The organism is Leptospira sp. B5-022 (assembly GCF_000347035.1).
Classification (GTDB): domain Bacteria; phylum Spirochaetota; class Leptospiria; order Leptospirales; family Leptospiraceae; genus Leptospira_B; species Leptospira_B cinconiae.
In genome coordinates, this window is the sequence record NZ_ANIJ01000029.1 from 1 (window position 1) to 47,646 (window position 47,646).

Sequence of the window (47,646 nt, forward strand, 5' to 3'; positions counted from 1 at the left end):
GCACTTAAACTAAATTAAGATCCAAGGGACTCGAAGCTTTCGAGCGAGAGCGTTTGCAGTGACCCATAGGGAACGTCGCAAACGCGATCTGAGTCCATGGATGGACGAAGACGCGAGAAAGACGCCGTGGAGCCCAATCGAACAGGATGTGAGATTGCGAAACGGCGAGTCCCTTCTTCGGCAAAAAATTGCACTTAAACTAAATTAAGATCCAAGGGACTCGAAGCTTTCGAGCGAGAGCGTTTGCAGTGACCCATAGGGAACGTCGCAAACGCGATCTGAGTCCATGGATGGACGAAGACGCGAGAAAGACGCCGTGGAGCCCAATCGAACAGGATGTGAGATTGCGAAACGGCGAGTCCCTTCTTCGGCAAAAAAACTTCCAAATTAGTTCCAAGGAACTTTCCGACCTTAATGATGCGATTTAAGTATCATAAGCGTCATACGAAAGTTAATCCAAATAAATCTCCAGATTTGCCATGGAATACACGTCCGCAATCTGAGTACCGATTTTCCCGGTACAGAGGTAAAATCCCCTTGGGTGTATGCTTCTCTAAGTTTTGCATTTTCAAGGGGAACCCATTCTTTTTCCGTCGGTTCCTTCATTATTTTATCTCCTGCTTTATTCTGGAATAGCCCACCATCCCGGTTTGGTCTTGGCTTTATAAAGGAATAAGTAATGTAGTAGCAACTTGATCCAATGTCCAGCTAAGCCGATCTCTCCGGTTGTATACCTCAAAGATCTCCCGAATTTTGGGTACTTTTTGTAGTCAGGGACTACCGGATAAACTGTCATGGACACTGCTGTTCCGTCGAATAATCCTTTACCGGCCGATGCGACACAAGCCGCTCCCATCTCTGCCATCGAAGCGGTATGGCTCGGAGAGGGTTTTCCTTTTAAGATCATGTCCGCTATACTTCTTGCTACGGCGCGACCCATGGTTGCAGAAGGCATCCCCGTGCGAGGAGGAGTAGATGAAATTTGGACTCCTTCTTCCGTTTTCATCACCTTGGATATAGGATGAGGTGGAGCAAAGGCAATCCCGATAGCGAATAAGTTCTGATACGAAGGTGATTGATAGGTTCGCGGCCAATCTTCCGGCATCCATTGTTCGAATGGCTTCGCTTGGTAATTCGCATCGACTTTCATCATTCCATTTGGAGCAAATAGAGTTTCGGTGATATCTTGACCGGATCTGGAATATGCTTTTAATCCTACTCCGGAAAAAAGAGGGATCAACATCGTAAAATCGCTGCGGACGAATCCGGATTCACCTTCTAACGTTACATAATGGATCGATCCCTTTTCTACCTTTGTAACGTGAGCGCGGGTCTTCCACTGAATCTCCCTTTCTGCAAACAAGGACTCTGCGAAAATTTTGCTACTGGTGATATAGCCGCCTTGTTCTAGGTGCATTCCACCCATACCAAAATCACCTAATTCATACTCATTCGAGATCCACAGCAATCGAGCCCGGTCCCGTACTCCTGCCTTACGCAGTTCATAATCCACATTAAATAGATATTCGAACGCGGCTCCTTGGCAAGTGCACATCCCGTGCCCAGTTCCGATCACAAAGTTGAGAGTTTCTCCGGATTTCATTCGCTGTATCGCTTCTTTTAATTTTTTACCCGCTTCTTCTGCGTGAGAATAAGTGCAAACGGATAAACTATTTCCGAACTGAGGACTCAAACCCGGAGTTGCATCGAAATTCAGTTTGGGACCGGTTGCGTTCACACAGAAGTCGTATTCGATCTCCTCACTCTTTCCTTGTTTCTCTCCCGCGACATATTCGATCGTCACGTAAGGTTTGTTTCTGTGAGTGCCACCTTCGGGATGTATACTAATCGCTTTCGCTTGTATGTACCGTATTCCTAATTTGTCGTAAACCGGTTTCAATGCGAATGTGACTTGAGAGGGTTTCATTGCACCTACTCCGACCCAAATATTGGAAGGGATCCAATTCCAGTGTGAGTTCGGTGTAATTACCACTACTTCGTGCTTATTCTTTACGTACTTTTTCAGAAGTGTTCCGGCGGTATGTCCGGATATCCCACCCCCCAAAATTAAAGTTCTCATACACATTCTCCTCTAGGTATTTATTAAAAAATTAGAATATATCTTTCGTTTAGTTTTTACTCCTTCTTTCCGGAAAACCAATAGTAAAACGCGGGTACCACAAATCTACTGAGCACTGTTGCAGCGATCTCACCGAAAATCAAAGACACCGCGAGACCCTGGAAAATAGGATCGAACAACATTACGGATGCTCCGACAATCACTGCTGCCGCAGTTAAAAACATTGGACGAAACCTTACTACGCCGGCATCCAATACCGCTTTTTTCAACGGTTTGCCCGCTTCCAATTCGGCTTGTATAAAATCCACCAGAATGATGGAGTTCCGAACTATTATCCCTGCCCCGGCAATGAATCCGATCATGGAAGTGGCTGTGAAATACGCTCCTGAAATCAAATGTCCCGGTATGATCCCTATTAAAGAGATAGGGATCGGAGCCATAATAATGATGGGGAGTTTATAATCTTGGAACCATCCTAAAACGAGAATATAGATCAGTACCATAACGACGGCGAACGCACCACCAAGATCCCGAAAGACCTCATACGTTATGTACCATTCCCCATCCCATTTTATTACGGGATGTTTCGTGTTCCACGGAACTTCCGAAGTGAATATCGGATATTGTATTTTCGGGGTAAGGGAAAGGATCCCGTATACTGGAGCTTCTTCTTTTCCTGAAAACTCCGCAGTAACGTACTCCAGCGGTTTTAAGTTTTTACGATGTAGTATCTTAGAAGGTGAGATTTCTTCCTTACCGATCAGGAACTTAGGAGAAACCGAACCCCCGTATTGGGAAGATAGATCCCAATTGGAAAACGACCTAGGAGAAGATCGGAAATCGTTTGGAACGGAAAGGTCGACGGAAATATCCTCGGGATGTTCCGATTCCGAAAGATAGAATATCGAATTTTCTCCAAAAAAGAATCCGGCATTACGTGCTAGTATGTAAGAAGGAATTCCAACTATTCCTCCTTTTCCGAATTCGAAAGGAACCTTTATCTTGGGTCTTGTTTCGGAAAGACTGGAATCCAAGTCCACAATCCCTTCTTGATTTTCAGCAATGGATCGGATTTCTTTGGCAACGCGGATCCTTTCTTTTTCACTAGGACCGTAGATTTCTACAACGAGTGTCGATAGTACAGGCGGTCCAGGTGGTATTTCTAGAACTTTACTCAGAACGGTGTTCTCGCTGCTGAATTGTTTCAGAATGGGGCGGATCGATTCTATGATCTCATGACTTTTTTTCTTTCTAGAATCCTTTTCCTTAAGGACGATATGCAAATCAGCTTTCCATTCATCTCTTCGTAAAAAGGTATGCTTAACCATTCCGGAAAAAGAGAAGGGTGCAGGCTCTCCCGCAAAAATTTGGATCTTCTCAACGTTCTCCTCCGCTAAAAGCCGCTTCGCAAGATCGGAACTTAACTCTACTGTTTTTGAAAGGGGAGTTCGAGGATCATAGTCCAAGAGAATTTGGAACTCGTCCTTGTCGTCGAATGGTAGCATTTTTACTTTCACGATCTTAAAAGCGACAAGAGAGACAGCGATCGAAAATAGAACCAGAATTAACAGAACCATTTTCGCCAAGTTTTTCTTGGATTGCAAAAGCCAACCGGCAATCCTTAGATATAAAGCGTCTAACTTAGATATTTTTCTTTCGGATTCCGATCCGGTATGCTCTTTCAGCAGCCTTAAACTAACCCAAGGGATGACTGAAAATGCAACTATGAGCGATAGGATCATGGCAAGACTTGCTCCTACCGGTATCGGTTTCATATATGGGCCCATCAGTCCTCGGACAAATGCCATAGGAAGAATAGCAGCGATCACCGTAAACGTAGCAAGGATCGTTGGATTTCCTACTTCCGAAACTGCATCCAAAATGGCCTTGACCTTCCCTCTTTTCCCGGCAAAAGAAAGGTGCCTTTCAATATTTTCCACGACTACGATCGCATCATCTACTAAAATACCGATAGAAAAAATGAGAGCGAACAAAGTTACCCGATTGAGAGTATAGTTTAGAAAATAATAAATAAATAATGTGAGAGCCAAAGTGACCGGGATTGCGACAAATACAACAAGGGAAGCGCGAAAGCCCATCCAGAGTGCGATCAATACCGAAACGGATATCGTTGCAATCAATAAATGTTCGATCAATTCTTTCGATTTCAAACCGGCCGTAAGACCGTAATCGCGGACAACTGTCAATTTTACTTCTTTAGGAAGGTCCTTTGCAAATTCGTTTGCCCGTTCCCGAATAATGCCGGCAAGAGCCTCCACGTTAGTTCCCTTTCTTTTCGAAAAAACTATCGTAACAGCATTCTCCGCCGTATTCGGATTTTCTTTCAGAAAGAATAAAGACTGTCTCGTTCTTTCTTCAGGTCCTTCATAAATTCGAGCGATATCTCCTAACTTTATCACTCTCCCCCAGCTTTGTTTCACGGGTATTTGTTTGAGATCATTCTCGTTTCGAATGGAGGATCCTATTTCGATATCGTAAACTTTTTTGGGATCCCAGTTTTTTCCGGCAGGGAAATCCGAAGAGTTCATCTTCAAACTTTCGGATAATTGAAGAAAATCGACGCCGTATTGTCTCATCCGATCTGGATCGGCAATTACCCGTACCGATTTCTTTCGGCCACCCAACAATTCCACTTTTGAAAGGTCCGGCGTTGAAGATAGTTCACGCGCGAGAGGAGCGATCAAGCTGCGAAGAGAATAGTCATCTTTTTCCGTAGAGCTAAAAGTAAATGCTAAGAAAGGAACATCGTCGATTGTAAACGAATTAACGGATGGCTCGGAAGTGTTCGGAGGAAGTTGATTTTTTATCCCTAAAATTTTATGATGCACCTTCACTAAGGAAGGTTCTAAAGGTTCCCCGACTTTAAATCGTACGGTAATCATTGATTTATGGTCTTGCGTCGCGGAATAGACGAACTCCACTCCCTCCAATCCCCAAACAGCTCTTTCCACGACTTCGGTTACTTTTCTCTCCATTTCTTTTGCCGAATATTGGGGGGAAAAGAAAGCTATGTCGACCATCGGAACGGAAATTTGCGGTTCTTCTTCTTTTGGTGTAAGATACACGGCCAATATTCCCGCAAAAATGCTAACAGCTGCGAAGATCGGAGTCAGTTTTGAACGGATGAATTTTCCCGCGAGAACTCCTGCTAATCCTTCCGCATTATCTTTTTTAGTTTCCTGATGCATTGTTATCTCCCGAATAAAGAGTTAGTTGGGCGCGAGTTCTCAAATATTCTAGATCTATGTATTCTTTCCTAGTAAGAGCGTCCGCGGTCCTAGAAAAACTTTCCGCAAGAGACGTCGCTGGAATATTACCTCTTTTGAATAAAGTCTGAGAAAGGATCAGTTGTTCGTACTGAATGCGATAGGATTCTTCGGAATCTTTCCCCGCCTGAAAAAGTACCCTTTCCTTTTCGGAAAGAATTTTGAACTCTGAATTTTCTTTCAGCCGCGCTTCTTTCCATTTGGTTTCCGCGGCCTTTGCTTGGATTTCCGCCTCCTTTTTGGAACCGATATCCGTTGGATTCAATAAGTTCATCTGAAGATAAACTCCCGCATTGTATGAATTCGCAAAATTTCGATCGCCGGCATAACCGTACGCCTCGGCATAAACCCCGACCTTCGGCAAAAATTTGGAATTCTCCATAGAAACTTTATCTTTAGAGATACCTGAATATGATTCTAACATTTTCGAAACGGGAGTCCTGACTTCGGAAGCGGAAACCGAGAGGGGTAAATTTTCGTCATAAAATTTGGCTAAAGAGGATTCCGAAGGCTGGAGATTATCGAGAACTCCGCCCGACATGATTTTTATCGATTCCAAAGACTCTTTTTTATAAAGATCTTTCTCCTTTATCTCAGAAATAAGCCTAAGCTGAACGGATTTTAACGCCAAGGAGCCTGAATGTCCTACAGGATTCGAAAACGAATCGAGTCTATATGTACTCGAAAATGAACTTAATTGCCGAAGTATTTTCTCTCGCTCCTTCACTCCCTCGGAAAAGATCAACGATGATCTGAACGCAATGGCTGTCTGAATATATAATGTTTTATTAAAATATTCCGATTCATGTATTTGCGCTTGTAATTCCTTTTCTTTTATTTCCCTAAAAGCCTCCTTTGAACCGCCTTCATAGAGTGGAAATTCCAGACCTAAGGTTCCTCTGGAATAACCGTTACTTCCTGGGCGATTCAAAGTGTCTTTGGCGAAGATATTTGCCGAATTCGGATTAAGATTCTGATATAACTGATTATTCGAATCTAAAAAGTTGGAAAGGTTAGAACGATTACTCGCAGTCGAAAAATCGGATTGGGTTGCCGATCTTTGTCCCAACTTTCCCGTAAAATTCAAAATAGGATCGTCAGTTTGGTAAGTCCGAACATCCGTATATAATTTCGGAAACCAATGTAATCCGGCCCGATCGCTCGCAGACCTTGCAGCCTCTATTTCCAAATTCTTCGTTCTGAGAGAAGGCGAATTTGCAGCGACCTTTTCCCATACGGAAGAAAATTCCAAAACCTCTCCAAAAATACCCCCCCACAACGGAGTGACAATTAACGTTCCAGTTACTAAAAGCGAACCAAGGGACCGAATTTTCATAAATTTTTACCTAATAGCCTCGCATTTACGAGGTACTCCAAGTCGAGTCAGGATAAAAGCCATGGGGCAAAAACCGACTAACGAGAATAGGATCATGTTGATACTCGCTAAAATATTCAGTACCAGTCCCCAAGGACTGATAAAATACGCGATTAAGAGACCCAACAAAGAAACCGATCCTCCGATTAAGAATAGGATCCGCTCCAAATACCAAATTTTTGCGTTTGATTCACTCATTCCATATACCCCCATAGGTATGATCATTTTCATATACCCATAGGGGTATGCTGAATGTCAACAAAAAATCGAGAGTAAAGGTTTGATATTGCTCAAACCCGAAAAGGACAGAACCTAATCGGGGCTGAAAAAGGATGAAAGGAAGAGATTAGAGAGAAAAAGCGGCTTTAATCGCTTTTTTTAGGTTTTTTTGGATGGAAGAAGGAGCTTTTTTTTCGGAGAAACATTTATCCATATAATCCTGTACATAAGCTTCTCCGAATTTCTTTAAAGCCTGGCTGGAAGCCTTTAGAAGAATTATGGTCTTTTCACAATCGTCATCTTTATTGTACAGATTCTTCTCGATCGCGTCTAATTGGCCCTTGATCCTATGTAGTCTATGAGTAAGCTGTTTTCTTATTTCATCTAATTCCATAATCTATACCCTGTATGGTATGATACTTTGTCAAGAATATTATAGAATGAGCGCTTTACCCGCTTCCTCGTAGAAAAAAGAATGGATTTAATGTTAGTAGCCGGAGTATTTTCCTTTGCATGAAAGGCGTTCTTTATCTTTGTTCCTTATTCTTGATCAGCTGCATCGGTTCAGCGCAAAGAATGCAACAAACCTATATAAACCATCCGGATATTAATAAGGCCTGCTTACGGTTTCTTTTTCCCGACAAATCCGTCTCAAGTGGGAATGAGAGGATCATGTTAGAGACTTTATATAAAATATCGGAACAGAATATTCGAGAGGATTACATGACAGGCCAGATCGTCTATGTTCCGGAAGCAGGAGAAGGAAAACATTATCATTTGAATAAAGACGGAAATATCGAATATTATAGGATCAAATATGAAACTTTAAGCGCAGAAGAAGGAACGAAATTCTTTTGTGCGGAAAGACTTCGCTTAGATTTAGAAAAGAAATTTCAAACGACTTCGGCAAAGTTGAAAGTGAATCCATTGGATACGAAAGCAAGGCTGGAGCTGGAATCAAATTTAGAATCGTTCCTAAAATTCTCGAATGCGCTCGAAGGTAAGTCTCAGATCGTTAGAAACTTTTTATTCTTCACTCTTGGAAAATATATGAAGGGGGACCAAGGCCTACCTGTGTCTCCTTGCGACTTCACCCAAAAAATAATAAAACCGATCACGATCGCGACTTCAGATCTAACCGACACGGATTCTAAACTTGCGTGGGCAGCCAATATCCAAATTTTTACCGCTTATGAATTGGGATTTTCTATGGCCGGGTATTGCAAGTGAACCTTCGACTAACTTTGTTTAGTTCGTCTTTTTTTGAAAACGGGATATAGGAACTCCAACATGCATTTATCTGGAGATCGTTCGTTTTGAGATAAAACAATCTCAATTTCTTCCGATTCTTCTTGACCTCAACCGATTCGGTGCAATAATCTTGGGCCGAGATTTTATGCGGAGAAGTTTATGCGTTCCACAATGATGGATTATCCATTGGTTTTGCCTTCCATTCTAAAAAGAGCAAAAGAGGTTCATCCTCATAAGGAAATCGTTACCAAATGGCATGATAATTCCGTCCAAAGACTAACTTACGGTGAATTTTACAAAAGAACGATACGATTAATGAGCGCATTACGAAAGGCGGGCGTAAAACCTGGAGAAGCGATCGCCACTTTTTGCTTAAATCATTCGGTTCATTTGGAACTGTATTTTGCGATCCCAAGCATACGTGCAGTTCTCCACACTATCAATATTCGATTATTTCCGGAACAACTCACTTATATCATCAACGAAGCGAAGGATAAATTTATCTTTGTGGATAAGTCGTTAGCTCCGTCGATCGAAAAGAATTTAAGCCAAATACACGGCGTGCAAAAGTTTATTATTATAGACGATAAGGAGAATGTTCCCTTCCCGAATCTGCCCAACGCTATCTCTTACGAAGATTTTTTAAAAACGGGAGACGATGTCGAAAATTTCGAACCTATCGACGAGTTCGAGGCGGCCGGGATCTGTTACACTTCCGGAACGACCGGAAATCCGAAAGGGGTCGTATATTCTCATAGATCTACGTATTTACATTCTATGTCCATCTGCATGGGGGATGCATTGTGTATAAGAGAATCTGAAACTGTTCTTCCAGTGGTTCCCATGTTCCATGTTAATTCTTGGGGAATACCTTTCGCTTCGGTAATGACCGGATGTAAATTGGTATTTCCTGGAAAACATCTTTTAGGAGCGGCGCTTGCGGAATTATTGGAATCGGAAGAAGTTACTCTGACCGCAGGAGTTCCTACAGTTTGGAATGTTCTCTACCAACATTTAAAGAAAACGAAATATAATCTAAAACTTCATACTATGGTTGTCGGCGGTTCTGCCGCGCCTAGAGGTCTGATCGAAGGTTTTGAAAAAGATTTCGGGATTTCTATTCTCCACGCATGGGGAATGACGGAAACTTCTCCCGTTGGGACAGTTTCTCATCTTCGCGGTTTTATGGAAGAATGGAACGGTGATAAAAGATATTCTTATAGAGCCAAACAAGGTGTTCCTGTTCCAGGGGTAGAGATCCGTGCAATCGACGATAATGGTAAAGACGTTCCTAAAGACGGAAAAACTCCCGGTGAACTTTTAGTAAGAGGACCTTGGATCGCCGCTTCTTACAAAAGTGGAGAATCTCCTGAATCTTTTACTTCGGATGGTTGGTTCCGCACAGGTGATGTTGTGGTCCTAGATGAATTCGGCTATATGCAAATCACAGACCGTAAAAAGGATCTGATCAAAACTAGGGGGGAATGGATCTCTTCAGTGGATATGGAAAATCTCGTCATGGCAGATCCGGATGTTTTAGAAGCCGCAGTTGTCGGAAGAAAAGATCCTGTAAGAGACGAAGCCCCGGTTATCTTTGTAGTTCCCGTAGAAGGTAAAAAAGTAGATCCGAAAGAGATTCATGATCGACTCAAAGAACATTTTGCTCATTGGCAATTACCGAAGTTAGATGATATTCGGTCGGTTTCTTCGATCCCAAAAACTAGTGTGGGGAAGTTCGATAAGAAAATTCTAAGGAAGGAATTAGAAGAATAGACCTCTACTAGTCGCATCAAATTCTAGGAGAGTGAGCAAATCTAATGGCACTTTAATCCTAATACTTGGTGCATTGACTGCAATTGCACCCTTTTCGATCGACATGTATCTTCCGGGTATGAATGAGATCGCAAAGGATCTCGGAACTCCGATCTCTGATGTGCAACTAACGTTAACAAGTTTCTTTTTCGGAATTTCTTTTGGACAATTATTTTATGGCCCAATTATAGATCGTTTCGGTCGTAAAATTCCTCTATTGGTAGGCTTACTATTATACATCACAAGTTCCTTGGCATGTGGGTTTTCAAATTCCGTGAATGCATTAATATTTTTCCGATTTCTTCAATCTTTAGGCGCTTGCGCTGGAATGGTAATCCCAAGAGCCGTGGTAAGAGATGTGTTCTCTCCTCACGAAGGGGCCAAAGTTTTTTCTCAGATCATTTTAGTGATGGGAATTGCGCCGATACTAGCACCCACCGTCGGAGGACTTCTTCTTCAATTTGCGAGTTGGAAATGGATATTTTTCACACTCACCGGAATTTCTACTTTAATGCTCTTCGGATCTCTGCTGATTTTCCATGACAGCAAAGGAGGAGACTCTTCCATTTCTCTTAAGATCGCTCCGGTAATTCGAGAATATATCGAAGTCTTTTCCAATCCGATCTTCAAAACCTACGTGCTTAGTTCCGGATTTTCCGCCGCAGTGATGTTTGCGTATATTGCCGGTTCACCGTTTGTGTTTATGGTTTTAAACGGACTATCACAAACCGATTATAGTTATCTGTTCGGATTTAACGCCTTCGGCCTGATCCTTGCTAGTCAGATCAATCGCATCCTTCTCAAAAAATTGGAAGCCGCGACCATTGTGAAATATGTCGGATTCTCTTATTTAATACTCTGTTCCTTGCTCGTGATTTTCGAAGTATTCGGTTTCGGATTTATTCCTATGCTTGTTTTGATTTTCTTCCTGGTGAGTGCTTTCGGACTCATCGTTCCGAATGCTTCCGCTCTCGCAATGGGCCCCTTTTCCAAAAACGCAGGAAGTGCGTCCGCTTTAATGGGGGCAATACAGATGGTATTTGGTGCGGTTTCTACAGCGGCAGTTAGCCTTCTTCACGACGGAAGCGCTTATCCGATGATCACGGTAATGTCAATGTCCGGCGTTATGTCTTTAGCTTGCCTGTTTTTTTTAGGAAAGGACCATAAGAAAATTAAATAATCTAAATATTATTCGGCAGAAGAAGGAATGAAGGACCCGAGAATTCGGGTCTTATCAAAATATTTACTTTTTGTTTAATTGCGGTTATATCTGAGCTCGCTGATCAGCACGACTTTTGGTGAATGTGGCTCCAGCAAATTGTCCGCATACGAATCCAACAACTTTCCTAATCTATTTATTTGAGGAAAGTCCCGCCCGGAAATCTGGGAGTTTGGAATCTGGTCCAAGACCTCAGTATTGGGTCGGGTATTCAAGGCTAGCCTCCGGATTGGGATAAGGCGAAGAATTGAACCTTCTCCGAACGATGTCAAGCCTATTGGACATAGTTCGGGAAGTTTTTCGAACCGGCCAAATCCTTGTTTTAGGGCATTCTAAATGAAGAATGTTGGCAGACCCATTTTAACCGCAGCCTATTCCTCGGAGCTAATTCCCAATTTGGATTCTAGAGCCTTTATTCTTCTAGCCCATTTCTGGAAATTAACCACGTTTTTGATATTCACTCGTAACTTTTGGAATTCAGGGAAAGTCAGTCCGTAATCCCAACCTACGTAAATATCCGGTTTAGAAAGTGTGTTACGGACGGAGGTCCCTCCGCCTACGATCGTCCCGCTCGGAATTCCGATATGGTCTGCCACCCCACACCCTCCGCCGATAGTAACGTTATCTCCTATCGTCGTAGAACCGGCTATACCTGTGTAACCCGCAATCACTACATTTTTTCCTAATACACAGTTATGACCGATATGAACTAGGTTATCGAATTTACAGCCGTCTCCTATGATCGTGTTTTCCAAACCACCTCTGTCGATTGCGCTATTGGAACCCATCTCTACATCGTCTCCCACGATAACCGTTCCGACTTGAGGGATCTTATTGTGCTTATCGTTTGCGAAGACGAATCTGAAACCGTCCCCACCTACAGTACAATTTCCGAAAGATCTGAACCTTTTTCCGATGATAACTCCATGGTGGATTACGTTATTCGGTCCTATATGCGAACCTTCTCCGATCTTTGCTCCTCTTCCGATACGAACCCCGTCTTCTAAGATTACGTTGTCTCCGATCTCGGCATCTTCCGCAACGGATGCAAAATTTCCAATATAACAATTTTTACCGATCTTTGCTCTAGGGTGAACGAATGCATTTGTCTCTACTTTATTTTCAAACTTGTGAGGTGGATAGATGAGATCCAAAACCTGAGCAAGGATAAGTTCGGGTTTATCTACAACCAAGCAAGGCACTTCTAATTCTTTTGCGAACTCTGAAGTGGTTAGAACGATACTAGAGGCTGTCTTTTTTGCCTCGTTTAACATCTTCTTATTTGCGAGAAAACTAATGCTGTTCGCAACTCCGGGATTGACGGGAGATACGGTTTCCACCTGAACTTTTTTGGGGTCCGCGCAATTTTCTATTTTTGCTCCGGAAATTTTGGAAGCCAGTTCTTCCAATGTATATCTAGCCATTAAGACCCTCTTTTCTAGACTTTTAATATCTGCCAACGTATCCGCGGATCGAATTCGAATCTATCCCAAATTTCGGAATGAAATACTCACATGAGGCGACAAATATCTAAGTCTATAAGTTATCAAAGGATTACAGATAAAGAAGACATAATATGGAGAAATCGACCTTCTTCCTATAGAAATATCCCGTTTGACGAATTAGCTTCCGAAAAAATTCTGTAATACATCAGAAATCGACATCAGGACCCAGCCCGCCCATGAAGCCCGTTAGAGAGCCGCAAATCAATATATTCAAAAAATCAAACCCGTTAAAAGCTAAGGTCATCAGCAATGTTCGCCTTACACCGGAACCTGGAACAGGTAAAAGACCTAAAAAGGAAGGCGAGTCCTTAATTCATAGAATCACTCTAGCCATCGATCATAGCCAATATCCGTATTTGATAGGACAATCAGGCGGAATCATCCCTCCGGGTGAAGATCCTGAAAAAAAAGCGAAGGGACTTGCGGACGCAGCTTATACGGTTCGTTTATACTCCATCGCTTCTCCTAGCTATTCTTTCGGAATGAAAGAAGATACGATCGAATTCATTATCAAAAGAGATAATGTTTACGATGCGGATGGAAACGTTCAGTTCAAAGGCGTTTGCTCCAATTACGTTTGTGATCTGAAAGAAGGCGACGAAGTAGTAATGACCGGACCCTCCGGAAAAAAATTCCTTCTTCCAAACACCGACTTTTCCGGAGACATCATGTTCCTTGCAACCGGAACAGGGATTGCTCCTTTTATTGGAATGAGCGAAGAACTTCTTGAGCATAAACTCATCAACTTCACAGGGAATATAACTCTCGTATACGGTGCACCTTATTCGGATGAGTTGGTAATGATGGATTATCTAAGAGGATTAGAGCAGAAATTCCCTAATTTCAAATTAGTTACCGCTATCTCCAGAGAAGAAAACAATCCTTTCGACGGTGGAAGAATGTATATATCTCACAGAGTTAAAATGTTGGAAGCGGAAGTAAAAAAAGTCCTCTCTTCCGGTGGACGTTTCTATATCTGCGGCGGACCGAAAGGGATGGAAAAAGGAGTGATCGAAGAGATCCAAAAGATCGACGGAAACTCAGGAACTTACGAAGAATACAAACATCATCTGGAAGGTGCCCACCAACTTTTCGTGGAAACTTACTGATTGATTTTGTAAATTTTTTCTAGCTAAAAGGCTCCCAATCGGGGGCCTTTTTTTATGGAAAACGACTGGAAATCCAAAACCGGGAATTTAGTCTTTTGCCGACAGGAAGGGAAAACTATGAGTGTAATCCGAGATATCGATAAAGGCAAAGGTGAGATCATCCGAGTTGAAATTTCAGAGTTTAAAGGAAATAAATATCTGAACTTACGAGTTTGGTACACAGACAGCGAAGGTGAATACAAACCCACCCAAAAAGGTATCGCGATCCCGGTCGGATTATACTCGGAAGTAAAGGATGCAATACTCGCAGCGGAAAGCTTACTAAGCTAAACCGCCTTACTTTCTATCCAGGCTTTCAATAAACTTTGGGCCTCTTCCTCCGTTTCGGAAGCACGGATATGAGATTCTAATCGAGTGATCGAGAATACTTTTTTAACAGAAGATCTTAGATTACTTACGATCAATTCTCCGCCTCTTTTTCTGAGCCAGCCTGCGATCTGTATCAACATACCGATCGCGGAAGAATCGATATACGAAGATTTAGCCAGATTGAATACGATGTATCTGTAACCTTCTTTCATCTTTTCTTGGATAGCAGTTTTGATCTCAGGGCATCGATAAAGATCTATATCTTCATTCGTACGATACGCAAAGATCTGATCGTGGTATTCCACTCCATCGTCCGGGAAATTTTCCAATGCTCCGTACTGTAGCTCGGAAGCGGAAGCCACTAAATGTTTTGCGGCAGTAGGAGAATTTTCCAGGATCCGATTTTTTAAAGAACTTACCCTAAAGCCAAGCGTTTGCAAAACTTCAGGCGCCAGTTCTTCCTTCTCGTTTATATCTTTGATCAGATCGTTTAGGAGAGCAATGGATTCTTCCGTATAACCTTCTTTCAAAAGTGTTCCCGCTTTTCTTAAACCTTTTCCGGTTTTAGCGATGGTTGCCTCGACAACAACATCCGCATCTTCCTTGGCAGAGTCGTCCCTCCAATCCAAAGGAATATCTATGGTTTTTTGTTCAAGTTTTGCGCCGTCGGTTAGCTCGTAATAACTTGCGGAAATATTAATATTTGCGGGAGTATCTTTTTTGGTCGGGCGAAGCTGGACTACGATGCTCTTAACATCGTCCGCTCTCATGTCTCCGACTTCTAATACTAATGTTTTAGCGCGTCCTGTCTCTTCCGGATCGGGTTCTTGGTAAGAAGAAACTTCAGAGACTAAGTCCAAATAATCCATTCCTTTTGGAAAATCCACTTTGAGTTCTATGGATTGCGCGTATAAGGTCCCGATATCACCGAATTCTTTGAAGAAAATATCACCGGTCTCTTCAGGAGTTTCCACATAGTAGAAATTACCTCCTCCCGATTCCGCGATCTCTTTCAAAAGTATTTCGTTGAAGTCGTTACCAAAACCGATCACAGTCGTACTGATTCCTTTTTTATAGGCATCTGCCGCGATCTGGATCAACTGAACAGGATCCTTGATCCCTAATGTTGGATTTCCATCAGTAAGAAGAATCACCCTTTTATAACCGTCCGCAATCGGATGTAATTCTAAAGTTCTTAGAACATGAAGCCATCCACCGCTTAGGTTGGTGGAAGTACCTACTTGGATAGAATTCAATCTATGAATGACGGAATTTTTTTCGGCCAACGGAACAAGAGGTTGGATGACCTGAACATCCTCTGCGTAAGCAACGGCGGTTAAAAAATCGCGACGGGTCAACCAATTGACCAGGGAGGAAGAAGCCTGGATGACAGAATCCATCTTGTTTCCTTTCATGGACCAACTTCTGTCCAAGGCCAGGCCTAAGATTAAAGGTTGCCTTTGAGAGGAAACAGGTCCCGTAGGAGAATTTAAACGTACAAGTAGAGTGTTGGACTTTGCGGAAGAACCGGCCGGTCTCATCAATTTGGCCGAAAGAATCATGCGCTTGAAAAAACCATTTACATACGCTAAGAGCAAGAAGAATTTAAAAGAGAAACAGAAATAGAAACCGAAAATGAGCCAAGAAATTATAGAACCATTCCTTAAGGTTTTTTTAGACCGATTTGAAGAAATTCGAAGCCAAAATTCGGAAGAGATCCCAAGTTTCACGCAAATTTACAAAAACGGAAGTCTTATTTGTGAAGCTTTCAACTCGGTGGAAATTTCGGAAGATTCTTCCTTACATAGCGAACTTCTTGCGATTTCCGAAGCAAAACGGATCTGCAAGGAACGATACCTCACTGATTGTATCCTCATTACCACTCTAGAGCCTTGTTTAATGTGCGGGGGTTCTATTCTTCTTTCTAGAATCCCTAAAGTAGCATATCTGGTACCTGCAAAATTGGGAGAAGGGATTTCTTCTCTTCCTTTAGAAACCATTTATAGCAGAAATTTTTTTCCAGAACTTGTCCTAATTAAATCTGAAACGACCACAGAGTTATTCAAAACTTTCTTCAAAGATAAGAGAAATTAGACGGACTTTTAGGCTTTTCCTCCTTTCTTGTCTCGGGCTATCTGGTAAAATTACAAACCTATGGCCGGAAATCACGAAGTTCTCTCCCGCAAATACCGCCCTCAAAGATTCCAGGACGTAATCCATCAGAATCTAGCGATCGGTGCATTACAAAATGCGGTTAAATCCGGAAAGATAGGTCATGCGTATATTTTTTTCGGTCCTCGTGGTGTAGGAAAAACTACAATCGCTAGGATTTTTGCAAAAAGGCTGAACTGTCAAAATCCGATCGATAACGAACCTTGCAATCAATGCGATTCTTGCCAAGAGATCACGAAAGGAATTTCGGGAGATGTTCTGGAGATAGATGCTGCGAGTAATCGCGGGATAGAAAATATCAGAGAACTTAGAGATAACGTAAAGTTCACTCCGATGGGCGGTAAGTACAAAGTGTACATCATAGACGAGGTGCACATGCTTACGGACCAATCTTTCAATGCACTTTTAAAAACCTTGGAAGAGCCTCCTGCTCATGTGGTTTTCGTTTTGGCTACTACCGAGTATCATAAAATTCCGGAAACCATTCTATCCCGATGCCAAGACTTTATTTTTAAAAAAGTCCCTTTATCCGTTCTCCAAGATTATGCGGAGAATTTATGTAAGGAAGAAAAAACCAAGTACGATTCCGAAGGATTGTTTTGGGTAGCAAAGAAAGGTGACGGTTCCGTGAGAGATATGCTTTCCTTCATGGAGCAAGCTCTTGTATTCACTGACAATCGACTCTTAGGATCAGAGATCAGAAAAATGATCGGTTACCATGGGATCGATTTTTTATCCGACTTTATCAAAAGTCTGGTAGATGCCGAAAATTCTTCCAAGTCCTTACAGATTATTGAGAACTTATACCAAGAAGGTCAGGATATCTTCAAATTCCTTTGGGATTCGATCGAGTTCACTCATACATTATGTTTATTGAAAGATTCCGTAGCGGATTCCGAATCAGTAAACTATCCGAGAGAGGATCTGATCAAGATGAGAAAGGATTTCGAATCCATAGATCCGATCGCTTTGAACAAACTTTCTTTTCGTTTATTCGAATTATTCGAAAAAGTAAAAACTCTTCGTTTGAGAAACTCTTTCGAGATCAAAATTTTCATAGAGATACAGATTAAAAAACTTACGGAAGACCTGGCAAAACCGAGCCTTGCGGGACTTGTAGATAGGATCAATCATCTCATACTGATGATCCAAGACCAGGATTCGAACTCACCTACCACTACATTCGAGGTTCCTAAGAAACAAGCTGCAACTACGCCACCCAAAGAATTACAAACTCCAGCTCCGACAGCAGCCCCAATTGTGTCTAAAGAGAAGAAAGAAATCCCTCAGGAACAAAAATCAGGACCACTTTCCTCTTTGGAAGATATGGCAAAAAATGTTTCTTCCGAAGACGCAGAATGGGAAAAATCTTTCAAAAACGAGTTTTTAGGAACGGATGTAGATCCTTCCAAAGTGCCTAAGCTGGGACTCTAGGATAAAAGCCATGTTTGAAAATTTAAAGAACGCATCCGAAATTTTCTCCAAGATGGGAGAAATGCGAGGTAAAATGGAAGAGATCAAAAAAAGGATCTCCAACCTGAGAGTGATGGGTGATGCAGGCGCAGGAATGGTCCAGGTTACTTCTACCGGGGACGGTTCTATCGTGGATGTAAAGATCAATCGTGCGTTATTCGATTCAGAAGATAATAAAATGTTAGAAGATCTAGTAATGGCGGCAACCAACGACGCTATTCAAAAAGCAAAGCAGGCCGCCGAATACGAATTAAAATCGATCACGGGCGGAATAGATCTCTCTGAAATTTCCAAATTATTCGGCGGTAACCTTGGCTGAACATTTGATTGAAGGAATGGTAAATGCGCTTTCTTCCCTTCCAGGTATCGGAAGAAAAAGCGCTTACCGTATCAGTTTTCATTTATTGAGACAAGATCCTGCCGTTTTTAACGGCTTCATCCAAAGTTTATCGGAAGTAAAGGGAAGGATCCGTTTTTGTTCCCGCTGCGGATCTTATTCTGAAGAAGAGATCTGCGATCTTTGCCTCTCCGAAAAAAGAGACAGCCATACAGTTTGTGTAGTAGAACAACCGGAAGACGTATTTTTCATAGAGAACACGGGAGAATTCAAAGGAAGATACCATGTGCTCAACGGAGTCATCTCTCCTTTAGAAGGAGTAGGACCTCAAGATCTCCGCATTCGAGAACTTTTAAATAGAATCGAACCCGAAGATCTAAAAGAAGTCTTAGTTGCGACCAACCCTACTTTAGAAGGGGATGCAACAGCGGATTATCTGAATCATCAATTAAAGAATTTTAATGTAACTGTTACTAGGATCGCTTACGGGATCACAGTCGGTGGTTCCATAGAACTCGCGGACCAATACACGTTAGGTAGAGCGATCCGCTCACGACTCAAACTTTAGAACCTATGCTCCGCTGTGACGAACAATTCTCTTAGGATTGTTCCCTGTGTCGTATCTAAATAAGCTTTCAATCCGTTACCTGCTACGAAATAGCCGGAACGTAAAAGTATCTGCATATCTCGAAATGCACTCCATCTTAGATTTACGTTATATTCCTGACCGAAATAAGCTGAGGTGTGATAGAAGTTTTCCTCATTGTAAAATCTATTATTATCGATGAGAGGAGACTTGGTCCCGTACAATCTATAATATCCTAAAGTCAAAACCAAGGGTCCGGATAGAACGATATCCGTAAATATTCCGTACTCGTACAAACCGCTCATGTCTCTACCGGAAAATAATGCGTAACCTCCCGTAAAGTCGTTCGCAATATTAGAAAGAGAATATCCGGGGAACAAAGTTCGATAACCGTTCCCATGCAAGTTGGATCTGGTGCCATCCTTTTCGTAACCGGGTCGGCCGGTAGAACCGGAAATCATGGAAGTAATACTTATGGATTCATTATAGCGATAAGATAATTGTGTATCAAAAAATCCTCCTTTGATCTTATACAAGTCGTACTTCTGTTGGATCTCATTACCATCGGCATCCCTGTATGGATTCAAAGATTTAACAGTTCCGTGATTGTAAATACCGTGAATAGTCCATGTAAAATCTGAAAAATTAAATTCGTTAAATAAACCATGCCAGAACAATTGATTCGCGTCGCTGGTCCTGGAAACCAATCCGTACACACCGTTCACGTCTTGAACATCCCTTAGGTTATCATCCAAATAAAAACTGTATAGTTCATGTTTTGCGTTATTAAAAAAACTCGTTTTGATCTTATAAAAATAAACGTTGGAGCCTTGGTAATTTTTATCTGCAAACGTATTTCTGTCCAAGTCGGTGAGATTATTCTGTTTTGCTACAAACCAACCGCCTTCTATCGTAGTGTTCCAATCCCGGATATCCTTGGTTAAATTCACGCCTGTTCCCGGAACGAACACAACTCTTCCTTGTGCAGAGGTAAAAAGTTGTAAACCAACTCTAGCAGTAAAACTTTTCTCCGGTAATTTAAAGTTTAGATATAAAAAGTTCGTCTGCATATTCACAGCAGAACTGAATGAGGCTTCTCCACCTTGACCGGGCCCCACGTTAGAAGTCTGATTAACTCCTCTTCCCCCGAAAATAACGTCACCAATTTGAACACCCACCAACGCTTCGAAATATTTCGAAGTCGAAAAGTTCATATTCAATGTCATCCTAGTATCGTAATAGGTTGTATCTTCCTTTTGAGGACTGAGAGTACTTGGATAACCTTTCTGTCTAGCTGCTAGCTCATTTTGGTACTTAGTCAGAGTGTCCTGATTGTATTGTTGTAGAAAATCCGATCGGTTGTAAGGTGTAACAGGCGTTTGTCTCGAAGTATAAATATCTCTTCCCAGACTAAATCCACGCACCCGGTAGTTCCCCTGAAAATCAATCTTTGTTTTTTCCTCTACTTCCTGAGCAGAAACAGAGAGGCCAAAAAGAACAAGGATAACTAGGGCGAGAATTCGGATCTTTTGAGACGGAGAATCCAACACGAATTATTTTACCCAACCGCTTCCTAGAAAATATTTAGAACGGAGACTTTCGATCACGCCTGTTCTTTTTAATTCTTTGATAAAGAAATTAAAATTGTCCGTAAAGACTAGATCGTTCAAAGGTAATGCGGCGCTAATATACTCATCCATAACCGGATTCACTAGAGCTACATAGTTCGCTTTTAGACTAGGTTGTTTTTGTAATAATGATAGAATATATAAACTATCTGCTACGTAACAAATCACATTTCCTTTAGTCAAAGCGTCTATCGCGATTGAATCCGATAGATAGCTATAGATTTGGTTCTTACCAAATCTCCTCAAAAGATAATTATGATTTGTAGTATTGGATCTAACTGAAAATGAAAGAGCATTCAGTACCGATAAATCTTCCAAAGATTTAAAAGTCCTAGTAGTTACTATACTACCTTCCGGCTCCGGGGGAAGGGAACGTTTATTTACCAGACCGGCTGGAGTTGTAAGAAGATAAGGGTCCGAAAAGGTAACCGTTTTTCCGCGGCTCAAGTCCGTTGACATCCCAGCCATAGCAATGTCTATCGTTCCTGCAGAGATCTCATCCGAAAATTGTCGAAAGGTTTTGAGAGGTTTCACTTTGAGCGCAACTCCCAAGTAATCAGCATATAGTTTTGCCAGTTCCATATCAAAACCCGGAAAACCTTCTTTCGGATCTTGGATATAGAAAGGTTCGTAGACACGATTGACCCCGACTACCAATTCCTTCTTGGAAAGGACAGAATCCAACCTGGAGGGGATTGTTTTGGTTTGAGAATATAGGTCTATGGAGGTAAAAAGGACAATTGCCGAAAGAATTGCCGACTGAAACTGCTCCCGCATTTTCATGATACCTATGTTATCGGCATCTTCCGGTTGTTAAAGGAATTTTTAGTCTATTCTAATATTTGAAATTCGGTTCTGCGATTTTTGCGGTCCATTTCCGGGCTTTTTTCCGGATAAATCGGTTCCTTACTTCCCTTGCCGTCTGTGGTAAACCTACCGGATGAAATTCCTTTTTTGACCAAGTAATCTTTCACCGCTGCAGCCCGATTACGACTTAATTCCAAATTGTCGCTCGGATCTCCGTGTAAATCCGTATGTCCGGTAATTTTCAATTTTATGGAAGGATTTTCATTTAAGAAAGAGACCAATCTGTCTAAAATTTCAAAAGATTTTTCTTCTATCTCAAAAGAACCTGTTCGGAAGTGAATCGATTCCAAAGAGATCTTTTTGTTCTTCTTCAATTCTTCCCATTCACTCGCTGAAAATTCGTAAATATCGTAATTGCCACCCTCTTTCACTAGTCTACAAAAGTATGCATTTTTGCCGTCAGGAGTTTCCGTGTAGAATGCTTCGTCGCCTGGAGAGTTGATAAGAGGTCCTAGGTTAACTGCAGCGGAGAAGGTCCCGTCTTCCTTGATCTCTACTTTATAAATATCTAATCCACCGTAACCACCCGGACGATTGGAGGAAAAATACAAATACTTACTGTCTCTACTCAATGTGGCAGCGATCTCCGCATATTCGGTATTAACAGGACTTTCCATTCGGATCGCTTTTTTCCAAGAACCATTCTTATATTCTGAAATATAAATATCGGACTCTGCTACTTTTCCGAAAGGATAACGAGTAAAGAATAGGTAGCTACCGGCTAAAAATGGATTCTCTTCTATTGCAGGAGTGTTCACTTCTTGAGGAAGTCTGGTCACTTTGTCCCAAGCGCCGTCTTTCAAGGTGGCGAAGTAAAGGTCTCTAGAAACTCCGATCTTACCGTTCCCTAATTTAAACTCTATACTTCCGTCTCGATTAGAGGAAAAGATGATTGCTTTTTCATTCTCTATAACGAAGGGACTTTGATCGTCGAATTGGGAATTTAATTCGGAAATTTCTTCGCCAGCAGCCCAACCGTCTTTGGTTTTTACGGATTTATAAAGATCCGAATAATTTGAATTTTTACGTTTAGAATAATAATATAAAGTATTTCCATCTTCCGATAGGCTTATTCCGAATTCATTTAGAGAAGTGTTAATCTCTCCTTTTATAGGGGCAACTTTCCCTTTCATGGGCGAATCTTCCGCCCCTGATACGGAAAATCCTGCAAATACAAAATAACAAAATAAGATAGAGACGGTCTTAAAAAATGGTGAGGATTGAGTATGGGTATCGGAAGCCATACTCTAACTATCTGTCTTTTAGGAAAAAACCTGATACTTTTTCGTAGAAAAAATCAGAGATATTTATTCAAAACATCAGGGAACTCGATTGTTCCATCTTCTTTTTGATACGTCTCCATTACGGCTGCCAAGGTCCTTCCGATCGCTAAACCGGAACCATTCAATGTATGGACCAATTGATTTTTGCCTTCTTTTGATTTGTAACGGATCTTACCACGTCGTGCCTGAAAATCTTTGAAGTTAGAAACGGAAGAAATTTCCATCCAACGATCCAAACCGGGCATCCAAACTTCCAAATCGTACGTTTTGGAAGAAGCAGCCGAAATATCTCCGCTGCATAATAACATCACTCTGTATCGGATCCCTAATTTTTTCAGGATATTCTCCGCGTGTGAGAGCATCTTTTTATGTTCTTCTTCTGAGTCTTCCGGACGAGCAAATTTCACGAGTTCCACTTTTTGGAATTGGTGAACACGAACTAGACCTCTCGTATCTTTTCCGTAAGAACCTGCTTCTCTTCTAAAACAAGAGGTATGGGCAGTTATGGAGATGGGTAGTGAATTTTCCGGAATGATCTCATCCCGGTATAAATTCGTTAACGGAACTTCCGCCGTTGGAATTAGATTGAGTTCATCTCTCTCTAAGCGATAGTACTCATCCTTGAATTTTGGATACTGCCCTGTAGTAGTCATACATTCGTCGTTTACCATGACCGGCACCCAAACTTCCGTATAACCATGGTCAGTGGTATGAGTTTCTAGCATAAAATTCGCAAGCGCTCTTTCCAGTTTAGCGCCCATGCCAAAATAAGTGTAAGCTCTCGCGCCGGCAAGTTTTGTTCCCTTTTCGAAATTAAACCAACCTAAGGCTTCTCCCAACTCAAAATGAGGTTTTGGCTTAAATTTGTAATCGCGGACTTCTCCCACTTCATACAAAATTTTATTATCGTGCTCGTTCTTACCGACAGGAACGTCTTTATCCAGAATATTAGGAAGACCTAAATTAATTTCGAGCAGCTTGGATTCGAGAGATTCCAGATCATCTTCTATCTTTTTGATCTTATCTCCAATCTCTTTTACTGCGGCGGAAGCGGTTGCAATATCTCCCCCAGCTTGTTTTACTTTTCCGATTTCCTTACTTGCCTTGTTCCTTTCTTCACGGAATACATCCGCTTCCTTTTGGAGAACTTTTCTTTTTTGGATGATCTCGGCAAGTTGATCCAAAACTGCAATGTCCTTAAAACCTCTTAATTCCAGATTGGATTTTAATTCTTCCGTATTGTCCGTAATATATTTCAGATCAATCATGATGATACGCCTTCCTTTGCGTGAATTTTAAGGAATTATTATACAAAGTTTTTTCAACCTGCGCATTGGATTCTTTTCTGAGTGAGAACATTTTCTCTAAAACGAATTTCGTATAAGAAGGTTCGTTCCGTTTTCCTCGGAAAGGAGGTGGTGCAAGAAATGGTGCATCCGTTTCAATCAGCATACTTTCCAAAGGAAGTTTTTCTGCGGCTTCTTGGATATCTCTTGCATTCTTAAAAGCAACTATCCCCGAAAAAGAAATATAATATCCCAGATCCACTAACTGCTTCGCTGTCGGATAATCGTAAGTAAAACAATGGATCACTCCGAAAGCCTTATCCCTATGTTCCTTTAAAATAGAAACCGTATCTTCTGCCGCATCTCTGGAATGGATGACTACCGGAAGAGAATATCGAGAAGACGCTTCTAAAAAAGAATGCAGCACATCCGCCTGATACGCTTTAGTCGATGCATCGTGATAATAGTCCAATCCGATCTCTCCAATCGCGGATAACTTTCGGTCCGTCACATTTTCTTTGACTAGTGTCAAAATTTCTTCTTTTTTAGGAAATTCATGAGTCTCTGTCGGATGGCAGCCGATCGAATAAAATATTTCGATCTCTTCATCTGAAAATTTTTCAGATAAACCTTTCGCCCTAATCGAACTCTCAAGGTCGATCCCGATTTGGACGATCTTTTTTATACCGGATTCTTTTGCATTTTTTAGAGATTCTGCAATATCCTGCCCTTGCTCTTGTATTATATCTAAGTGGCAGTGAGTGTCTATGATGGAGTACATATGAAAACGGCTTTTAAAAGGCAGTTTTCGCGATTTGTATTGACTGAAAAGATAAATTTTTAGAATCCTTACAGCATAATAACGGAACGGGGAAACTCGTTGGTTTGGGACATAATAGCTTGAATCTTAAATCCTACCTTGCACTACTTTATTATAGGCTCAGATATAAATACCAAGATCTGAAGCTTAAGTTAGATATCAAAATCGCAAATTGGAATAAGAAAGGTAAAGAACGTCTCACCGTCATGGTGATTCCCCACTCCGAACAAAAGACGATCAACTTTCATATCTCTTACAGAGCGATCACCATCTTTATCGGAACAATTTTGGTCCTTCTTCTTATCAGTTCTATCAATGTTCTTAGTCACTCAGGATCCATTCACCAGTTGACTGAGCTGAACTTATCCAACCAGGACTTCATTCGTCAGTCTGCAAAAATGAAGGAAGAGATCGATAGTCTTCACGAGCATGTCGAATACTACCACAATCATGTGGGAGCACTTTACGGAAGACTGACAGGAGACAATTCCAAAGTTGCAAAAGGAATCGGCGGGGCTGAAAAACTTGCTCTCGGTTCCGATAAGAATCCAGCCCCTGGAGCGGAAGTATTCCGATTAAAAGAAGACGTTCACAATCTCAAGGTAGCGAACGAACTTACGCAAGAGATCATAAGCATATTAAAAAAACGTAAAAATCTAATTCGCCAAACCCCGTCCATTTGGCCGGTAAAAGGATATGTTCTTTACCCTTACGGAGAATATTTGAATCCGATTACGGCTCGTAGAGACTTCAACAACGGATTGGATATCGGGGCTTTCCCAGGATCGGAAGTAGTTGCGACCGCACCCGGAACAGTTTATGAGATAGGATACACTCGTAACACCGGCTATTTTGTAAAAGTTGCTCATAAATTCGGTTGGAAAACGATTTACTCGAATTTGGATCGTGTAAAAGTGAAAGCGAATCAGCAAATTTCCAAAAACGAAGTATTAGGTTTCGTTGGAAAATCGGAAAACAGCCCTCAGTACAGTCTTCATTATGAAATTCATGTGGGTACCAGAGCGATCGATCCTTTTGCATTCTTGAACCAGATCCAAGACTGATGGCCCATACAGAAGAGCAATTAGCGGTAAATAGTATCATCGGCGAAGGCGCCGAATTTAGCGGAGACTTCAAACTTTCCGGGCTTCTACGTATTGACGGTATTTTTAGGGGAACCATAAAAACCGATGGAAAAGTCCTAATCGGAAAGACCGGAATCGTCGATACGGATATTAAAGCTCGTATTGTCGTCGCCGGCGGTGAAATTAATGGGAATATATTCGCGTCGGAACGAGTGACTCTACTCGCTAGCTGCCGTATGAAAGGTGACATCATCACTCCAAAGGTAGTTATGGAAGAGGGAGTACAATTCGAGGGAAATTGTAAGATTAACCCGACCACTCATTGAAGATCCAATCTCAACAAAAAGACCCTCGAACTGAATCACGTAGAAAAAGAGACTTCGGACTTTCCCTAAGTTCTTCCTTATACCAACCTGTTCCAAGTTCCGTATCCGATTCCCAAATACCGGATTCGAAAAGTGAATTTTTCGACTTAGTCGAACATCTTCTTCCCTATAACCAGGAAAGAACGAGAGATCTAAATTCTTTGCTTAGAGATCTTCCAGATGCTGAGAGAAATTTTTTAAAATCTCCAACGTATGCAAATCTGGAAGTTTACAAAAGGATCGTTCAGGGTATTTTAAAAGAAGTCATGGATAGAAATACAAGTTTGGAAACTTTGCGAACCAGGGCGAGAGGCGGTTCCGAGAAAGTTTACCAAGTAGTTCAGATCGTAGACGATAAGATCCAAACTCTAGCGGACTTCATCATTCATCCTGAAAATTCTACCTTTGACCTGATGAAAAGAATGGAAGATATTCGCGGTTTATTAGTAGATCTAATGAATTAAGATCGGGATTTAGAACTTAAGTTCTTAAACACTTCCGGAAGTTTTGCCGGTTTTCTGGATTCCAATTGTAAAAACGCCCAGGTCAATTCTCCCGTACAAACCAAACTATTATCGGTTAATTTGCGAACCTGTATATTCCATTGGATGCTGGCAGGTTTGATCTCTCCCGCCTTCACATAGATTTTTAGTTCTTCGTCGAATCTTGCAGGAGATTTATATTCGATCAGAGCGCGAGTGACTACAAAGTCGAGGCCATTCTTCTCTAACTCACCCATATAATCGTACTTTAAATATCTCATGTACTCATTCAGAGCCGTATCGAAATAGGTTAGATAATGTGCATTAAATACTACCGCTTGTGCATCGATCTCCGAATAACGCACTCTTAGAATATAAAAAAATTCCGATTCGTCAGAAGGCATAGATGATATTCGTTCTGCTGCTCAAACCAGCCATTAATTTATTCTCAAGCAAACAAAGTATTTATACAGGTTATAGGCCCAAAGCGTCTAAAACTTTTTGCAGAGCATCCAAACTCGGATACGCGATGCTAAGTTTTCCTTTTCCAGAGGAAGAATTATGAGTGATATCGACTTTCATAGAATATTTTTTACGGAACTTATTCTCAAGCTCTACGATATCCACTTCTTTACGTTTGGATTTTTTCTTTTCTCTGACTGGTGCTTCTTCCGTTAGATTTGCTACAATGTCTTCTACCTGTCTAACCGTGAGACCTTTCTCAGCAATTTGATACGCAAGCTGCTCCGATTTTTTACGATCAGCAATTGAAAGTAGCGGTCTTGCATGACCTTCGGATATTCTTCCGTTCTTTACCAGATCCATAACGGAATCAGGCAATTGTAAAAGACGAATTAAATTGGAAACTGTGGCTCTATTTTTACCGACGCGAGATGCGATATCGGTAATCTTTAATCCTGATTTTTCGGAGAGAGTCTTGTAAGCTAAGGCTTCTTCGATCGGGTTTAGATTTTCTCTTTGAATATTTTCAATAAGAGCCATTTCCAAAGTTTGTTGGACATTGGCCTTTTTAACAACGACCGGAATTTTCATGAAGCCTGCGATTTTACACGCGCGGTATCTTCTTTCTCCGGAGATGATCTCGTATCCGGAACCGGTATCTTTTACTACGATAGGTTGGATGACTCCATGCGCCTTGATTGTCTCCGCAAGTTCGCGCAAAGAGTCTTCGTTAAAAGTTCGTCTGGGTTGATCGGGATTCGGACGGATCTCGGAAAGTTTTACTTCTTTGAGTGAACCTTCTCCTCCCGCTTCTTTGAAAGATCTTTCTTCCGAAACAGGGATTAAATTTCCGAGTCCCCTTCCTAATGCTTTCGGTTTTGCGCTAGCACTCATTAATTTTTACCGGCGACTTCTAACGCGAGACTTCTGTAACTTTGAGCTCCGATCCCTTCCGGATCATAAGAAAGAATGGACTTACCGAAAGAAGGGGCTTCCGAAAGTTTAATGTTCCTTGGGATAACCGTAGTATATACTTTCTCTTTAAAATAAGACTTAACATCTTCTGCAACTTGTTGCGCAAGATTGGTTCTCTTATCGAACATCGTAAGCAATACACCTTCGAGTTCGAGAGAAGGATTTAATTTTTCCTGAACTAATGAGATGATCTTCATTAACTGAGTCAATCCTTCCAAAGCAAAATATTCCGTTTGGAGAGTGATCATCACACTATCAGCCGCAGACAATGCATTGATGGTAAGAACACCAAGAGAAGGAGGACAGTCGATCAGGATATAATCGTACTCGGTTCTCAAATGACCGATCGCATTTTTTAAACGAAACTCACGATTTTCTTCGCCCAATAAGTCGGCTTCTGCGCCCGACAAATTGATATTGGAAGGAATGATATGAAGGTTTTCGATATCGGTCCTTTTGATACATTCCGCTGCCGAAGATTCTCCGATCAAAAGTTCATAAGAAGTGTTTTGGAGAGTGTTGATCTCAAATCCTAAACCGGATCCTGAGTTACCTTGCGGATCAAAATCTACGATCAGTACTTTTTTGCCGATCGCAGCTAGATTTGCCGCAAGATTGATGGAGGTAGTAGTCTTTCCTACGCCGCCTTTTTGATTACTAATGGATACTATCTTTCCCATAGAATTCTTTGCTCTCCTTTTCGAGAAGCTTCCAAGCCCTAGGGATACCTTGCCTTGCCGATCCGACCTTTTTCAAGAATTTAATATGTCGCATGCCTAAAAATTCAAGTTCAGGCAAGAAGACAGTTTTCTCTTCTTCAAAACCACTGTCCTTTAAGATCTTCTTTTCAATCTTAGCATCAAACTCGTCTTTCCCAATAAATGGGACATAATATCCACCTTTTATAATACATCTACTTAAGACTTCTGCGCTCCAAGGGTAAGGCACGAATCCCCTTGAAACACCCAAATTCCAGTCAGTTTTCCAGTCCTCCGCTCTTGCAAAAAGGAATTCAACACCTGCAATCTTGTTCTCTTTCACAAAGTTTTCCGTATGAGAGAGCTTTCTTCTTTGTGAATCCAACAGAACCAATGTAGGCCTTTCTTTCTCTACTAAACAACGAAAGAAGAAGCCTGGTATGCCTGGACCAGTGCCAGCATCTCCCACCTTCATCTTGTTAAACGATCCGAGTATGCTACGGATCTTATAAACGTGAAAGATAGATTCTAAAACATGGCGATCTAGGATCTCATTTGTATCTCTTTTGGAGAAAAATCCACCCGCTTGGTTTTTATCTTTTAAGAAGGATAAGAATGAAGAGACAAGTTCCCAATCGAATAAGGGACGGATCAGTTCTGCGTCTTTTGGGAATCTATATTTTACTGCGGCTTGGATCCCATCCGGATCATGGGTAAAGTCCGGATGGCTTGTCTCTGTTTCTGTCATTCTACTTTGCGACTTGGTGATTGTATTCTATAATGGATTTGAATAAAATTTCAATCCCCATCTTGAGCTGAGAAACACTCATGCTCTCATTCTTACCATGAATTCCGTCTATCTCTTCCGAGGAAAGTAATGCGGGAATGAGTCCGTAACATTTTAATCCGATCTGTCTGAGATAAGAACTGTCCGTGGTCCCTGGTGATAAGAATGGAGTGGCGATTGATCCCGGCTCTACCGCAGTTACGGTTCCTGCAAGAACTCTAAATAATAATCCGTCCATTGGAGAAATACTGCCGGACTCTAAGTGGCGAGCGCTAACTTCCACTCCGTATTTTTCTCCGAGCGCTTTAATTTCTTCGAAGAACTTTTTCTCATCAAATCCGGGAAGAATTCGGATGTCTAAGGAACCTGTTGTCTCGGAAGTAATCACATTCGTTCCAACCGGATGACTATCGATCCCGGTTATACTTACCGTGTTCCTAGTCATTGCTCTAAGATGTCGGTTAGAATTGATCACACTTTTTAAAATCAAGAACAACACCGGATTTCTAGATCTCTTTAACACAAACGAATCCGGGAAATTACTAATGTCTCCTAATGAATAAAAGAACGCGGCGGTTTCATCCTTAATCATCGTCTTGTTTCCGATATTCTGTACTTCCTGCAAAAAATCCAACATGGACTTTGCAGCATAAGTTACAGGAGGTGTACTTCCATGCCCGGGTATAGATTTGGCTTTTAAATCCAACCACACAGCACCTTTTTCTGCCAGTTGAATATTAAAAACTTTAGATCCTTTGATTGCGATGTCTTTGGATCCGGTCCCACCTTCGTTCCAAACATATTCATATCCGTTAAATATTTCTTTATGTTTATCTACTAAGAATTTAGCTCCGTATTCCGAGCGGCTTTCTTCGTCTGCGATCGCAAGGAACATTAAATTTCTTTCTAATGGAATCTTCTTTTCATGAATAAGTAAGAAAGCATATAATTGCATGATGCCAAGACCCTTGACATCGACTGCACCTCTTCCATGAATTCGATCTCCCTTTCTTACACCCGAGAATGGAGGAACTTCCCAATCTTTGGCATCAGCTTCTACAACATCGATATGATTCGTAAGTATTAAACCTTCCTTCGTTGTATCTTTACCTTTCAACTCGGCAATAAGCGATGCTCTGTCCGGCTTACCAGGATATTCAATGATGCGAGAAGGAATTCCCCTTTTCTCTAAGATAGATTTCAAAAAGAGTGCGCCCTCCTTCTCTTTACCTCTGATCGTTGCTATTCTAATATAAGATTGTAAATCTTTTGCCGCCTCTTCACTGAGAGCCGAGTAATCTAAGGTTGGAATGGTTGCTTCCGGTTGGATGGGTTTGATCCCCTTTTCCGTGAATGCGATCGTATAAAGTACGAAGATCGCAATAAGAGCAAGGACCGTGATCCCGATTTTTTTGAGGGACATATTTCCTCTCCACTAATCTTTCTTTATTGGCTTCTAATGTTTTGGGTGTAGAAGCCCGTAAAAAAATATTCCGTCATCGCACCCCTGCAAGGAGTTTTCCTTTGATTCCGAGAATGGAATGTTATAATTTTATGTAGTTCTCCGATTCGATTAAGATGAGATTTCAAGAATCATACAGATACTATAAGAAGAAAAGACCCCAATATCTGATCTTAATCCGGTATCATTACGGAAGAAACCCATTCAAATTTCCTAAAAAGACTCTTAACATTTTATACAAATAGTCGATGTCTAGAAGGAGGTAGTCTCCATGTTAAAAAGAGTATTCTTCTCCTTCGTTTTTATTTTCTGCATCAGCCCTATCCATTCCTTCACTCCAGGAAAATGGTCTCATACGGATAGGATCATACTAGGTTTCGAAAAAGGTGGGCCAACCCAAGAACTAGTAAAAGATTCCAAAGGAAATTTGATCTATACTGCAAAGTATGAGTATGATCCTTCCGGAAAATTAGTTAAAGAAAACTATATAGGACAAGATGGAAAGCCGGACGGTTTCACTAAGTTCGTATACAAAGACGGTAAAATCCTGAAAGAAGAATTGTATAATAAAGATGGAGTAAACCTTGAGTCCAAAAACTTCGGATATAATAAAGCGGGAGTTCTTTCTTCCATCGAACTAGTCGATCAGAATGGAAAGAATATACTTACCTGCACGATCCTCTCTTGGGGTGAAAATGGTTTAGTGAAAGAAGCTCAAACCGAGTGGGCTGATGCAAAACTGACGGAAAGATTTGCGATCATTAAGGACCCAAACAAGCCAGGGTTATTTCAACAGAATATCTATAATGAAGACAAACAACAAGCGGCATCTACGGTTCTTACTTTCGATTCGAATGGAAAACTTCTGAGCCGCATGAATGTTCAGGGAACGATTGAAAGAATGAACCGGCTCATCTGGGACAAGGACAATCGATTGCAGCAGTTCACTTACTTGATCAAGCAAGGAGATAAATGGGCCGTAGAAAAAACTCATGAGCTTGTTTACGGAAAATAATCATCTACGTTTCACGTGAAACGCTTAAAAGGGAGGGCACTTGCTCTCCCTTTTTCATACCCTGCGCACTAAAAATTAGGTAATTGATATCTAGCAAATTTCAAGAACCAAGAGCTTAAAAGTCTGGACTATGTTTTTAAACTTTCTGAATGGCCGACCTAGTCCAAATAACATTCTCTTTGTTCTTCATCCAGCTTGGTTCGTTCTTTACGAGTAACAAATTCTTTAAGTGGTTCCACTACGATGACTGAGTGGTCCCATCTTAGAGAAGATAAATGCATCTCTTCCTACGCCAGCACCAAGATCTAAGACGACACCTTTCTCTTTCGGAATAGAAGTTATAACGTTTTTGTGAAGATCGAAAAAATCAATCTCTGATGTAGCTTTGAAGACCTCTTTTAGATAGTTTATATATCCTTGAGTGCTTTTTATGAAAACGTTTCATGTGAAACGTTGGAATTCCAACACGCAGTTTCAGATCAACATCCCAAATATAATAATCTGCAAAAGTGAATAAAAAAACCCCGAGGCAACCCGGGGATTTTTCGTTTCTTCAGTAGTCCTTAGAGAAGTTTAAACCGGACTCGGTTTCCTTCCTTTGATGTAGAAAAGAAGCATATCAATATCACTTGGATCTACACCAGAGATCTGAGCCGCCTTTTCTAAATTTAAAGGACGATGTTTCGTAAGTTTCTGGATGGCTTCTTTCTTAATGCCTGGTACCAAAGAGTAATCGATTGTCTCCGGTATAGGAGTAGTGAGATATCGATTCTTCCAATCGATAGTATCCTGTTCTCTTTTAATATAACCTTCGTATTTGATCTCCATTTCGATCACTTTTCTGTCTTGAGCGCTCAATTCTTCAGACTCAGGTAAAAGGAATTTAATATCCTCGAGAGCAATCTCAGGTCTTTTCAAAAAGGAATCCAACTTAGCGCCGTACTTCAAACTTTGGATGCCTTTTCTTTCTAGTAAAGCTTCGAACTCAGGTAGAGGTTTTAGCGGAGTGGATTGTATTTTCTCCTTAACATCGGAGATTTTTTTGTACCTGGTAGTCATCTCATTGAAAGTTTCTTCCGAAACAAGACCCATCTTATATCCGTACTTCATGAGTCTTTGGTCCGCATTATCTTGTCTCAAAAGAAGTCTATGTTCCGCGCGAGATGTGAACATTCTATATGGATCTTCTACACCTTTATGAACTAGATCATCTACAAGAACTCCGATATAAGACTCACCTCTGGAGAACAACATCGGCTCCTCCCCTCTTAAAGAAGAAAGTACACTATAAGCGGCAACTAAACCCTGGGCCGCAGCTTCTTCATAACCTGTTGTGCCGTTGATCTGTCCCGCATGATAAAGACCTTTGATCTTTTTAGTTTCTAAGGTCGGTTTTAGTTCAGTCGGATCCACATAGTCGTACTCGATCGCATATCCAGGTCTTAAGATCTCTGCTTCTTCTAGACCAGCTATCGAACGTACGAGTTTCCATTGTACTTCCTCCGGAAGACTAGTAGAGACTCCATTCAAATAGATCTCTTGTGTGTCGTAACCTTCGGGTTCTAAAAAGATTTGGTGTCTCTCTCTATCGGCAAAACGAACAATCTTATCTTCGATAGAAGGACAATATCTAGGCCCGGTCGATTTGATCTGACCCGAATACATAGGAGAAAGATGAATGTTCTCATTGATCAGCTGATGAGTTTTTTCATTCGTGTAAGTGATATAACAAGGGATCTGTCTACGAGTGATCTTCGTTGTAGAAAAAGAAAAAGGAGAAGGATCCGGGTCACCCTCTTGCACGCTCATCACGGAAAGATCCACGGAATTTTTATGGATTCTCGGGGGAGTTCCCGTTTTCAATCTTCCTAATTTTAAATTATACTTAGCAAGTGAATGAGAAAGGCCTTTGACCGTAGGTTCTCCGAATCTTCCGTTCTCTTTCTGATAAGTTCCTATATGAACGATAGAAGATAAGAATGTTCCGGTAGTTAAGATCACATGATTGGTGAATATTTCGAAACCTCTTCCTGTCCGAACTCCAACAATACGATCTCCTTCTATCAAAAGATCTTCTACCGTATCTTGTCTGATGGATAAGTTTTGTATGGATTCAAGTGTATGTTTTACTTTGAGTTGGTACTCCTTCTTCTCCGCTTGAGCACGCGGTGCCCAAACACTAGGACCTTTGGAAGTATTCAACATTTTGAATTGGATACCTGTTGCATCGATAACCTTTCCCATTAAACCACCGAGTGCATCTACTTCTCGAACCATATGTCCTTTTGCGATCCCACCGATAGCAGGGTTGCAAGACATCTGTCCGATCGTGTCTAGGTTCATTGTGATAAGCAAAGTTCTAGCGCCACCGATAGATGAGACATAGGCAGCTTCGGAGCCTGCATGACCTGCACCGACCACCACACAATCAAAACGATTGGGAAAAAAAGAAGAATTCATTCAGACCTAGCACTCCTGCATAAGCTCTTTTAGGATCGATCATTAGTCGACAGTAGAGCCTATGCTTAGAATCATGTAATCAATAGTATCACTTTCAGGTTCCCTGTACATGCCCGAATCCATCAAGAAACTCTCTTACTTCGAAGGAAAAATAGTCCCGGAGTCCGAAGCAAATATAAACATCAAAACTCACGCGTTACAATATGGAACCACGGTCTTCGGAGGTATTCGAGGTTATTATGATCCTAGTTCCGATAACTTATACGTTTTCAGGATCTTAGATCATTATAAACGGCTTGTGAATTCTACTAAGATCATGCAGTTACAATTCACAAAAACTCCGGAAGAACTCCGTGACATAACTTTAGATCTGCTAAAACAATCGGGATACAGAAGGAACGTATATCTTAGACCGTTCATATATACTTCCGCTCTGCAACTTTCTCCTAGATTCCATGATGTTCCGACAGAACTCGCAATTTATGTTTTAGAATTAGACGACTACTTAGATACCAAACGCGGACTGACTACTATGGTTTCTAGTTGGAGAAGGTTCGACGATACAGTCATCCCTACTCTCTCCAAAGTTTCCGGTGGATATGTAAACTCAGCGCTTGCAAAATCGGAAGCAGTTCAAAACGGATATGACGAAGCAATCTTCTTAGACGGAAGAGGTTTTGTAAGCGAAGGTTCCGCAGAAAATATCTTCTTAGTTAGAGACGGAAAGATCATCACTCCATCTATCTCTTCTTCTTTACTAGAAGGTATTACAAGGCGATCCGTTCTGCAACTTGCAAAAGACGCCGGATACGAAATTATCGAAAGAGATATCACTCGAAGTGAACTTTATATCGCGGATGAGATCTTCTTCTCCGGGACCGGAGTGCAGATCGCTTGGGTGAGTGAAGTGGATAAGAGAAAAATCGGTAACGGAGAAATGGGACCGATCACTAAAAAATTACAGTCCACATTCTTCGATCTAGTAGTCGGGAAAAACCAAAACTACAAACACTGGTTGACTCCTGTTTATTAATCCTTAATAAAAGGAACATGTCTTCCGCATTCGGTATCGAGGAAATCCAAGGCCAAGAAAGGGCATTAGTATTCTTAAAAAAATACTCATCCCAACCTGACCTTCTTCCTCCCCTACTTATCTTTCATGGACCGGAAGGAACCGGAAAAGAATCCGCAGTTGAAAGATTTATCAGACATATTCTTTGTTTAGAAGGAAACTCTTGCGGACATTGCGTTTCTTGCAGAGCGTTCATGCACCATTCCCATCCGGATATAGTTTGGTTTCCATTAGAGAAGAATAAACAGATCTCTATTGGTAAAGAAGACAACCCGGAAGAGTTCACAATCCGTTGGTTGATCCGCACAAGACTATATTATAGACCTCATCTTTCTAAGATTAGATTTATTATCATTCCCGACGCTTCTTTGATCGGGAACGAAGCGGAGACAGCTCTTTTAAAATCTTTAGAAGAAGCGCCCTTCTTCACTCGTTTTATTTTTATAGTAAACGACTTGGAACAATTGAAGGAGACAATCGTGAGTAGGGCGGTTTGTATTCCTTTCGGTTATCTCCCTCAACAAGTCATAAAAGAACTACATAGTAAAAATTCGACACCATACTTCCCTGCAAAAGGAGGAAGTATGGTGTCCTTCGATTGTCCGCCTGAGGTGTTGGAACAAATTTCCCAAAGGATCAACGGAAACCTAAGACAACCTTTGGATTATCTTAGGTTAGAAGAATGGATACTGGAATACAAAGAAGAACATCCCGATTGGAAAGAGGATTTTTCCTTCAAGGACTTCTTAGATCTGATTGGATTACTACTGCTGCAGGAATTTTCCAAATCGGATTTCGATTCCAACCTTCCAAAGATGGAAGCTGTCTTCCGCTTTAAAGAAAAATTGCATGAAAGAGTGCATGGACAAGAGAATATCGCATTATCTTTACTCATACACGAACTCTCTTTACTGGAACAAAAATAAAATTTTCTTTACATCCTTTAGTATTCACTTCGCATAACAACGATTAAATGTAACGAAGTACTAGTAATCATACTAAGAGACATAATGATTTATCTATCACTAATCCACTGTGTTTTTCCTAATGTTTCCTTTTCGATTTCCGAATTTTCATTTGTATGCGACTGACAGAAGAAAAATAGTGTAATCTCGTCGGATGGTCCTTCGGACCGTTTCCTAATTCAGTTTTTTCTTTTCCGAGACAAATACGAGTTTCGTATTCAGAAAGTTGTCGGTGTGTTCTTGATTTTATTTTTTGGAGCTTTGTTTGGATCCTAGTTGGAAGCGTGTATTAGAGGAAGTTTCCAAGGAAATTCCCCCCACGTACTTTGATAAGTTCATATATACGTTACAATTAGAGAGTTTAACGGACGATCGTTGCATCCTTATAGCCCCTTCTTCCAATATAAAGACACATGTGGAAAAGAAATACCAGAATCATATAGAAGAAGCGATCTTTAGAGCCAGTGGAAATCGTATCCCGGTCGAGATCATTTTAGAAGCGCCTTCTAATTTAACCGAAGTTCTTCAGGAAAAATTCAAAGATAAGTCGTATTCTTTTAATCCGGATTACTCTTTTGATAATTTTATCGTAGGAAACACGAACCGTCTTGCTTTCAGTGCGGCCATGGAATGTGTAAAAAATCCTGCGGAAATCAATCCTCTTTACTTATTCGGAAAAGTGGGAGTCGGTAAAACTCATCTTCTTCATTCCATAGGTTCGGAAATTCTCAAAAAAGAACCTTGGAAAACAGTACATTACATAGATATAAAATCGTTTATGAGCGAGTTTTTGTTCGCTCTTCAGTCCAGAGATTCCATCGAATCTTTCAAAATTAAATACCAATCCTATAACTGCCTATTGATAGACGATATCCAACTTTTAAATACGGGAGCGGAGAAGACCCAAGAAGAGTTCTTTTCCATCTTCAACTTTCTTTTCGAGAGAAAAAGACAGATCGTGATCGCTTCCGATCGTCCTAGTTCGGAACTTCCGTTGCATGATCGATTGAAATCGAGATTTGTAACCGGAGTTCAGGCGGATATTCAACCTCCTGATAAGGAAATTCGAGTTGGTATCTTAGAAAAGAACTGCCAAATTTTGAATTTAGGCCTTTCTTCAGAGCATATCCACTTTATAGCCGATCTAATCGAAGACGATACACGTGCACTTTTAGGCGCTTTGAATGATCTTGCTCTTCATAAACGAGCATTCTCTCATTTATTCTTCACTACAGCGATGATAGAAGATATACTGAAGAATCGTATTTTCCGTAAAAAGAATTTCCAACTTAGTCAAGACAAGGTCATCGAGCATATATCTTCTCTTTATAATTTGGATCCAAACGAGGTAATGGGAAAGAGTAGAAAACCGGAGTATGTGATCCCTAGACACCTTTGCATGTATGTATTACATAAGGGTTTCCGGCTGAACAAAAGTCAGGTTGGAAGAATGTTTTCCGCAGAACATACCACTGTAATCCACGCAGTCCGCAACATCGAAAATAAGATAAAAGAAGATAAAGAATTTTCCATTAAAGTGGAAGAAGTTCTGAATCGATTCCGCTTCCAGTAAAAAACTTAGTTTCAGGTCTTATCCGTAGGCGACATAGACCTACAAATAACCTGTAAATAAATAGTTAATATTCTATGTGTAACTAGTAAATAAGACATAACACAAAATTATTGTCCCTTATAGACCTTCGTTTTGAAGGTTACTATAGCAGATACGAAGGAGTTTTTTCCTACTCTTGGAAATTGTACTTTTCAATATAAATGCGACATATTTCCCTTATCTAAAGAGTTATGACTCTTATCTACATATGCACAGGTACAAGTATTACAACAGTACATATATAAGAATCTATATATAGATCACCTATATAAATGGAGAATGCAAATTGAAGATCAAAGTGAACACATCTGAATTTCTAAAAGCGATTCACGCTGTAGAAGGAGTAATCTCCGCTAGAGAGATTCGTTCCGTTCTCTCCAACTTAAAATTAGAAGCGGAAACTTCTTCCGTATCAATTTCTGCGACGGACTTAGAAATATCTATTAAAACATCATTAAATGCTCAAGTAGAGAAGTCGGGAAATATTTCCTTACCTGCAAAACAATTATCCAGCATTTTTAAAACCATTCACTTTGAAGAAGCGTTGCTTTCCACGGAAGATGGGGACGCCGATTCCAGTATCACATATATCACTGACGCTACTAAAAAGAATGATTATAAAAACAAACTGAACGGAATGGATGCGGAAGAGATCAAAACTATTCCGAAAGTGGACTCTTCGAATATTTCCGATTTTCCAACAGCTATGTTTGCCGAGATGATCCGTAAAACTTCTTACGCGATCGCTCATGAAGATCAAAGATATATCTTCAACGGATTATTTATGGTCCCTAAAGGCGATAAACTTGTTTTCGCAGTTACCGATGGCAGAAGGTTATGTAAGATCGAAAGACCTCTTTCTACAACTTTGAAATTCAAGGATTCAGTGATCATTCCTTCTAAGGCAATTAGAGAGATCTCTAAAATGATCGCGACAGCAGAAACAGGAAAGATAGGTATCATAGACAATCAGATCTATGTGAATGCAAATCAGATCGAACTTCTTTGTAAATTGATCGAAGGTAATTTTCCGAATTACGAACAAGTAATTCCAAAGTCTTCTAAATTCAGCGCTGTTATCCCTAAAGAAGGATTCCAGATCTACCTTAGACAAGCATTGATCGCTGCAGAAGAACCTACTCGTCAGATACGTTTAACATTCTCTAAAAATAATATTAACTTCTACGCTCAAACACAAGGAGTGAACGAGGTTAGTATTAATATGCCGATCGAATATTCAGGAGACGAAGTTACCGTTGCATTTAAAGGTGAATATCTTTCGGATGTATTCAAGTCGATAGATGATAATGAATTCAAAATAGAATTTAGTGATTCAAGCTCCCCCGTTGTATTTAAGGATCCTTCTGATCCTGATTTTATCTCGGTAATTATGCCGATGAAAATTTAAAAGAGATTAAACCGTGTTTTTACGAAGCCTAAGGCTTCTCAATTTTAGAAATCACGAACAGATAAGCCTGGAGTTCCATTCCAGGCTTATTTTCTTTGTGGGAGAAAACGGAGAAGGAAAAACAAACTTACTCGAAGCGATTTCTATGATTTCTTGGTTGAAAAGTTTTAGGGAATCCGAAGAAGGAAATTTAATTCGTTGGAACTCCGACGGATATTATATTAAAGGCGAAGTAGATCGTGATAATAAAAGAGAAATTTATGAATTAGGTTTTTCTAAAAAACCGGTCAGTCGTCGCAAACTTAAATTCAATCAAGAAGAAGTCAAAAAAAGATCCGACTTAGTGGGAAAATTCCTAAGCGTTTTAATGACTCCTTTGGATCTGATCATCGTAGAAGGAGGGCCATCCGAAAGAAGAAGATTTTTGGACAGTCTACTTTCTTCTTTAGATCCCTCTTATCTAAATGATCTAATCGAATACAATCGTATCTTAAAACAAAGAAATGCACTTTTAAAAAGTGGATCATCAGATCCCGGGCTTTATGAGATTTGGAACCAAAGGCTGATCGAAAAAGGGGTCGGTATCTTTAACAAAAGAAAAGAATTCATTCTAGAATTCGATCCTATCTACAGAGAAAATCTAAAAAAACTCAGTGGAGGAAGAGACAATCTAACTCTGGAATACAAACCCAGCTTTTCGAACTTGGATGATTTTAAGGAAACATTACTCAGGAATATCAACAGGGATCGAAAACTAGGTTATACTTCTGTCGGGATCCATAGGGACGATCTGTATATCGGTGAAGATAATCGCGATATTATGGATTTTGCTTCTCAAGGCCAAAAGAGAAGTACCGTAATTTCCCTAAAGGCGGCTGCATTCGAATATTATCGAAGGAAGTTGGGCAGGACCCCTATTCTTTTGATTGATGATGTGATCCGAGAGTTGGATGTAAAAAGAAGAGAATATTTTGTGGATCTCGTTTTGAATTCCGGACAGGCTTTTTTCACTACTACGGACCTAGAAGGTATCTCCGATTATGTGGGAAGATTAGAAGATGAAAAGCAGATCTTTTTAGTGAAGAACGGTTTAGTCTCTAAATACCAATGAAAGAAGAATCTAAAATACAAAGAATTGATCCGCAAGAGTTCAAAAACGTTCTTCAAAATTTGGGCTTAACGGAAGAAAGTTTATCGGAGAAGATCGCAGTTCAAACTTTAGCAAAACGTTGGGTCGACATAATAGGTCCTGTATATGCAAATCATTCAGAACCATTTGCTCTTAACGGAGATACATTGGTGATCCTAACGGTTCACTCTGCATACAAACAAGAGATCCTTTTTATGAGAAAGAGGATCTTAAGTTATTCCGCTCGTTACTTAGGAAGAGATGTCGTAAAAAAAATAGAAATAAGGATCGGTAATCTCGTTTCTAAAAGACAAAAATCGCCTTCCTATACCGCGGATAAAACCGGATTGGAGGGCAAACAGAACCTAGTTTCTTTAGCCGAAAAAGAAACCGATCCTATTGCGAAAAAAAGACTTTTAGAGCTGATAGAATATCTCTGAGAAGGATATTCTTTATTGAAATACCTTCGAATTTCCTTGCCTCCTTAGCCAATTTAGGAAAACTATTCATAGATCCCGGAGGACTGGATGAGCCAACCAGAAAGCAGTTATAGCGCAGGTCAGATCAAAATCCTGGAAGGATTAGAGGCCGTACGCAAACGCCCCGGAATGTATATCGGGACCCAAGACGAGACCGGTCTTCATAAGATGGTCTATGAGGTTGTTGATAACTCGGTAGACGAGGCAATGGCCGGTCATTGTACGGAGATCTATATCTCCATTCTTCCTGATAATATCATAGAAGTGAAGGACAATGGGCGTGGAATTCCGGTAGCCATTCATCCTGAAAAAAACATCTCCACTATCGAAGTGGTTATGACTATTCTACACGCGGGTGGTAAGTTCGAGAATGATGCTTATAAGGTTTCCGGTGGACTTCATGGAGTTGGAGTATCTGTCGTTAATGCACTTTCCGAATCATTAGAAGTAGAAGTTTACCAAAATGGAAAGATCCACCAGCAAAAATATTCAAGAGGTGTACCTCAAGGTCCTGTATCCGTTATCGGAGAATCTCCTGAAAGAGGAACAGTTGTCCGTTTTAAACCGGATGCTTCCATTTTTACCACTACGGAATTTCAGTTCGACGTTCTAACTGCCCGTTTTAGAGAATTGGCGTTTTTGAATAAAGGCTTAAAACTGATCGTTCAGGATAAAAGAAAGCCCGATTCCGAAAAGCATGAGTTCTTATTTGACGGTGGAATTGTTTCTTTCGTTGAGTATTTGAACGAGAACAAACATCCGCTTCACAAAACAATTCATTTCGAAAGAAATAAAGATGATGTAGTTGCAGAAATCGCGATCCAATACTCTGATACCTATTCCGAAAATATTTTTTGTTTCACCAATAATATAAACAATAACTTGGGTGGAACCCACTTAGAAGGTTTTCGTGCCGCTTTAACAAGAACTCTTAACGATTTTTTAAAAAAAGATCAGCAGCTCGTAAAAAAACAACCTACCGCATTGTCGGGAGAGGATTTAAAAGAAGGTATCACTGCCGTAATTTCGGTAAAAATTCCTCAACCTCAGTTTAACTCTCAGACAAAAGAGAAATTAGTGAACGCTGAGATCAAAGGGATCATGCAAACTCTTACGGGAGAAGGTCTTTCACTTTTTTTCGAAGAGAATCCTGCAATTACTAAAAAGATATTAGAGAAATGTATATTATCAGCTAAGGCTCGAGAGGCTGCGCGTAAGGCTCGTGATTTAACTCGTCGTAAATCGGTATTAGAAGGTGGTGGTCTTCCTGGAAAACTGGCGGACTGTTCCGAAAAGGATCCTGCTGCTTCCGAACTTTATATCGTAGAGGGTGACTCAGCCGGTGGTTCCGCTAAACAAGGAAGAGATAGACATTACCAGGCGATCCTCCCTCTAAAGGGAAAAATTCTGAACGTAGAAAAGGCACGATTAGATAAAATTCTCGGTAACGAAGAAATTCGTACGTTAGTTTCTGCATTAGGCACTGGGATCGGCGAAGATGAATTTAACGTGGATAAGGCGCGGTATCATAAGATCTTTATCATGACGGATGCGGATATAGACGGTTCTCATATCCGCACGTTACTTCTCACTTTCTTTTTTCGTTATATGAGACCTATTATCGAAAAAGGGTTTCTATATGTTGCTCAGCCTCCTTTGTATTTGGTTAAACATGGTAAGACATCCGCATATCTATTTTCTGATAAGGAAAAGGACGAATATTTAAAATCTCTAGGAACGGAAAAGGCAGTCATCCAGCGATATAAAGGGTTGGGTGAAATGAATCCGGAGCAACTTTGGGAGACAACTATGGATCCTGAAAAGCGAGTCGTTCTAAAAGTAAAACTCGATGATTATGTGGAAGCGGAAGATACATTTAATATACTTATGGGTGACGAAGTAAATCCAAGACGTCGCTTTATCGAGGTCAACGCGGCAAAAGTTGCAAACCTTGATCTTTAATATATTGGTAATAGGAAATTCTAAATAAAAATGAGCGAAGAGCTAGAGAACGAAACAAAAACTTTAGGATTCAGCCTTTCTTCCCGTCCTGATATCGGTGATGCATTGAAGAATGGTGTCAGGGTAATTCCTGTCGAAATCGAAGACCAGATGAAGGAAGCCTACCTCGGTTATGCGATGAGTGTAATTGTGGGAAGGGCTTTGCCTGACGTGAGAGACGGTTTGAAACCGGTTCATAGACGTATTCTACATGCAATGAATGAAAGGGCCTGGAGAAGTGACAGACCCTACGTTAAATGTGCAAAAATTGTCGGAGAAGTATTAGGTAATTATCACCCGCACGGAGATAGCTCGGTATACGATGCATTAGTGCGAATGGTCCAAGATTTTTCCCTTAGAGTTCCTCTCATAGACGGGCAGGGAAACTACGGATCTATCGACGGAGACAACCCTGCAGCATACCGATACACGGAAGCAAGACTCGCAAAAGTTGCAGAAGAACTTTTAAGAGATATCGAAAAGGAAACCGTTAATTTTTCTCCGAACTTCGATGATACCAAACAGCAACCTGATGTACTCCCTGCAAATTTTCCTAACTTATTAGTAAACGGTTCTTCCGGGATTGCGGTAGGGATGGCTACAAACATTCCTCCTCATAACTTGAGGGAAACGATAGAAGCGGTTATCACCGTAATTAAAAATCCTGACGTAAGTATATCGGAAATTCTTAAAATAATGCCGGGTCCGGATTTCCCTACCGGTGGTACGATTATCGGCGGAGAAGGTTTACTATCCGCATATCATTCCGGTAAAGGTTCGATCCGGATCCGTTCTAAAGTAGAAATCGAAGAGAATAAAAAAGGAAGAGAAGTAATCGTCGTTACTGAAATTCCTTACCAAGTAAATAAGAAGACTCTTCTTGAAAGGATCGGTGAGCTTGTTAACGAAAAACAGATCGAAGGAATTTCCGAAATTTTAGATCTATCCGATAGGAAAGGGATCAGAGTAGAGATCCATATTAAAAAAGATGCAAATGCTCAGGTCATCCTAAACCAACTCTTAAAACTTACCCAACTTCAAGTAAGTTACGGGATCACGATGCTTGCGATCTTGGATAATAAACCTAAGATTTTCAATATTAAGGAGATCCTGGTTGCTTATTCTATCCACAGAAAAGAGGTAATCGTTCGTAGAACTCAATTCGATCTAGATAAGGCAGAAAAACGCGCACATATCTTGGAAGGATTGAAGATCGCTCTCGAAAATATTGAAGAAGTGATCAAAGTCATCCGTGCGTCTAAAAATGCTGCGGAAGCAAAAGAACAGTTGATGGCTCGATTCGTTCTTTCGGATGTCCAAGCTGACGCGATTCTGGAGATGAGACTGCAAAGATTAACTTCTTTGGAAGTCCAAAAGGTAATCGACGAGTTGGAAGAAGTCCGAGCTCTGATTATGGATCTAAAAGATATTCTCGCAAAACCGGAAAGAGTTTCCGACATAGTTTGTACTGAATTGTCCGAGGTTTCTGAAAAATTCGGAAATAAAAGAAAAACAGATATCAGCTTAGAAAGTGTGGAGTCTTCTTCTTTCAATGCAGAAGATCTGATTGCCGACGAAGATGTCGTATTACAAATTACTTATGATCAATTCATAAAAAGACTTCCTCTGGATACTTTCAAAAGACAGAGAAGAGGTGGAAAAGGGATCCAAGGACTTTCTCAAAAACGAGAAGATGTTGTCAAGATCATGAAAACCGCCATGACCCACGACAATGTGATGTTCTTCTCGAATACCGGAAAAGTCTATATGATGAAGGCGTACGAACTTCCTCAAGCTTCCAAAGAAGCCAGAGGAAAATCCTTGAAGGCAATTATAGGACTCGGCGAGAACGAAACTGTTTCTGCAATCTTCACTTTCAAAGAAGAAGATAAAGGAAAAGATCTACTACTCGTAACCAAGAACGGCTTTATCAAACGAGTCGAATTGTCCGAATTCGGTAACGTTAAAAAATCAGGTATTATTGCGATCGGCCTTAGGGATGGAGACCAACTCATCGAAGTAATCTCCGTAGAAAAAGGAGATAACGTAATGATCTTCTCAGCAAATGGACTTGCGCTTAGGATCGAAATGGATACGATCCGAGCGCAAGGACGAACTGCCCAAGGTGTAACCGGGATGAGACTCTCCAAAGAGGATGCAATCGTAGGACTTTCTAAAGTGGTAGAAGGCGACGATATATTCGTGATCTCGGAGAACGGTTACGGAAAACGTCTAGGCTTCGAGGAGTTCGGAACCAAAGGAAGAGGGGGCAAAGGAATGGCCTTCTTAAAAGTGGGAGAGAAAAACGGCGCCGCTGTCGCTGTTAGTTCCGTCGGAGAAGAGGATGAGATCATCTTAGTAACTCAGCAAGGAATGGTTATCCGAACTGAGGCGAACCAAATCTCTAAAATGGGAAGAACTGCAGTGGGAGTCAGAGTCGTAGACATCAAGGACAACGATAGAGTCCAAGATTGTACTGTAATCCGCGAAAGTAAGGAAAAATGATCCGCATCGGTTCTGTCGAAATTCCCGGTTGGTTGGCCATGTCGCCGATGGCCGGGATCAGTGATACCCCGACCAGAACCATGGCCCGCAGATACGGATCTGCTTTTTCATACACTGAGTTCGTTTCCACCGACAGCCTTGCAGTGGGCTCTAAAAAGGCTTTATCTTTATTACGTTTTCGTGAAGAAGAAAGACCGATCACTTTTCAGATCTTCGGCAATAAGCTGGAGATTATTGTAGATGCTGCAAAGAGAATTCGTGAATTAAATCCTGATATCATAGACCTGAACATGGGTTGCCCTGCTAGAAATGTTTCTATGCGAGGATCCGGAGTGGGACTTCTCCGCAAGCCTATTTATGCAGGAAAAATCATAGAAGAAATGCGGAAGGCGTTGGATATCCCCGTAACCGCGAAGATCCGTTTGGGCTGGGATGATTCCTCCAGAAACTATATGGAAGTATCCCGGATCTTAGAAGAGTCCGGAGTGATGGCAATTTCCGTGCATGGACGGACTCGAGAGATGGGTTATTCCGGAAAAGCGGATTGGGATGCGATTGCAGATATAAAATCCGAAAGAAAGGTGCCTATTTTCGGAAACGGAGATATAAGCAGCTACGAAGAGGCTGTTCGTAGAAAGGAAGAATCTAAAGTGGATGGGGTTCTTATAGGAAGGAATTCCATCGGAAATCCATGGATATTCTCCAATATTAAAAAAGAAGATCTAAGTTTCGAAGAGATCGTATCAACTACTTTGAATCATTTGCAGTTGATGAGGGAAACATTCGGAGACAAATATGGATTGATCCTTCTCCGCAAACATTTGGTGCGTTATATACAATCCAGGAAAGAAGTGGAGTCGATGCGACTCGAACTTCTTAAATGTGAAGATCCGGAGAAATTGATCTCAATGCTGCATGAGGCGCAAAACAATTTAATCTTAGCCTCTTGATTCGCCGGATTGAGATTGACAAAGATTTTCTAAAATAAGCTCATAATTCGATTTTAGGAGAAAGTTAAATGAGACTTGGCAAATTCTCAATAAATGCGGCCACAATATTAGTGCTGCTTGCTCTAATCGCATGTGATAAAAAGAAGGAAGAGACCCCTGTCGCTCAAATTGTAGGAACAAAATATTCAGGCTGGGACCAATGGGTTTATAAAAAACCTGGAACAACCGAAAAATCGGAACAAGTCACTCTTGTATACGGAAACGAGGAAGTAAACGGACTTGAAATCGTTTCTCACGAATCGACCGACGCAAAAGGAAATAAGACTGTAACCGAATATCTGAAATTGAAGACTGTAGACGGCAAAGAGGGCTACGGACTTTTGAAAAATTTCTTTGATGCGGTCCTCTTTATAGTAGGAGACGGGGACACTGCATTCGCTAAAAATTCACTGACTTCTCCTTCTAAAGGAAAATTGGAAAAAGGTATGTCTTGTTTCGAATCGGAAGCGAGCGGTGAATTTTCCAAAGTTCGATGTAACGGTTCTATCGTAAAGACTGGAAAGTTAAACAATCTTCATGATGTTTGGATCCAAGGAGCTTCTTCCAATATTTCCAGAGATCCGCTTTTAGGTGACAGTATTAGAAATCTTAAATTAGCTAGCAGCAAACTGATCGAGTCGGATAAAACATCCGATCCTGCAAAACAAGAGGAGTTAAAAAAAGCTGCTGCTTCTGCTTTAAAAACAGTAGTGGAAAAAGGAGATGTCTACTCAGAATCCGCTCATACAATTGCAAATGAATACGGATTAACTCTGTCCGAATAATTAAAAAATAGATTTACGTTCGTTCGAATAAAGGCCCTCGGATTTCCGGGGGTTTTTTGTATTTAATAATGTAAAACTACTAAACCGAGATTACTTACCGATTTCTTGAACTTTAGCGACTAGAGCGTTGCGTCCACCTGGAAATTTAGCGTAAATAACACACTGGCATTCTTCCCAGTTGTCTTTAGAAACATCATTAGGATCGGAACCTGGACCGGTAGCTTTACACTCG

42 protein-coding genes and 1 pseudogene are annotated in these 47,646 nt (G+C 40.9%); 23 read left to right on the forward strand and 20 right to left on the reverse strand.

Annotated features, from left to right (window positions below):
- Positions 1–622: 622 nt before the first annotated feature.
- The 5 genes from LEP1GSC192_RS13555 to LEP1GSC192_RS13575 form a co-directional block, all read right to left on the reverse strand.
- Complete coding sequence (locus LEP1GSC192_RS13555) at positions 623–2,080, reverse strand: NAD(P)/FAD-dependent oxidoreductase (protein WP_020770570.1); 1,458 nt, start codon at positions 2,078–2,080, stop codon at positions 623–625.
- A 56-nt stretch (positions 2,081–2,136) separates the two neighbouring features.
- Positions 2,137–5,289: an efflux RND transporter permease subunit gene (locus tag LEP1GSC192_RS13560; RefSeq protein WP_020770557.1), complete on the reverse strand. Its 3,153-nt coding sequence runs from the start codon at positions 5,287–5,289 to the stop codon at positions 2,137–2,139.
- Positions 5,273–6,703 carry a TolC family protein gene (locus tag LEP1GSC192_RS13565; RefSeq protein WP_036090227.1) on the reverse strand — a complete coding sequence of 477 codons (1,431 nt, stop codon included), beginning with the start codon at positions 6,701–6,703 and terminating at the stop codon, positions 5,273–5,275. The genes LEP1GSC192_RS13560 and LEP1GSC192_RS13565 overlap by 17 nt, the downstream gene beginning before the upstream one ends.
- A gap of 6 nt (positions 6,704–6,709) precedes the next feature.
- Positions 6,710–6,940, reverse strand: coding sequence for a YgaP-like transmembrane domain (locus tag LEP1GSC192_RS19580; protein WP_020770568.1), 231 nt, complete (start codon positions 6,938–6,940; stop codon positions 6,710–6,712).
- 148 nt (positions 6,941–7,088) lie between these two features.
- Entirely contained in the window at positions 7,089–7,355 is a 267-nt protein-coding gene (locus LEP1GSC192_RS13575) for a metal-sensitive transcriptional regulator (protein WP_020770558.1), read from the reverse strand.
- A 119-nt stretch (positions 7,356–7,474) separates the two neighbouring features.
- Here LEP1GSC192_RS13575 and LEP1GSC192_RS13580 point away from each other — a divergent pair, with 119 nt between their 5' ends.
- The 3 genes from LEP1GSC192_RS13580 (at position 7,475) to LEP1GSC192_RS13590 (ending at position 11,204) form a co-directional block, all read left to right on the forward strand.
- Entirely contained in the window at positions 7,475–8,191 is a 717-nt protein-coding gene (locus LEP1GSC192_RS13580) for a hypothetical protein (protein WP_020770578.1), read from the forward strand.
- Positions 8,192–8,371: 180 nt separating this feature from the next.
- On the forward strand, positions 8,372–9,985 hold the full coding sequence (locus LEP1GSC192_RS13585) for a long-chain fatty acid--CoA ligase (RefSeq protein ID WP_020770572.1): 1,614 nt from the start codon (positions 8,372–8,374) through the stop codon (positions 9,983–9,985).
- 31 nt (positions 9,986–10,016) lie between these two features.
- Positions 10,017–11,204, forward strand: a complete 1,188-nt coding sequence (locus tag LEP1GSC192_RS13590; RefSeq protein ID WP_255349071.1) for a multidrug effflux MFS transporter — start codon at positions 10,017–10,019, stop codon at positions 11,202–11,204.
- Positions 11,205–11,614: 410 nt separating this feature from the next.
- Here LEP1GSC192_RS13590 and lpxD read toward each other — a convergent pair whose 3' ends face one another.
- Positions 11,615–12,667, reverse strand: coding sequence for a UDP-3-O-(3-hydroxymyristoyl)glucosamine N-acyltransferase (gene lpxD / locus LEP1GSC192_RS13595; protein WP_020770582.1), 1,053 nt, complete (start codon positions 12,665–12,667; stop codon positions 11,615–11,617).
- 257 nt (positions 12,668–12,924) lie between these two features.
- On the opposite strand from lpxD, the gene LEP1GSC192_RS13600 reads away from it, so the two are divergent.
- Both LEP1GSC192_RS13600 and LEP1GSC192_RS13605 read left to right on the forward strand, forming a co-directional pair.
- Positions 12,925–13,857, forward strand: a complete 933-nt coding sequence (locus LEP1GSC192_RS13600) for a ferredoxin--NADP(+) reductase (RefSeq protein WP_020770580.1) — start codon at positions 12,925–12,927, stop codon at positions 13,855–13,857.
- A gap of 117 nt (positions 13,858–13,974) precedes the next feature.
- Entirely contained in the window at positions 13,975–14,187 is a 213-nt protein-coding gene (locus LEP1GSC192_RS13605) for a transcriptional coactivator p15/PC4 family protein (protein ID WP_020770581.1), read from the forward strand.
- Here the strand turns inward: LEP1GSC192_RS13605 and LEP1GSC192_RS13610 are convergent.
- Positions 14,184–15,788, reverse strand: coding sequence for an anti-sigma factor antagonist (locus tag LEP1GSC192_RS13610; RefSeq protein ID WP_020770574.1), 1,605 nt, complete (start codon positions 15,786–15,788; stop codon positions 14,184–14,186). The two genes, LEP1GSC192_RS13605 and LEP1GSC192_RS13610, sit on opposite strands and share 4 nt — an antisense overlap.
- A 73-nt stretch (positions 15,789–15,861) precedes the next feature.
- On the opposite strand from LEP1GSC192_RS13610, the gene LEP1GSC192_RS13615 reads away from it, so the two are divergent.
- Genes LEP1GSC192_RS13615 through recR form a run of 4 tightly spaced genes read left to right on the forward strand, consistent with a single transcriptional unit; the run spans position 15,862 to position 18,776 of the window.
- Positions 15,862–16,320: a nucleoside deaminase gene (locus tag LEP1GSC192_RS13615; RefSeq protein WP_020770573.1), complete on the forward strand. Its 459-nt coding sequence runs from the start codon at positions 15,862–15,864 to the stop codon at positions 16,318–16,320.
- A gap of 60 nt (positions 16,321–16,380) precedes the next feature.
- Complete coding sequence (dnaX, locus tag LEP1GSC192_RS13620; RefSeq protein WP_020770565.1) at positions 16,381–17,832, forward strand: DNA polymerase III subunit gamma/tau; 1,452 nt, start codon at positions 16,381–16,383, stop codon at positions 17,830–17,832.
- Between the two features lie 10 nt (positions 17,833–17,842).
- The gene (locus tag LEP1GSC192_RS13625; RefSeq protein ID WP_020770561.1) at positions 17,843–18,190 is read left to right on the forward strand and encodes a YbaB/EbfC family nucleoid-associated protein; all 348 of its coding nucleotides are present in this window, start codon (positions 17,843–17,845) and stop codon (positions 18,188–18,190) included.
- Positions 18,183–18,776, forward strand: a complete 594-nt coding sequence (recR, locus tag LEP1GSC192_RS13630; RefSeq protein WP_036090233.1) for a recombination mediator RecR — start codon at positions 18,183–18,185, stop codon at positions 18,774–18,776. The genes LEP1GSC192_RS13625 and recR overlap by 8 nt, the downstream gene beginning before the upstream one ends.
- On the opposite strand, the gene LEP1GSC192_RS13635 is transcribed toward recR, so the two are convergent.
- The 5 genes from LEP1GSC192_RS13635 to LEP1GSC192_RS13655 are packed head-to-tail and all read right to left on the reverse strand — an operon-like array spanning position 18,773 to position 24,639.
- Positions 18,773–20,344, reverse strand: coding sequence for a hypothetical protein (locus LEP1GSC192_RS13635; RefSeq protein ID WP_020770585.1), 1,572 nt, complete (start codon positions 20,342–20,344; stop codon positions 18,773–18,775). The genes recR and LEP1GSC192_RS13635 overlap by 4 nt on opposite strands.
- 3 nt (positions 20,345–20,347) lie before the next feature.
- On the reverse strand, positions 20,348–21,199 hold the full coding sequence (locus tag LEP1GSC192_RS13640) for an ABC transporter substrate-binding protein (protein WP_020770567.1): 852 nt from the start codon (positions 21,197–21,199) through the stop codon (positions 20,348–20,350).
- A 53-nt stretch (positions 21,200–21,252) separates the two neighbouring features.
- On the reverse strand, positions 21,253–22,533 hold the full coding sequence (locus tag LEP1GSC192_RS13645) for an OmpA family protein (protein WP_020770588.1): 1,281 nt from the start codon (positions 22,531–22,533) through the stop codon (positions 21,253–21,255).
- Positions 22,534–22,586: 53 nt separating this feature from the next.
- On the reverse strand, positions 22,587–23,840 hold the full coding sequence (gene serS / locus LEP1GSC192_RS13650) for a serine--tRNA ligase (protein WP_020770550.1): 1,254 nt from the start codon (positions 23,838–23,840) through the stop codon (positions 22,587–22,589).
- On the reverse strand, positions 23,833–24,639 hold the full coding sequence (locus tag LEP1GSC192_RS13655; protein WP_020770575.1) for a TatD family hydrolase: 807 nt from the start codon (positions 24,637–24,639) through the stop codon (positions 23,833–23,835). The genes serS and LEP1GSC192_RS13655 overlap by 8 nt, the downstream gene beginning before the upstream one ends.
- 119 nt (positions 24,640–24,758) lie before the next feature.
- Here LEP1GSC192_RS13655 and LEP1GSC192_RS13660 point away from each other — a divergent pair, with 119 nt between their 5' ends.
- From LEP1GSC192_RS13660 to LEP1GSC192_RS13670, 3 genes are read left to right on the forward strand one after another with little or no spacing between them, the layout of a single operon-like run.
- Positions 24,759–25,742 carry a M23 family metallopeptidase gene (locus LEP1GSC192_RS13660; protein WP_036090236.1) on the forward strand — a complete coding sequence of 328 codons (984 nt, stop codon included), beginning with the start codon at positions 24,759–24,761 and terminating at the stop codon, positions 25,740–25,742.
- Positions 25,742–26,089 (forward strand): polymer-forming cytoskeletal protein, encoded by a 348-nt coding sequence (locus LEP1GSC192_RS13665; protein ID WP_008589609.1) that lies wholly within the window; start codon positions 25,742–25,744, stop codon positions 26,087–26,089. The genes LEP1GSC192_RS13660 and LEP1GSC192_RS13665 overlap by 1 nt, the downstream gene beginning before the upstream one ends.
- A complete protein-coding gene (locus LEP1GSC192_RS13670; protein WP_020770555.1) occupies positions 26,086–26,592 on the forward strand; it encodes a YaaR family protein in 507 nt (168 codons plus the stop codon). Before LEP1GSC192_RS13665 ends, LEP1GSC192_RS13670 begins: the two co-directional genes overlap by 4 nt.
- Here LEP1GSC192_RS13670 and LEP1GSC192_RS13675 read toward each other — a convergent pair.
- From LEP1GSC192_RS13675 to LEP1GSC192_RS13695, 5 genes are all read right to left on the reverse strand, one after another.
- Complete coding sequence (locus tag LEP1GSC192_RS13675; protein WP_020770552.1) at positions 26,589–27,014, reverse strand: thioesterase family protein; 426 nt, start codon at positions 27,012–27,014, stop codon at positions 26,589–26,591. The two genes, LEP1GSC192_RS13670 and LEP1GSC192_RS13675, sit on opposite strands and share 4 nt — an antisense overlap.
- A gap of 70 nt (positions 27,015–27,084) precedes the next feature.
- Positions 27,085–27,966 (reverse strand): ParB/RepB/Spo0J family partition protein, encoded by an 882-nt coding sequence (locus LEP1GSC192_RS13680; protein ID WP_020770583.1) that lies wholly within the window; start codon positions 27,964–27,966, stop codon positions 27,085–27,087.
- Positions 27,966–28,727, reverse strand: coding sequence for a ParA family protein (locus LEP1GSC192_RS13685; RefSeq protein ID WP_020770576.1), 762 nt, complete (start codon positions 28,725–28,727; stop codon positions 27,966–27,968). The genes LEP1GSC192_RS13680 and LEP1GSC192_RS13685 overlap by 1 nt, the downstream gene beginning before the upstream one ends.
- Positions 28,705–29,493: an RsmG family class I SAM-dependent methyltransferase gene (locus tag LEP1GSC192_RS13690; RefSeq protein ID WP_020770560.1), complete on the reverse strand. Its 789-nt coding sequence runs from the start codon at positions 29,491–29,493 to the stop codon at positions 28,705–28,707. The genes LEP1GSC192_RS13685 and LEP1GSC192_RS13690 overlap by 23 nt, the downstream gene beginning before the upstream one ends.
- Position 29,494: 1 nt before the next feature.
- Positions 29,495–30,955 carry a M20/M25/M40 family metallo-hydrolase gene (locus LEP1GSC192_RS13695; protein WP_020770554.1) on the reverse strand — a complete coding sequence of 487 codons (1,461 nt, stop codon included), beginning with the start codon at positions 30,953–30,955 and terminating at the stop codon, positions 29,495–29,497.
- Between the two features lie 310 nt (positions 30,956–31,265).
- Between LEP1GSC192_RS13695 and LEP1GSC192_RS13700 the strand changes: the two genes are divergently transcribed.
- Entirely contained in the window at positions 31,266–32,009 is a 744-nt protein-coding gene (locus tag LEP1GSC192_RS13700) for an MORN repeat protein (protein WP_020770566.1), read from the forward strand.
- A 158-nt stretch (positions 32,010–32,167) separates the two neighbouring features.
- Here the strand turns inward: LEP1GSC192_RS13700 and LEP1GSC192_RS20155 are convergent, their stop codons facing one another.
- A complete protein-coding gene (locus LEP1GSC192_RS20155) occupies positions 32,168–32,290 on the reverse strand; it encodes a hypothetical protein (protein WP_020770589.1) in 123 nt (40 codons plus the stop codon).
- 292 nt (positions 32,291–32,582) lie between these two features.
- On the reverse strand, positions 32,583–34,469 hold the full coding sequence (gene mnmG / locus LEP1GSC192_RS13705; protein ID WP_020770584.1) for a tRNA uridine-5-carboxymethylaminomethyl(34) synthesis enzyme MnmG: 1,887 nt from the start codon (positions 34,467–34,469) through the stop codon (positions 32,583–32,585).
- A 109-nt stretch (positions 34,470–34,578) separates the two neighbouring features.
- Between mnmG and LEP1GSC192_RS13710 the strand changes: the two genes are divergently transcribed.
- From LEP1GSC192_RS13710 to lenA, 10 genes are all read left to right on the forward strand, one after another.
- Positions 34,579–35,502: a branched-chain amino acid transaminase gene (locus tag LEP1GSC192_RS13710; RefSeq protein ID WP_020770548.1), complete on the forward strand. Its 924-nt coding sequence runs from the start codon at positions 34,579–34,581 to the stop codon at positions 35,500–35,502.
- 17 nt (positions 35,503–35,519) lie between these two features.
- A complete protein-coding gene (locus LEP1GSC192_RS13715; protein WP_020770587.1) occupies positions 35,520–36,467 on the forward strand; it encodes a DNA polymerase III, delta subunit in 948 nt (315 codons plus the stop codon).
- Between the two features lie 304 nt (positions 36,468–36,771).
- Complete coding sequence (gene dnaA, locus LEP1GSC192_RS13720) at positions 36,772–38,079, forward strand: chromosomal replication initiator protein DnaA (protein WP_020770553.1); 1,308 nt, start codon at positions 36,772–36,774, stop codon at positions 38,077–38,079.
- A 325-nt stretch (positions 38,080–38,404) separates the two neighbouring features.
- Complete coding sequence (dnaN, locus tag LEP1GSC192_RS13725; RefSeq protein WP_020770556.1) at positions 38,405–39,526, forward strand: DNA polymerase III subunit beta; 1,122 nt, start codon at positions 38,405–38,407, stop codon at positions 39,524–39,526.
- Between the two features lie 13 nt (positions 39,527–39,539).
- A complete protein-coding gene (gene recF, locus LEP1GSC192_RS13730) occupies positions 39,540–40,637 on the forward strand; it encodes a DNA replication/repair protein RecF (RefSeq protein ID WP_036090240.1) in 1,098 nt (365 codons plus the stop codon).
- Entirely contained in the window at positions 40,634–41,095 is a 462-nt protein-coding gene (locus LEP1GSC192_RS13735; RefSeq protein ID WP_020770562.1) for a DciA family protein, read from the forward strand. Before recF ends, LEP1GSC192_RS13735 begins: the two co-directional genes overlap by 4 nt.
- An 87-nt stretch (positions 41,096–41,182) precedes the next feature.
- On the forward strand, positions 41,183–43,096 hold the full coding sequence (gene gyrB / locus LEP1GSC192_RS13740) for a DNA topoisomerase (ATP-hydrolyzing) subunit B (protein ID WP_020770577.1): 1,914 nt from the start codon (positions 41,183–41,185) through the stop codon (positions 43,094–43,096).
- A gap of 30 nt (positions 43,097–43,126) precedes the next feature.
- On the forward strand, positions 43,127–45,640 hold the full coding sequence (gyrA, locus tag LEP1GSC192_RS13745; RefSeq protein WP_020770551.1) for a DNA gyrase subunit A: 2,514 nt from the start codon (positions 43,127–43,129) through the stop codon (positions 45,638–45,640).
- Positions 45,637–46,590, forward strand: coding sequence for a tRNA dihydrouridine synthase DusB (gene dusB, locus LEP1GSC192_RS13750; RefSeq protein ID WP_020770549.1), 954 nt, complete (start codon positions 45,637–45,639; stop codon positions 46,588–46,590). Before gyrA ends, dusB begins: the two co-directional genes overlap by 4 nt.
- A gap of 68 nt (positions 46,591–46,658) precedes the next feature.
- Entirely contained in the window at positions 46,659–47,414 is a 756-nt protein-coding gene (lenA, locus tag LEP1GSC192_RS13755; protein ID WP_020770569.1) for a lipoprotein LenA, read from the forward strand.
- A 90-nt stretch (positions 47,415–47,504) separates the two neighbouring features.
- Here the strand turns inward: lenA and LEP1GSC192_RS19585 are convergent.
- Positions 47,505–47,646 (reverse strand): annotated as a pseudogene (locus LEP1GSC192_RS19585) (lipoprotein LipL21); the annotation flags it as partial.

Coding starts and splice junctions, on each gene's coding strand:
- LEP1GSC192_RS13580 (WP_020770578.1), top strand. CDS start 7,475: ATGAAAGGCGTTCTTTATCTTTGTTCCTTATTCTTGATCAGCTGCATC.
- LEP1GSC192_RS13690 (WP_020770560.1), bottom strand. CDS start 29,493: ATGACAGAAACAGAGACAAGCCATCCGGACTTTACCCATGATCCGGAT.
- LEP1GSC192_RS13615 (WP_020770573.1), top strand. CDS start 15,862: ATGAGCCAAGAAATTATAGAACCATTCCTTAAGGTTTTTTTAGACCGA.
- dusB (WP_020770549.1), top strand. CDS start 45,637: ATGATCCGCATCGGTTCTGTCGAAATTCCCGGTTGGTTGGCCATGTCG.
- LEP1GSC192_RS13645 (WP_020770588.1), bottom strand. CDS start 22,533: ATGGCTTCCGATACCCATACTCAATCCTCACCATTTTTTAAGACCGTC.
- gyrB (WP_020770577.1), top strand. CDS start 41,183: ATGAGCCAACCAGAAAGCAGTTATAGCGCAGGTCAGATCAAAATCCTG.
- LEP1GSC192_RS13735 (WP_020770562.1), top strand. CDS start 40,634: ATGAAAGAAGAATCTAAAATACAAAGAATTGATCCGCAAGAGTTCAAA.
- LEP1GSC192_RS13565 (WP_036090227.1), bottom strand. CDS start 6,703: ATGAAAATTCGGTCCCTTGGTTCGCTTTTAGTAACTGGAACGTTAATT.
- LEP1GSC192_RS13605 (WP_020770581.1), top strand. CDS start 13,975: ATGAGTGTAATCCGAGATATCGATAAAGGCAAAGGTGAGATCATCCGA.
- LEP1GSC192_RS13560 (WP_020770557.1), bottom strand. CDS start 5,289: ATGCATCAGGAAACTAAAAAAGATAATGCGGAAGGATTAGCAGGAGTT.
- LEP1GSC192_RS20155 (WP_020770589.1), bottom strand. CDS start 32,290: ATGCATTTATCTTCTCTAAGATGGGACCACTCAGTCATCGTAGTGGAA.
- lpxD (WP_020770582.1), bottom strand. CDS start 12,667: ATGGCTAGATATACATTGGAAGAACTGGCTTCCAAAATTTCCGGAGCA.
- LEP1GSC192_RS13695 (WP_020770554.1), bottom strand. CDS start 30,955: ATGTCCCTCAAAAAAATCGGGATCACGGTCCTTGCTCTTATTGCGATC.
- LEP1GSC192_RS13625 (WP_020770561.1), top strand. CDS start 17,843: ATGTTTGAAAATTTAAAGAACGCATCCGAAATTTTCTCCAAGATGGGA.
- LEP1GSC192_RS13555 (WP_020770570.1), bottom strand. CDS start 2,080: ATGAGAACTTTAATTTTGGGGGGTGGGATATCCGGACATACCGCCGGA.
- LEP1GSC192_RS13610 (WP_020770574.1), bottom strand. CDS start 15,788: ATGATTCTTTCGGCCAAATTGATGAGACCGGCCGGTTCTTCCGCAAAG.
- LEP1GSC192_RS13655 (WP_020770575.1), bottom strand. CDS start 24,639: ATGTACTCCATCATAGACACTCACTGCCACTTAGATATAATACAAGAG.
- LEP1GSC192_RS13575 (WP_020770558.1), bottom strand. CDS start 7,355: ATGGAATTAGATGAAATAAGAAAACAGCTTACTCATAGACTACATAGG.
- gyrA (WP_020770551.1), top strand. CDS start 43,127: ATGAGCGAAGAGCTAGAGAACGAAACAAAAACTTTAGGATTCAGCCTT.
- LEP1GSC192_RS13710 (WP_020770548.1), top strand. CDS start 34,579: ATGCCCGAATCCATCAAGAAACTCTCTTACTTCGAAGGAAAAATAGTC.
- mnmG (WP_020770584.1), bottom strand. CDS start 34,469: ATGAATTCTTCTTTTTTTCCCAATCGTTTTGATTGTGTGGTGGTCGGT.
- LEP1GSC192_RS13715 (WP_020770587.1), top strand. CDS start 35,520: ATGTCTTCCGCATTCGGTATCGAGGAAATCCAAGGCCAAGAAAGGGCA.
- LEP1GSC192_RS13640 (WP_020770567.1), bottom strand. CDS start 21,199: ATGCGGGAGCAGTTTCAGTCGGCAATTCTTTCGGCAATTGTCCTTTTT.
- LEP1GSC192_RS13685 (WP_020770576.1), bottom strand. CDS start 28,727: ATGGGAAAGATAGTATCCATTAGTAATCAAAAAGGCGGCGTAGGAAAG.
- dnaX (WP_020770565.1), top strand. CDS start 16,381: ATGGCCGGAAATCACGAAGTTCTCTCCCGCAAATACCGCCCTCAAAGA.
- LEP1GSC192_RS13675 (WP_020770552.1), bottom strand. CDS start 27,014: ATGCCTTCTGACGAATCGGAATTTTTTTATATTCTAAGAGTGCGTTAT.
- LEP1GSC192_RS13665 (WP_008589609.1), top strand. CDS start 25,742: ATGGCCCATACAGAAGAGCAATTAGCGGTAAATAGTATCATCGGCGAA.
- serS (WP_020770550.1), bottom strand. CDS start 23,840: ATGATTGATCTGAAATATATTACGGACAATACGGAAGAATTAAAATCC.
- LEP1GSC192_RS13585 (WP_020770572.1), top strand. CDS start 8,372: ATGCGTTCCACAATGATGGATTATCCATTGGTTTTGCCTTCCATTCTA.
- lenA (WP_020770569.1), top strand. CDS start 46,659: ATGAGACTTGGCAAATTCTCAATAAATGCGGCCACAATATTAGTGCTG.
- LEP1GSC192_RS13600 (WP_020770580.1), top strand. CDS start 12,925: ATGAAGCCCGTTAGAGAGCCGCAAATCAATATATTCAAAAAATCAAAC.
- LEP1GSC192_RS19580 (WP_020770568.1), bottom strand. CDS start 6,940: ATGAGTGAATCAAACGCAAAAATTTGGTATTTGGAGCGGATCCTATTC.
- LEP1GSC192_RS13680 (WP_020770583.1), bottom strand. CDS start 27,966: ATGAGTGCTAGCGCAAAACCGAAAGCATTAGGAAGGGGACTCGGAAAT.
- LEP1GSC192_RS13700 (WP_020770566.1), top strand. CDS start 31,266: ATGTTAAAAAGAGTATTCTTCTCCTTCGTTTTTATTTTCTGCATCAGC.